Genomic DNA, 57,087 nt, shown 5'->3' on the forward strand with positions numbered 1-57,087 from the left:
CACCGGTCCTCGCCATGCTAGCCAACTCCCTGTGAAGGACGGTCGGTTGAGGCGGGAGACACGGCCGCGTACTGTACGGTCGTCGCCAGATCCCAGCCGGACAGGAGCCCGTGACACAGCGCCCCGCCGAACGCCCCGCCCACGCCATGGCCGTTGACCGGTCCGACGGTGGCGGGAGGCGCTTCGGCCGTGCTGCCGTCGTGGCGCATGGCGAGTACGCCCGCGGCGCCCAGCCTGACCACCGCCGTCTCGACTCCCGCGTCGAGCAACGCCCGTGCGCACGCGTGCGGTTCGCCTGCGCCGGTCATGATCTGGCATGCGTCGAGGGTGCCGACCGCGACGGTGGCGTGCCGCAGCGCCTCGGCGTAGTACGGGCGGGCTTCGTCCGGGTCCGACCAGGACTGCGGGCGCCAGTCGAGGTCGAAGACGGTGATGCCGGCCCTGCCGCGGGCCTTGAGTGCCGCGAGCACGGCGGACCGTCTGGGCTCGTGACTCAGGCCGGTACCGGTGATCCAGAAGACGCGGGCCGCGCGGATGGCGAAGCAGTCCATCTCGTAGGGATCGTCGCCGGTGGAGGTCAGCGCGACCGTGGAACGGCCCAGGCCGGCGGCGGCGACCGCCACGTCCGCGGCCGCGTCCCCGATTCCTGTGCGGCCCATCGTGATGAGATCATATGGCTGGGCTGACTCGGCCATGCGCGCTCCTCGTCGAGCTGAGGGAAGGTGGTCCCACCCGTGGGGCCTGCCGACTCTCAGGTTGTAGGGCGCGAAGACCGATGCTGTCAATGGTTTGTTCTAACATTCGGACCTGTTTGTGAAATGATGTCTTAACAAAGTATTGACAGCGGCCCCGCCAAGGGATTTGATCCCGTCCCAGCAGACAAGCCACGTTCGGCGGCGCAAGACCCGGACCCGTAAGGGCCCGGCCTCCGGATCCCCAGATCCGCCGCCTCCTGCGCCGTCGTTCCCCGTCGCACAGTGAGGTGCAGGAAAGATGGACCGCTCCGCTCGCTCCCGCAGATTCGCCCCCGTAGTGGCCGTGGCGGCAGCAGCTGCCCTCACCCTCGCAGGCTGCTCCAGCAGCTCCGGCGGCAAGAAGGCCGAGGAGAGCGCGGAAGGCGCCTCTGCGGGCAAGGCCAACACGCCCCAGATGACGGTCGCCCTGGTCACGCACCAGGCGCCCGGTGACACCTTCTGGGACATCGTCCGCAAGGGCGCCCAGGCCGCCGCGGCCAAGGACAACGTCAAGCTGATCTACTCCGCCGACCCCAACGCGGGCAACCAGGCCAACCTGGTGCAGAACGCCATCGACCAGAAGGTCGACGGCATCGCGATCACCCTCGCCAAGCCGGACGCCCTGAAGGACGTCGTCAGCAAGGCGAAGGCGGCGAACATACCCGTCGTCGGCCTCAACTCTGGTGTGAGCGAATGGCAGAAGCTCGGCCTGATGGAGTTCTTCGGCCAGGACGAGACGGTCGCGGGCGAGGCACTCGGCAAGCGGCTGAACGAGTCCGGCGCCAAGAAGGCCGTCTGTGTCATCCAGGAGCAGGGCAACATCGGCCTGACCCAGCGCTGTGACGGTGTGGCCAAGACCTTCAACGGCGACATCGAGCCCCTGAACGTCAACGGCACCGACATGCCGTCCGTGAAGTCGACGATCACCGCCAAGCTCACCGAGGACAAGGCGATCGACCACGTCGTCACCCTCGGTGCCCCGTTCGCGCTGACGGCCGCGCAGGTGGTCGAGGAGACGGGCAGCAAGGCCAAGGTGGCCACCTTCGACCTCAACAAGGAGCTGACCAGCGCCATCAGCGAGGGCAGCATCGAGTTCGCCGTCGACCAGCAGCCCTACCTCCAGGGCTACCTCGCGATCGACTCGCTGTGGCTCTACAAGAACAACGGCAACTACATGGGCGGCGGAGAGCAGCCGGTGCTGACCGGCCCGGCGTTCGTCGACAAGTCCAACGTCGAGGCGGTCGCCGCCTTCGCCGCGAAGGGCACCCGGTGATGAGCATGGCCCAACAGGCTGAGCCGGCGGTGACCACACCGCCGGCCCCCGGCCCCGGCAAGGAGAAGGACGGGCGGACCGCACAGCGCCCGCTGGCGCTACGGCTGCTCGGCCGCCCCGAGATCGGCGTCTTCCTCGGCGCCGTCGCGGTGTACATCTTCTTCCTCGTCGCGGCGCCGCCGGTGCGCGACGGCAGCTCGATGGCGAACGTCCTGTACCAGTCGTCGACGATCGGGATCGTGACGATCCCGGTGGCGCTGCTGATGATCGGCGGGGAGTTCGACCTGTCGTCCGGCGTCGCGGTGATCACCTCGGCGCTGACCGCGAGCATGCTCGCCTACCAGCTGAGCATGAACGTCTGGGTCGGCGTGCTCGCGGCGCTGCTGGTCTCGCTGGCGGTCGGGTTCTTCAACGGCTGGATGGTGGTCAAGACCGGACTGCCGAGCTTCCTGGTCACCCTGGGCACCTTCCTGATGCTCCAGGGCATCAACCTGGCGGTGACGAAACTGGTCACCGGCAATGTCGCGACCGACAACATCAGCGACATGGACGGCTTCGACCAGGCCAAGGCCATCTTCGCCTCGTCCTTCGAGGTCGGCGGCGTCAATGTGAAGATCACCATCGTGTACTGGCTGGTCTTCGCGGCGATCGCCACATGGGTCCTGCTGCGCACCAAGTACGGCAACTGGATCTTCGCGGTCGGCGGCAACAAGGACAGCGCGCGGGCCGTCGGTGTCCCGGTCGCCTTCACCAAGATCTCGCTGTTCATGCTGGTCGGCCTCGGCGCCTGGTTCCTCGGAATGCACCAGCTGTTCTCCTTCAACACGGTGCAGTCCGGCGAGGGTGTCGGCATCGAGCTGATCTACATCTCCGCCGCGGTGATCGGCGGCTGTCTGCTGACCGGCGGCGCCGGCAGCGCGATCGGCCCGGTCTTCGGCGCCTTCATGTTCGGCATGGTGCAGCAGGGCATCGTCTACGCCGGCTGGAACCCCGACTGGTTCAAGGCGTTCCTCGGCGTGATGCTGCTCGGCGCCGTCCTGATCAATCTGTGGGTCAGCCGTACGGCGACCAGGAGGTGACCCGATGACATCCAGCAACGGAACCGGCACGCACGGCGCAGTCCTCGCGGACGCCGTCCCCGACAAGGACACGCCGATCGTCGAACTGCGCAACGCGGGCAAGTCGTACGGCAACATCCGCGCCCTGCACAGCGTCGACCTGAAGGTCTTTCCCCAGCAGGTCTCCTGCGTCCTCGGCGACAACGGCGCCGGCAAGTCCACCCTCATCAAGATCATCTCGGGGCTGCACCAGCACACCGAGGGCCAGTTCCTCGTCGACGGCGAGCCGGTGCGCTTCTCCACCCCGCGCGAGGCCCTCGACAAGGGCATCGCCACCGTCTACCAGGACCTCGCCGTGGTCCCGCTGATGCCGGTCTGGCGGAACTTCTTCCTCGGCTCCGAGATGACCAAGGGCCCCTGGCCCGTCCGCCGCCTCGACATCGAGCGGATGAAGAAGACGGCCGACGAAGAGCTGCGCAACATGGGCATCATCCTCGATGACCTCGAGCAGCCCATCGGCACGCTCTCCGGCGGCCAGCGCCAGTGCGTGGCGATCGCCCGTGCCGTCTACTTCGGCGCCCGCGTCCTCATCCTGGACGAGCCCACCGCCGCCCTCGGCGTCAAGCAGTCCGGCGTGGTCCTGAAGTACATCGCCGCCGCCCGCGACCGGGGTCTCGGCGTCATCTTCATCACCCACAACCCCCACCACGCCTACATGGTCGGCGACCACTTCAGCGTCCTGCGCCTCGGCACCATGGAGCTGAACGCCGCCCGCGACGAGGTCAGCCTCGAGGAACTCACCAACCACATGGCCGGCGGCACCGAACTGGCCGCCCTCAAGCACGAGTTGAGCCAGGTCCGGGGCGTGGACGTCGAGAAGCTTCCGGAAGAGGGGGATCTCACCGCCCCCGTGGCGACCTCCTCCGAAGGGAAGTCCTGACATGACCCCTGCGCTGGACCGCATCCGGGTCGGCTCGGCCCCCGACTCCTGGGGCGTCTGGTTCCCCGACGACCCCCAGCAGGTGCCCTGGGAACGCTTCCTGGACGAGGTCGCGGAGGCCGGCTACCCCTGGATCGAGCTGGGTCCGTACGGCTATCTCCCGACCGACCCGGCGCGGCTCACGGACGAGATCGCCAAGCGTGACCTGAAGGTGTCCGCGGGCACGGTCTTCACCGGCATGCACCGCGGCCCCTCCGTCTGGGAGTCCACCTGGGAGCACGTCAGCCAGGTCGCCGCGCTCACCCAGGCCATGGGAGCCCGGCATCTCGTCGTCATCCCGTCCTTCTGGCGCGACGACAAGACCGCCGAGATCCTCGAACCGCCGGAGCTGACCGGCGAGCAGTGGGCCCACCTCACCAAGGGCATGGAACGGCTCGGGCACGAGGTCAAGGAGGCGTACGGCCTCGACATCGTCGTCCACCCGCACGCCGACACCCATATCGACACCGAGGACCATGTCGAGCGGTTCCTCGACTCGACCGACTCCGAACTGGTCAACCTCTGCCTGGACACCGGCCACTACGCCTACTGCGGCGGCGACAGCGTCAAGCTGATCGAGACGTACGGCGAACGCATCGGCTATCTGCACCTCAAGCAGGTCGACCCGGAGATCCTCGCCGACGTGGTGGCGAACGAGGTGCCGTTCGGGCCCGCGGTGCAGCGCGGGGTGATGTGCGAACCCCCGGCCGGAGTACCGGAGTTGGAGCCGGTTCTGGTCGCGGCCCAGAGGCTGGGCGTGGACCTGTTCGCGATCGTCGAGCAGGACATGTACCCGTGCGAGCCCGACAAGCCCCTGCCCATCGCCGTGCGTACACGGAAGTTCCTGCGGTCCTGCGGTGCCTGACTACTGCCTGACCACGGGAAATGATCGTTGTTAGACACAGCGTCATATTACTGAAGCGTAATAATCCGAGGGATACCGCGAGTAACTTACGCGCGAGTAGGGTCGCGGCAATCCATTGTGGAGCGGTCCGAGGACGCCGTGGGACGACGTGCGTCCTTGACCCCACCTGCCCGGCCTGACCCCACGAGGCCGGGCAGGCCGCTCCGCATGCCTCTCCCCAGGAGGAGCCGCATGTCTCTCGGAAGATGCCTGCTCATAGCGGTGTCCACCGCCGCCTGCCTCGGTGCCCAGGCCCTCCCGGCCACCGCGGCGACGGACGCGGACACCGAGGTGGTGTCCCGGGGTGTCACGATCCCCGCGTTCTACAACCCGCCGGCCTCACTCCCGGCGGCCAACGGCGCGTTGATCCGCAGTGAGCCGCTGCACCTCGCCCTGAGCCTGCCCGGCCTGAACGGAACGCTGCCGGGCGAGGCGACCCGTCTGATGTACAAGTCCACCGACTCCAACGGCAGACCGGTGGCCGTCACCGGTGCCTACATCGAACCCTCCGCCGCCTGGAAGGGCTCCGGCCCACGCCCGCTGGTCGCGGTGGCACCCGGCACCATGGGGCAGGGCGACCAGTGCGCGGCCTCCATGGGCCTGGAGCACCCGCTGCGGTTCAACGGCCGGACGGTGTCCGTCGGTTACGAGAATCTGGCGGTCTACCGGCTGCTGGCCAAGGGCGTCGCGGTCGTCGTCACCGACTACGCCGGACTCGGCGCGACGGACCGGCTGCACACGTACGTCAACCGGGTCGACGAGGCGCACGCGGTGCTGGACGCCGTCCGCGCGGCCCGTGCCCTCGACGGGGCGTCGGTCACCTCCGGGTCGAAGGTCGGTCTGTTCGGCTACAGCCAGGGTGGCGGGGCCTCGGCCGCGGCAGCCGAGCTGCAGCCCTCGTACGCCCCGGAGTTGACGCTCGCGGGCACCTACGCGGGTGCCCCACCGGCCGACCTGGATGCGGTCACCCAGGCCATCGACGGCAGCGACCTGGCCGGGGCCCTGGGCTGGTCGCTCAACGGGTTCCTGCAGTCCGACCCCGAGCTGCGGCCGATCGCCGAGGCCCACCTCAACGAGAAGGGCAAGGCCGCGCTGAAGGACCTGTCGACGATGTGCGTCGGCGACGCGCTCTTCGGATACGGCTTCGCGAGCAGCACCAAGTGGACCAAGGACGGCCGGTCCATCAGCGAAATCATCCGCTCCGAGCCCAAGGTCCAGGCGTTCCTCGACGATCAGCGCATCGGCACACATCTGCCGAAGAGCCCCGTCCGTCTCGCCACCGGCACCGCGGACAACCTCGTACCGCACGGGCAGTCCCGTGACCTCGCCGCCACGTGGTGCAAGAAGGGAGTCGACATCACCTACAAGGCGGTGGTCCTGCCCAGCCTCGGCGACGCGCTGCTCAACCACTTCGCCCCCCTGCTCGCAGATCAGGGTGCGGCGATCTCGTGGCTGACGGGCCGCCTGGCGGGCGAGCCGGCGAAGTCCAACTGCTGGAGCATGCCCGTCCAGCCGTGAGAAGAGGGGGCTCGGCGGTTCGATCGCCGGGCCCCCTTTCTCGTACGTCAGACCGCGCGCACTTCCTCGATCGTCACCGGCCGGTGCTCGCGCAGCGACAGCGTGCACGCGTCCGCGATCCAGCCTGCCTCCAGCGCGTCCGCGATCGTGCACGGCGAGGGCCGGGTACCGGCCACGACCTCGGTGAACGCGGTGAGTTCGGCGCGGTAGGCCGCGGTGAAGCGGTCCATGAAGAAGTCGTGCGGGGTGCCCGCCGGGAAGGTCACGCCGGGCTCCACGGAGCGCAGCGGAAGCTTGTCCTCCAGGCCGACGGCGATGGAGTCCGTGAAGCCGTGGATCTCCATGCGGACGTCGTAACCCCGGGCGTTGTAGCGGGAGTTGGAGACCACGGCGATCGTGCCGTCGTCCAGGGTCAGGATCGCGCCCGTGGTGTCGGCGTCGCCCGCCTCCTTGATGTAGTCCGCACCCCGGTTGCCGCCGACGGCGTACACCTCCGTCACCTCGCGGCCGGTCACCCAGCGGATGATGTCGAAGTCGTGCACCGAGCAGTCCCGGAAGATGCCACCGGAGGCGGCGATGTACGCGGCCGGCGGCGGCGCCGGGTCGAGCGTGGTCGACCGTACAGTGTGCAGCTTGCCCAGCTCGCCGCTCTGCACGGCGGCCCGCGCGGCGACGAACCCGGCGTCGAAGCGGCGGTTGTAGCCGATCTGGATCGGCACGCCGCTGCCCTCGACGGCCTTCAGCACCTCGACGCCCTCGCTCATCGTCTTGGCGACGGGCTTCTCGCAGAAGACGGGGATACCGGCCTCGACCCCGGCCAGGATCAGGGCGGGGTGGGCGTCCGTCGCCGCGGCGACGACGATGCCGTCCACGCCGGCGGCCAGCAGGGCCTCGGGCGAGTCCACGACCTCGGCCCCGAACCGCTCCGCGGCGGCCTTGGCGGCCTGAGCGAACGGGTCGGTGACGACGAGGGAGTCGACCGCGTCGAGTCCGGAGAGAGTCTCGGCGTGGAAGGCGCCGATGCGGCCGAGGCCGAGGATGCCGATACGCATGGGGTGTTGCTCCTTGGAGGTGCGGGTTTCTTGCCTTGCGGAAGGTCTCAGTCGAGTCCGCCCAGTACGTTCTGATCCCAGTCGATCACCGAACCGGTGACCACGCCCGACCGGTCGGACAGCAGGAAGACCACGAAGTCCGCGATCTCGTCCGGCTGGCCCAGCTTGCCCATCGGCAGCTTCGCGGCGGCCTCCTCACGCCAGTCGTCCCCCGCGCCGTGGAAGGTCTTCTGGGTCGCGTCCTCGCCCTCCGTCGCGGTCCAGCCGATGTTGAGGCCGTTGATCCGGATCCGGTCCCAGCGGTGTGCGTGCGCGGCGTTGCGGGTCAGGCCGATGAGCCCGGCCTTGGCGGCGACGTACGGCGCCAGGAACGGCTGTCCGCCGTGGGCCGAGGACGTGATGATGTTGACGATCGTGCCGGGCGCCTTGCGCGCCACCATGTCCTCGACGGCGGCCTGCATGGTGAAGAAGGGCGCCCTGAGGTTGATCGCGATGTGCTGGTCGAACAGCTCGGGCGTGGTGTCGAGCAGCGTGCCCCGCGAGGTCAGTCCCGCCGAGTTGACCAGGCAGTCGATCCGGCCGTAGGTGGCGACGACGTCGCCGACGGCCGTCCTCGCCTGCTCGGCGTCGGCCAGGTCGACCCGGATGAACATGGCCTTGCCGCCGGCGGCCGTCAGCTCGGTCACCAGCGCCTCGCCGGGGGCCGTACGCCTGCCGGTGACGGCCACGATCGCTCCCTCGCGGGACGCTGCCCGCGCGACGGCGGCGCCGACGCCTTGGCTGCCGCCGCCCACGAGGACGACCTTGTCGTCAAGAAGTCCCATGTCGTGTCAGGTCCTTTCAGCTCTCGCGCCGCTCGGCGCAGGCCCGCAGCTCGTCGCGCAGAGCCTCGGATGTCCATGCCTCACGCACGGCTCGCCGTACGACGTCGGCCTGCGAGGGCGGGGCCAGACCGTCGACCGGCGGATCGCTGTCGAGGTTGGTGGGGAAGGGGTAGCCCTCGGCGCTCGCGGCGATGACGTTGTCCAGCCGGCGCTCGCCTTCGGACCTGCGCTTGAGCAGCACGGGGAAGAGGGCGTTCGCGATCGCCTCCCGGTCCACCGTCTCCATGGCCCGACCGAACGCGGAGGACACCTGGAGGAGATTGGCCATCCGCCGGATGTCCGCGGAGCGGTTGGTGCCGGCGGCGTGGAACAGGGCCGGGTTGAAGAAGACGGCGTCGCCCTTGGCGAGCGGGAGCTGGACATGCCGGGCCTCGAAAAAGTCCTGGAACTCCGGCAGCCGCCACGCCAGATAGCCGGGCTCGTACGACTGCGAGTACGGCAGGTACATCGTCGGGCCGGACTCCACCGGCATGTCGCAGTGCGCGACCGCGCCCTGGAGGGTGAGCACGGGGGAGAGGCGGTGGACGTGCGCCGGGTAGGCGGCGGCCGTCTCGTCGGAGAGGAAGCCGAGGTGGTAGTCGCGGTGTGCGGTCTGGGCCGCGCCGCCCGGGTTGACCACGTTGACCTGCGAGGTGACCTGGTAGCCGGGGCCGAGCCAGGCCTGCGAGACGAGAGCCAGGACGTCGTTGGCGTAGTAGTCGGCGAACGCCTCGGGGTCGTAGAGAGCAGCCTTCTCCAGCGCGTTCCACACCCGGTCGTTGGCGCCCGGCTTCGCGAAGTGGTCACCGGCGCTCGCGCCCGAGGCGCGTTGCTCGGCGATCAGGGCGTCGAAGACTGCGGTCAGCCGGTCGACGGCGTCCAGGTCCGGAAAGGCCCGCCGGAAGAAGACGATGCCGGGGCCGTCGGTCAGCGCGCGGACCAGCTCGGCCTGGACGTCCCGGCGGTTCGCGTCGCGCAGCCGGTCGCCGTCGTACATCAGGACGTTCTGCTCCACGGCCGCGGCGTGCGGGTAGTCGGCGGCCTCGGTCGTCCGCTCGACCAGCGCGCGAAAGGCGTCGAGGTCGCAGTCTCGCTCGGTGAGCCAGGAGGTGGAGGACATCGTCGTCCCTTCGGTGACAGCGGCGACCCAGCCCTGTCATTCTTGTCAGTACAAACCCGTCGAACAACCAGCAGGCAGCCATCAAAAACCCCTCAGGGCAACCGAAGGAGCCGTCCCTATGGGCCACCCCTTCCCGATCCGGGAGATCGCACGTCAGGCAGGCCTGAGCGAGGCCACCGTCGACCGCGTGCTCAACGGGCGGGGAGGAGTGCGCGAGAGCACCGAGCGCGAGGTCCGGCAGGCCATCGCCGATCTCGACCGGCAGCGCACCCAGGTCCGGCTGGTCGGCCGCACCTTCATGATCGACATCGTGATGCAGACGCCGGAACGGTTCTCCACCGCCGTACGCGCCGCGCTCGAAGCCGAGCTCCCGTCCCTGCACCCGGCCGTCGTACGCTCCCGCTTCCACTTCCGGGAGACCGGCCCGGTGTGGGAGCTGACCGCGACGCTGGACCGGATCGCCCGGCGCGGCTCGCAGGGCGTGATCCTCAAGGCGCCGGACGTCCCCGAGGTCACGGCCGCCGTCACCAGGCTCGCGGAGGCGGGCATTCCGGTGGTGACCCTGGTGACGGACCTGCCCGCGACGCCGCGCCTGGCCTATGTCGGCATAGACAACCGGGCCGCCGGCGCGACCGCCGCGTACCTCATGGGCCAGTGGCTCGGGGACCGCCCCGGCAATGTGCTCACCAGCCTCAGCAGCGGGTTCTTCCGCAACGAGGAGGAGCGCGAGATGGGCTTCCGCAGTGCCATGCGCGCCCGGCACCCGGACCGCACCCTGGTCGAGATCGCCGAGGGACAGGGCCTCGACACCACGCAGTACGACCTCGTCCGCGCCGCCCTGAAGCGCGACCCCGACATCCGGGCGGTCTACTCGATCGGCGGCGGCAACATCGCCACCCTGCGCGCCTTCGAGGACCTGGGCCGGGAGTGCGTGGTGTTCGTCGCGCACGACCTCGACCACGACAACACCCGGCTGCTGCGCGAGCACCGGCTGTCCGCCGTCCTCCACCACGACCTGCGCCAGGACATGCGCGAGGCCTGCCACCTCGTCATGCGGGCCCATGGAGCGCTGCCGCCCGCGGGACCGGCCCTGCCGTCCGCGATCCAGGTCGTGACGCCGTACAACATGCCTACGGCGTGACCCAGGCACCGCTCTCGGCGGACCGCGCCATCGCGTCGAGTACGGCCGCACTGTGCACGGCGTCCGCGAGCGTCGCCCCGTGCGGCGTGCCCTCGGCGATCGAGCGCAGGAAGCGGTGGGCCTCGATGACCTTGAGGTCGTCGTAGCCCATGCTGTTGGCCGCGCCCGGCTGGAAGGCGGCGTACTCGCCGTCGCCCGGGCCGACGTAGACGGTGCTGACGGGCTGGTCCTGGTACGTCGTGCCGCGGCTGACGCCAAGCTCATTCATGCGGCGGAAGTCCCAGAAGACGGCGCCCTCGGTGCCGTGCACCTCGAAGCCGTAGTTGTTCTGCTCGCCGACCGCGACCCGGCTGGCCTCCAGGACGCCGCGGGCGCCGGAGGCGAAACGCAGCAGGCAGCTGACGTAGTCCTCGTTCTCGACCGGGCCGAGTGCGCCGCCCGTGGCACGGGTGTGACCTGCGGTGGCGCCGAGGGGGCGGGCCCGCTCGGGGACGAAGATCGCCGTGTCGGCGGTGAGGGACGCGATGTCGCCCAGCAGGAAGCGGGCCAGGTCGGCGCCGTGCGAGGCGAGGTCGCCCAGCACTCCGCTGCCGCCGCGCTCCCGCTCGTACCGCCAGGTCAGCGCGCCGTCGGGATGCGCCGCGTAGTCGCTGAAGAGCCGGATGCGGACATGGGTGACCGTGCCGATGTCGCCGGCCGCGATCAGCTCGCGGGCGGTCGCGACGGCGGGCGCGTTGCGGTAGTTGAAGCCGACCGCGCTCTGCACGCCCGCCTTGGCCACGGCGTCGGCGACCGACCGGGCGTCGTCGGCGGTCAGGCCGACCGGCTTCTCGATCCAGATGTGCTTGCCGGCCTCCGCCATCGCGACGCCGATCTCGCGGTGCAGGAAGTTCGGGGCGGTGATGCTGACCGCCTGGACGCGGGGATCGGCGGCCACCTCGCGCCAGTCGCGGGTGGTCGAGGCGAAGCCGAACTGCGCCGCGGCCTCCTCGGCCCGGCCGGGCACCTCCTCGGCGACGGTCACGAGTTCGGGCCGCAGGGGCAGTCGTGGGTAGTGGTGCGGGACTCGGGCGTACGCCTGGGTGTGCACCCGGCCCATCCAGCCGAATCCGACGACGGCGACACCGAGCGTATCCACCATGAGAGCCCCTCTTCGGCCACGTGGGCCTCTTTGGACCGGTCCATTCTTGTCCAGGCCACCCTGAGTGGGGCTTCCGCATGGTGTCAAGGGCTTTGACAAGCCGTCCACCTCGTGGAACGGTCCACTTCATGAGAGCGCCGACCATCCGAGACGTGGCCGAACGCGCCGGTGTCTCCAAGTCGCTGGTCTCCCTGGTGCTGCGCGGCTCCACGCAGGTACGGTCCGAGAAGCGGGATGCCGTGCTGCGGGCGGTGCGCGAGCTCGGCTACCGTCCCAACGCCGCCGCGCGCAGCCTCAGCGAGCAGCGCTCCCGCACGGTGGGCGTCCTCCTGAACGACCTGCGCAACCCGTGGTTCGTGGACCTTCTGGACGGCCTCAACTCCCTCCTGCACGACAACGGCCTGCACATGCTGCTGGCCGACGCCCGCCTCAACCGCCGCATAGGCCAGGACCTCGCCCGTCCCTTCCTGGACCTCCAGGTCGACGGCCTGGTCGTGGTCGGCACGCTGCCCGACCCGGCGGCGCTCGGTACGGTCGCCGAGCGGATCCCCGTCGTCGTCGCGGGCGCGCGCGAGGCGGTGCCGGCCGGCGTCGACGTGGTCGCGGGCGACGACGCGAAGGGCGCGCGGCTGGTCACCGAGCACCTCATCGCGCTCGGCCATCGGCGGATCGCCCACATCGCGGGCTTCGGCGCGGTCGGCGAACTGCGGCGGCGCAGCTTCGAGGAGACGATGCGGGCGCACGGTCTCGCGGACGGCGCCGTGGTCGAGCCCAGCGACATGACCGAGGAGGGCGGCTACCGCACCACCGTCCGTCTCCTCAGCCGCCCCGACCGCCCCACCGCCGTCTTCGCCGTCAACGACATCGCGTCCGCCGGCGCCCTCTCAGCCGCCGACGAACTGGGCCTGCGCGTCCCCCGCGATGTGTCCGTCGTCGGCTACGACAACACCAGCATCTCCCGCCTGCGCCACGTCTGGCTCACCACCGTCGACAACGCCGGCCACGAGGTCGGCCGCCGCGCGGCCCGCCGCCTGCTCGACCGGTTCGCGGGACGCGGGGGCCAGGGGGATGTCCACCTCGCTGTGCCGACGCTGGAGATCCGGGGGACGACGGGACCGCCGCACAGGGTGACGGCGTAGGCGCTCCGAGATGAATGAGTCATCCATGAATTGGTTGACTTTTGGCTGAGCGATCCAGAGGATTCCAGGGGTGACCCACACCGAGCGCACGCCCCTGAGTCCGGCTCTGCCCTCCGACCTGGACGAGGCGGTCCACCGCTGTCTCGTGGCGGGTTTCGACGGCACCACGTCCGTCCCCGACACGCTCAAGCGGCTGATCGACCGTGGCCTCGGCGGGGTCATCCTGTTCACCCGCAATGTGCGGGACGCGGCGCAGGTGCGCGAACTCACCGACACGCTACGGGCGTTGAGGCCCGACCTGCTGGTGGCCATCGACAATGAGGGCGGCGGCATCGGACACCTGGTACGCGCCGGCGCACCGGAAGTGCCCGGCTCCTACGCCCTCGGGGTCGTCGACGACCCCGAGCTGACCGCCCGCTGCGCCGACGCCCTCGCCGGACACCTCGCCTCGCTGGGCATCACGGCCTCGTACGCCCCCGTCGCCGATCTGCAGCACCAGCCCCTCAACCCGATCGTGCGGACCCGTTCCTTCGGCGCCGACCCCGATGTGGCCTCCCGCCACCTGAGCGCCTGGATAGCCGCGACCGAGGCGCGCGGGATCGCCTCGTGCGCCAAGCACTTCCCGGGGCACGGGGGCACGGTCACCGACAGCCATCACGAGACGGCCGTCGATCCGCGGTCGTACGACGCACTCGACCTCGCGCCGTTCCGGGCCGCCGTCGCCGCGGGCGTGCCGATGCTGATGAGCGCGCACGTCGTCTTTCCGGCGCTGGATCCCGACCGGCCCGCCACGCTCAGCCCGCGCATCCTCAGCGGGCTGCTCCGGGACGAACTCGGCTTCGAGGGCGTGCTGGTGAGCGACGCGCTGGAGATGAAGGCGATCGCCGACCGGTACGGCGAGGCTGCCGGGGCGCGGCTCGCACTCGATGCCGGGGCGGATCAAGTGATCGTGGCTGTACCGGACTTGGGGGTGACGCTGGCCTGCCGGGACGCGGTGATCGATGCGTTGCGGACCGGTGAGCTGTCGGAAGGGCGGGTGCGGGAGGCCGCGGGGCGGGTGCGGGGGCTGGCCCGGCGGTACGCGACTCCGGCCGCGGTGGTTTCCGCGTGGGACGCGGAGGCGGGGCTGGATGCCGCGCGGCGGGCGGTTCGGGGGCAGAGCGAGCCGATGGGGTTGCGTGGAGCGTTCGTCGTCGATCTGTTTCCGCCGCCGCATCCGGCGCTCAACTGGGGCGGGGAGGACCTGTTGAGCGAGGTGCGGGAGGTCGACGGTACGGCTTCGGGGGTGGCCGTCACGGGCGAGCCGACGGATGCCTGTGCGCTGGTTCACGAGATCTCGCGGCTGGCAGGTGAGTCGCCGTTGGTCGTCGCCACGTGTGATGCCGGGCTGCATCCCTGGCAGGAGCGGATGCGGGACGCGGTGGTGGGGCGGCGGTCGGACGTGGTGCGGGTGGACACCGGGCTGCCGGAGGGTGGTGCGCTGTGTTCGTTCGGGCGGGGGCGGGTCAATCTGCGGGCCGTGGCAGAGGTGCTGAGCGCATAGGTCATGGTCCGTCACCGCCGCATCCTCGGGTCGTGTGCGGGGTCGGCATACATGTCGGGGCAACCGTCGTCGACGGCTTCGGGGCGCAGTTCGTAGTGCCAGGGCTCGTTGCCGTAGATCTGGCACAGGCCGTACTCGGCGCCGTGCTCGGACAGCCACGTCGTGGCGTTGTCCTGCCCTATGTCGATCGCGTCCCCCGACACATGAGGTGACGTGTCCGCTGTGGCCACCCACCGCGCGGCTTCCTTCTCCGAGCCGTACTTCGCGACCGCCTCACGCAGAAGCTGGTTCTGCAACTCCGCGGAACGCCATCCGCTGTTGACGTAGAACGTGACGCCGTCGCCGGCGGCATCCGTCGCCGCCTCGCGCACGGCCCGGAGCAGCTCGGGGTCGAGCTTGGTCACGCCCGGATACCCGTCGTCGAACGCCGTCACGCCGTCAGGGAGAGCGCCGTCAGCCTCGCCCAGTACACCCTTGGGGGCCGTACGCCTGTGGTCACCCTGAGGGGGGTCGGTGGGTGATGCCGACGCGGAGGGTAAGGAAGCCCACGAGGAGGAGGGCGAGGGCGAGGAGGCCAGCGCCTGCCAGAGGAGGACGCCGACGAGGGTCGCGCTGATGGCCACAAAGGCGGCGAGGACGGCCGAGCGCGTACGGCGGGCCGCTTTTCCTGCTGATTGGCTGTGTGTCATGCCCGCAGTCAAGGCAGCGCGGTGTTGCCGGCCCGTATGCGGTTTTCGATACGGCGACGATATGTGCCGACTCGTAGCCTCGGAGTATGCGTGTGCTGATCGTCGAGGACGAGCCCTATCTGGCCGAGGCCATCCGCGATGGCCTGCGCCTGGAAGCGATCGCGGCGGACATCGCAGGTGACGGCGGCACCGCTCTGGAGCTGCTGAGCGTCAACGCCTACGACATCGCCGTCCTCGACCGGGACATCCCCGGACCCAGCGGTGACGAGATAGCCAAGAGCATCGTCGACTCCGGCAGCGGTATGCCGATTCTCATGCTCACCGCCGCCGACCGGCTGGACGACAAGGCCACCGGGTTCGAGCTCGGCGCCGACGACTACCTCACAAAACCGTTCGACCTGCGGGAACTCGTGCTCAGGCTCAGAGCGCTCGACCGCAGGCGGGCACACAGGAGGCCGCCCGTGCGGGAGATCGCGGGGCTGCGCCTTGATCCGTTCCGCCGGGAGGTCCACCGCGACGGCCGCTACGTCGCGCTGACCAGGAAGCAGTTCGCGGTGCTCGAAGTCCTGGTCGGCGCCGAAGGCGGTGTCGTCAGCGCCGAAGATCTGCTGGAGCGGGCGTGGGACGAGAACGCCGACCCGTTCACCAACGCCGTGCGGATCACCGTCTCGGCGCTGCGCAAGCGGCTGGGCGAACCCTGGATCATCGCCACCGTGCCGGGTGTCGGCTACCGCATCGACACGGCACCCGGTGCCGGACGTGAGGGACGAGACCGTGGATAGGCGGCCCGGGTTGAGCGTTCGCGTCAAACTCACCCTCAGCTACGCCGGATTCCTCATGCTCGCCGGTGCCGTGCTGCTCGCCGCCATCGGAGTGTTCCTCCTGCGGGCGGGGTGGTTGCAAACCAACGAACAGGGGGCATGGAGATCAACTCCGGGCACCCACTTCGTGCGCGGTTTCGCCCCCATGGCAGCCGCAGCCATGGTGTTCCTCCTGATATTCGGCCTCCTGGGAGGGTGGATCCTCGCCGGCCGCATGCTCGCTCCCCTGACTCGCATCACCGATGCCACCCGCATGGCCACGAACGGATCGCTCTCCCACCGGATCCGGCTGCCGGGCCGCAGAGACGAGTTCCGCGAACTCGCCGACGCCTTCGACACGATGCTCGCGCGGCTCGAAGCCCAGGTCGCGGAGCAGCGGAGATTCGCCGCCAACGCCTCACACGAGCTGCGCACCCCGCTGGCGATCTCGAAGACCCTGCTCGAGGTGGCCCGCACCGATCCGGACCACGACACCGGCGAGGTCATCGCCCGCCTCCACGCCGTCAACACCCGGGCGATCGACCTCACCGAGGCACTGCTCCTGCTCAGCCGCGCCGACCAGCGGTCCTTCACCCGCGAACCGGTCGACCTGTCCCTCCTCGCGGAAGAAGCCACCGAAACGCTCCTCCCGCTCGCGGAGAGGCACGGCGTCACCATCGAGACCTCCGGTGACATCACCCCCACCGTCGGATCCCAGGCGCTCCTGCTGCAGCTGACCACGAACCTCGTGCACAACGCGATCGTCCACAACCTGCCCGGTAAGGGGACGGTGTGGGTGACGACCGGCGTCCGCCCCAGGGCCGTGGTGCTCACCGTCGAGAACACCGGCGAGAAGCTCACCCCCCAGCTGGTCTCCACACTCACCGAACCGTTCCAGCGCGGCACCGAGCGCGTGCACACGGACCACGCGGGCGTCGGTCTCGGCCTGGCCATCGTCAAGCGGATCGCCCAAGTGCACGACGGATCCCTCACCCTCACCCCGCGCCCCGAGGGCGGGCTCCGTATCGCCGTTCACCTGCCCGCCCCACCACCCCGTACAGCTGACAACGAGGACATCTGATCAGTGAGTGACACAGTGCAAGACATCGCGGATGCGCGGCAGCAGGACGAAGACAAGGGGAGGGCCGAGCCCCGGAACGTGATCCGCTACTTCTCCCGGCCGGAGCCGTGGAAGCGTGGCCCGGTGCTCGCGGCGCTGGCGCTGCTGCTCGGCCTGTTCATGCTGCTGCACGCGCAGATCCCGAACGGGATCGGGGGTCTCGGCAGCCTGGTGGAGACGTTCCTGCCATGGTTCGGCCTGTTCATCCCGGTGCTGCTGGCCGGCGCGCTGTGGCGCCGCTCCGCCGCCGCGGTCGTCGCGCTGCTGCTGCCGGTCACGGTGTGGCTGAACCTCTTCGGCGGGCTGCTCGGCGACAAGTCACACGCGGGCGGCGACTTCACCGTGGTCAGCCACAACGTCGGCGCCGACAACCCCGACCCGGCCGGCACCGCGCGCGACCTGGCCGCCTCCGACGCTGACGTGCTGGCCCTGGAGGAGATCACCGCACAGGCGAAGCCGCTGTACGAGAAGGAACTGGCGACGACGTACCCCCACCACACGGTGCTGGGCACGGTCGGGCTGTGGAGCAAGCTGCCGCTGTCGGACACCCGGCCGGTCGATATCGAGCTGGACGCCGGGCCGCTGGGGGACGCCAAGCCGGCCGAGGTCAAGCTGGCCTACAACCGGGCGCTGCGCACCACGGTGGCCACGGACCAGGGGCCGCTCGCGGTGTACGTGGCCCACCTGGGGTCCGTGCGGGTCACGCCCAGGACGGGCTTCTGGACGGACAGCCGGGACAGAAACGCGCAGGCGCTCGCCGAGGCGCTCGCCGCCGAGCGGAACGAGCGGGTGGTACTGCTCGGCGACCTCAATGGCACCGTGGACGACCGCGCGCTCGACGGCATCACCTCGCAGCTGGAATCGGTCCAGGAGACGGCCGGGGACGGCTTCGGCTTCAGCTGGCCGGCGTCCTTCCCGGTGGCGCGGATCGACCAGATCCTCGTCCGTGGCGTGGAGTCGCAGAGTTCGTGGGTGCTGCCGGCCACCGGCAGCGACCACCTGCCGGTGGCGGCCGGAATCAGCTGGTGACCACCCTTGGAAAGGGATGGAGCCGTACGGCCTCCTTGATGCCCCGCGCCCTCAAGTAGTCGCCGTCCTCCGCCCGTTCCGCCAGCACGACCGCCGGACGTACGCCCTCCCCGCGCATCCGCATCCACGCCTCGAAGTACGTGCCTCCCGGACCGGAAACAGAGCGTGTCGCCGGCGTGCACTCCAGCACCAGGGCCGTTTCGCGCGCCGGTGCTGAAGGCGGGGCGGTGCGAAGTTCGGCGACCGTGTCGGCGATTGCCCGCGCGATCGGCTTCGCCCGGCCGGTCGCGTCGAACAGGCCCAGGGTGTATTCGAGTTCGGGGTAGTCGGCCAGCGCGCGGTCCACGTCGTGGGAGGACCACCAGGTGACGCCCCACAGGTCCGTGCAGTCGGCCGCGTTCAGCAGGGTCGCGCGGGCGAAGTCCGGGGCGTCGGCGGCGGGGATGTGGGGCTCGGGAGCGCCGGTCTCCTGGACCCAGACCGGCCTCGCGGGGTCGTCGGCGTACGCCTTGGCGAGCTCCGTGCCGTACTCGGCGAGGTGCAGGACCTGGGGGGAGCGGGGGCCGTAGCGGCGGGCGCAGTCGCCGGAGAAGACCCAGGGGTGGACGGTGGTGAGGTCGCCCTTGCGGGCGGAGGCCTCGGGGGTGAAGGGGTGGTCGTCGCCGTACCAGGCGGCGTCGTAGGCCGAGTGCGTGACCAGATGCTCCGCGGCGGGCAGGCCGTCCCTGGCGGCGGTCAGGAGCGTGTCGAGGTAGTGGTCCACCTCGGCGGCGGTCACCGGGTTGTGTTCGACCAGGTTGTTGAGCTCGTTGCCGAGTTGGAGGCCCAGGAGGTTGGGGCGGTCGGCGAGGGCCCGGCCCAGGGTGCGCAGGAGCCGCGCCTGGGCCTCGATGGCTTCGGGGTCGGTGAACACGTTGCGGTGGTGCCAGCTGCGGGTCCACTCCGGATAGAAGTCGAAGCTGGACAGATGACCCTGGACGCCGTCCACGAGGACGTCGAGCCCGGCCTCGGCCGCGAGGTCGACGAGGTGCACCAGCTGGTCCACGGCGGTGGTGCGGATGAGGGTGCGGTTGGGCTGGAGCAGGGGCCAGAGGTGGAAGACGCGGATGTGGTCGAGGCCCAGCGCGGCTATCTGGGCGAGGTCCTCGCGGGCATGCTCCGGGTCGAAGTCGTGCCAGGAGTGGAACCAGCCGCGGCGCGGTGTGTAGTTGACGCCGAAGCGGGGCGTGGTTGCGCTCATGGGTCCTCCTCGGACGGCGTCGGCCCTTGTCTCCGGCGAATGTATCAACCACCATAGTCACCGATGAACAATAATTTGAACCAGGATCTCGTGGTCGGTCTGGACGCCGGCGGCACCCGGACCCGTGCCGTCCTGGCCTCGGCCCACGACGGCCTGCCGCAGGGCGAGGGCATCGGCGGACCGGGCAACGCGCTGACGGTCCCGGTGCCGGAACTCACCGACCACCTGGCCGAGGCCGTCGCCCAGGCCGTGCCGGAGCCGCTGCGTGCCCGGGTCGGGGCCGTCGCGGGCGGCTTCGCGGGCGCCTCGCGGACCGCCGCCGACGAGCCCGGGCGGCTCAGGGCGCAGTCCGCCCTCTCCGCCGCGCTGGGGCGGCTGGGCATCCCCGCCGTGTCGGTCGAGATCTACAGCGACATCGAGGCCGCGTTCGCCTCCGCGCCGGGCTTCCCCGCCGACGGCCTCGCCCTGGTCGCCGGCACCGGCGCGGTCGCCGCCCGGATCACCGGACGGCGCTGCACCGCGACCGCGGGCGGCGACGGCTGGCTGCTCGGCGACGACGGCAGCGGCTTCTGGATCGGGCGCAGCGCCGTCCGGGCCGCCCTGCGCATGGCCGACGGACGTGGCGGGCCGACCCTGCTGGCCGCCTCGGTCGGACGGGAGCTGGGCCTGCCGGCCGAGGTGCTGCCGTACGGCGATCAGGAGTGGACCCGCGAGCAGCGCGAGGTCTACCGCATGCATGTGCTGCCCGCCGTGATGGCCCGCCCGCCGGTCCAGCTCGCCCGTTTCGCACCCCTCGTGGTCGAGGCCGCCGGCGACAAGGACGCCGTCGCGGAGGCGATCTTCCAGGAGGCGGCCGACCGACTGACCGACACTCTCTGCGCGTTGGACCCATACCCCGGGGAGCGGATCGTCGTCACCGGAGGGCTGATCGAGCCGCTTCTGCCCCTCCTCACCGACCGGCTGCCCGAGTTCACGATCGACCAGGTGGCCGACGGGTGTCCCGGAGCCGTCGCCCTCGCCCGGCCAGGGCGCCGACGGTGACGACGTACCGGGACCCGGCCGCCCCCGTCGATGCCCGCGTCCGCGATCTGCTCGCCCGGATGACCCTGCGGGAGAAGGTCGGTCAGCTCAACCAGCGCATGTACGGCTGGGACGCCTACCGCCGCACCCCCGACGGCGCCTTCGAACTCACCGACGCCCTGCGCGCCGAGACCGACCGCTTCGCCGGACTCGGCGCCCTCTACGGGCTGCTGCGCGCCGACGCCTGGTCCGGCGTCGACCACACCACCGGAGCCGGTGCGGACGACAGCGCGGAACTCGCCGACCTGGTGCAACGTCACGTCGTCGAGTCCAGCCGCCTCGGCATCCCCACACTCTTCGTCGAGGAGATGCCGCACGGCCACATGGCCCTGGACGGCACCGTCTTCCCGGTCAACCTCGCCGTCGGCGCCACCTGGGACCCCGCACTGTACGAGCGCGCCGCCGCCCACGCCGCCGCCGAACTACGCGCCCGCGGCGGCCATGTCGCCCTCGTCTCCGCACTGGACATCGCCCGCGACCCACGCTGGGGCCGCACCGAGGAGTGCTACGGCGAGGACCCCTACCTCGCCGCCCGTCTCACCGAGGCACTCGTCCGCGGCATGCAGGGCCGAGGAGAACTCTTCGCCGCCGACAAGGCCCCCGTCGTCCTCAAGCACTTCGCCGGACAGGGCGCCACCGTCGGCGGACGCAACTCGGCCGAGTCCGAACTCGGGCCGCGCGAACTGCACGAGATCCACCTCCCCGCCGCCCGCGCCGGAGTCCGCGCCGGAGCCGCCGCCGTCATGGCCGCGTACAACGAGGTCGACGGCCTGCCCTGCGCCGGCAATCGCGCCCTCCTCCACGAACTCCTGCGTGAGCAATGGGGTTTCGAGGGCCTGGTCATGGCGGACGGGCTGGCCGTGGACAGGCTGGCCCGGATCACCGGCGACAAGGTCTCCGCGGGGGCCCTCGCCCTCAGCGCCGGTGTCGACCTGAGCCTGTGGGACGAGGGCTTCACGCACCTGGAGCAGGCGGTCGAACGGGGGCTGGTGACCGTGGCGGCACTGGACGCCGCCGTGGCGCGTGTCCTGCGCCTGAAGTTTCAGCTCGGCCTCTTTGAACAGCCCTACGCAGCAAGCCAGTTGAAGCCGCCGGACGGTCGCGAGCTGAGCACCGCCCTCGCCCGCTCCGCCGTCACCCTCCTCCACAACGACGCCGGCGTACTGCCCATACGCCCCACGGTCTCCCGTATCGCCGTCCTGGGCCCGCACGCCGCCACCAGCGCCCACCAACTCGGCGACTACACCGCCCCGCAGCGCCCCGGCACGGGAACGAGCGTGCTCGACGGCCTCCGCCGACTCGCCCCGCCCGGCGTCGAACTCCGCCACACCCGCGGCTGCGCCCTGACCGGCGACGACCTGTCCGGCATCCCCGAAGCGGTCGCCACCGCGGCGGCGACCGACCTGGCCGTGCTGGTCCTGGGCGGCAGCAGCGCCCGCACCCCCGACACCGAGTTCGCCGCCAACGGCGCCGCCGTGACGGCCGTATCGGAGATGACCTGCGGCGAAGGCGTGGACCTCGCCGGACTTCGACTCGGCGCCGCGCAACACGCGCTCCTGGACGCCATAGTCGCGACCGGCACACCCGCGGTGGTCGTCCTGATCCAGGGCCGCCCGCACGCCGTCCCCGAGGCCCGACACGCGGCGGCCCTGCTCACCGCCTGGTATCCGGGCCCGTGGGGCGGCGACGCGATCGCCGAGGTGCTGCTCGGGCTGGCCGAGCCGAGCGGCCGGCTCCCCGTCTCCGTCCCGCGCTCGGCGGCCCAACTCCCCGTCTACTACAACCACAAGGACACCGAGTACGGCGGCTACGTCGACGAAAGCGCCGAGCCGCTCTACTCCTTCGGGCACGGGCTGTCGTACACGACCTTCGAGTACGGCACGCCACGCCTGTCGGGGCGCACGGTGGAGGTCGATGTCACCAACACCGGGGACCGGTACGGGCGTACGGTCGTGCAGGTCTATCTGCGACGCCTGATCACGACCGCATGGCCGCGCACCCTCGAACTTTGTGCGTTCGAGGGTGCGGGCCTCGCGCCGGGCGAGCGCCGTACGGTCACGGTCACCCTGGATCTCGATGCCGAACTGACAGGCGCGCTCGAGATCCGCGTCGCCGAGTCGTCGCGGGCCGCGCTGAAAGCCGTACCGCTACAGCTTCACCGCTCCTGACGACACGCCCTTGTAGAACCATCGCTGCGTGATCACGAACAGTACGAGCACCGGGATCACGGAGATCACCGACCCGGCCATGACCATGCGCTGGTCGTAGCCGAACGACGAACTCTGCAGCCGCGACAGACCCAGTGTCAGGGTCATGTTGCTCTCCGAGCGCAGCACGATCAGCGGCCAGAGGAAGTCGTCCCAGGCGCTGATGAAGGTGTTGATGATCACCACCATGATCGCGCCCCACGCGGACGGCAGATACAGATGGCGGAAGCGCTGCCACTCGTTCGCGCCGTCGAGCATGGCCGAGTCCTCGATCTCGCGCGGCACCGCCAGGAACGCGGCGCGCATCAGCAGGACGTTGATCGCACCGACGAAGCCGGGCAGCCACACGCCCGCCAGGCTGTCGACGAGACCGAGGTCGCGGATGCTCAGGAACAGCGACACCATGATCGACTCGAAGGGGAACATCATCGAGGCGACCAGCACGACCCAGACCGACTTGCGGCCCTTCCAGCCGGGCTTGGAGAGCATGTAGCCGGCCGTGGTCGAGAAGACGAGCTGGCTGGTGACCGACAGGACGACCACGATCATGCTGTTGCGGATGTACGTGGCCACCGGCACCTGCTCGAAGATCGTCCGGTAGGCCCGCAGGGTCGGGTCGTGCGGCAGCAGGGTGGCGTTCGCGCCGAAGACGTCCTCGCCGGTGCTCTTCAGGGAAGCCAGGAGCTGCCAGAGGAGCGGTCCTACGGTGAGGCCGAGTACGAGGAACAACAGCAGGTAGCGGACGAGCAGTTCGCGCGGGCGGCCGTAGTCCCGCCAACGGGGCATCAGACGGCGGCGCTTGGCCTCAGCGGCGGCTGTGGTCATGCGTCGTCCTCCTTCGTCAGGCGCTGCGCCAGCAGGGTCAGCCCCAGCGTCAGCAGGAACAGGGCCACGCTGACGGCCGAGCCGTAACCGGCGTTGCCGGTGATCGGGTCCAGGCCGACGTCCCGGATGTAGAAGGGCAGGGTGCGGTCGGCGCCGCCGGGGCCGCCGGTGGAGCTGCCGAGCATGTAGATCTCGGTGAACACCCGCAGGGAGCCGATGCCGGTGAGCGTGCCGACGAGCATCATGGCGTTCCGGACGCCCGGCATGGTGATGTGCCAGAAGCGGCGGATCGCGCCCGCGCCGTCCATGGCCGCCGCCTCGTGCAGTTCCTTGGGCACGTTCCCGAGGGCGGCCAGGTAGAAGACCATGTACCAGCCGAGCCCCTTCCACAGCGTCAGGCCCATCGCGGACAGCAGGATCAGCCACGGGTCGGACAGGAACGGGATGGCGTCCCTGATCAGATGGGCCTTCTCCAGCCAGGTGTTGACCAGCCCGTCGTCGGCCAGCAGCCACTGCCAGCTCAGGCCCACGACCACGCTGGAGGCGAGGACGGGGGTGTAGAAGGCGGAGCGGAAGAAGCCGATGCCCGGCAGGTTCTTCTCCACCAGGACGGCCAGCATCAGCGGCAGCAGCACCATCAGCGGTACGACGATCAGCGCGTACAGGACGCTGTTGCGGGTCGCCAGCCAGAAGTCGGAGTCGTCCAGCATGCGCGTGTAGTTGTCCAGCCCGACGAAGCCGGAGGCGCCGCCGAGTGGCTTGGCGTCGGTGAACGACAGCAGCAGGGTGTTGAGGAACGGGAACACCCCGAAGATCACCGCGCAGCCGATCGCGGGAGCGGTCCACAGCCAGGGCAGCCACCAACGGCGGTACATCGCTGCCCCGTTGGCGTCGGCAGCCGGTCCCGGCAACAGTGCGCGGAGTCGGGAGGGTTTCGTGCCCGGTGCGGAGTCCGTGCGCTCCGCACCGGGCACGGGCACCGGCTTCGTGATCTGAGCGGTCACCGTCAGCCTGCCTGCTTCAGCAGCTGGTTGGCCTTGTCCTGGGCGTCCTTGACGGCGTCCGCCGGGCTCTTCTTGCCCTGCATGGCCAGCTGCACCTGGGACACGATGGCGTTCTGCACGGCCGGGGAGAGGTTGGTCTGGTTGGTGTCGGCCGTCTTGAGCTGGTCGGCGACGAGCTTGCGGGCCTGGGAGAACGGGTCGTCGCCGGTGACGTTCTGGAAGAACGGATCGTTCAGCGAGGCCGTGGTGGTCGGGAAGATCACCACGCTCGGGTCCTTGCACCAGGCCGTCTGGTTCTCGGCGTTGGTCAGGAACTTCGCGAACGCCAGCGCCGTGGGCGCGTTCTTGCTGGTCGCGGCGACCGAGATGTACTGCGGGGCACCGGCGGAGGCGCGGCCGAGCGCGTCGTAGGGCTGCTGGCCGACGGCCGTCTTGGCGTACACCGACGGGCTGTTGTCCTTCACGAACCGCACGAAGCTCGGGTTCGTCGAACCGTAGGCGACCTTGCCCTGGCTGTAGAGCGTGGACGGGTCGTTGCTGGAGGAGAGCGAGTCCTTGGGCATCGCGCCCGCCTTGTAGAGCTTCGCCATCCACTCGACCCACTGGACGGTGCGTGGGTCGTCGGCCAGGACGGCGGACTTGCCGTCGGCGGAGAGGATCTTGATGCCCATCTGGTCGAAGTCGGCCGGGATGCGCCAGATCGGGTTGGCCATGGTCGCGTAGAACTTGCCGTCGGCCGCCTTGGCGACCTTCTCGTAGTCGGCGAACAGTCCGAACATCGTCGTCGGCGGCTTCGCCGGGTCGATGCCGGCCTTCTTCAGCAGGTCGGTGTTGTACGTCAGGAGGACACCGCCGGTGTACCAGGGCAGCGTGGTGTGGACCGCCTTGCCGTTGGCGTCCTGGAAGGTGCCGGACTTCCAGAACGACGGGACGAAGGGCTTCGAGGCGTCGGGGTCCTTGGTGCCGACGTCGAGCAGGTAGCCGGCCTTGGTGAGGGCCGTCGCCGTCGGCGCGTTGACGTTGATGACGTCCGCCAGCGTGCAGGCCTGGGCGTCGGCGACCGTGCGGCCGGTGAACGTGTTGTCGCCGGGGTCGTCGATCCACTTGACCTTGGTGCCGGGGTTGGCCTTCTCGAACGCCTTGATGACGCCGTTGAAGAAGTCCCCGAAGTCCTTCTTCAGGTTGGTGGTCTGGAAGGTGATGTCACCGTCGATCTCGCCGGAGAGCTTTCCCGACCCGACGTTTCCCTTGTCGACCTTGCAGCCGCCCGCCGTGGCGTCCCCTCCGTCGGAGCCGCCCGACAGGCCGCAGCCGGCGGCGGTCAGCATCAGGGCGACAAGCCCCGCAACGGATCCGGTCAGTCTTGTAGCGCGCATTGCTGCCTCCTGCGACCAGCCAGCTGCTGGTTCAATTAACCAACTTCGACTCCGATTGATGAAAATGTGGACCACAATTCATCGGAGGTCAATGGGTTGCCATGTTGCTTTTAGGTTCCGCCGGTGATCAGTCGGGCGGTCAGTGCCGGTGCTCGTGGTCCGGATGGGAGGGGTCGCCGGGGTGTTCATGGCCGACGGCGTACTCCACGTCGGCGCGGGCGCGGTCGAACCAGTCGAAGAAGGCGCGGTGCGCTGCCGCGCGGCGCAACTCGCTCGCGATGCCGTCGCGGGCCTGCGTGTACGGCACGAAGTCCTGCGGTGCGGTCACGCCGAACGGGTCGATGCCGCGCCGTAGTGCCGCCGGGGTGAGGAAGCGGTCCCGGTTGCGGTGGTAGTAGTCCTGTACGTCGGTCTCCGGGACGTGTTGCTTGTCCTCCAGGTCGGCGAGGAGGGTGCGTGCGGCGGGGGAGTGGGCGAGGGTTGCCGCGACGATGCTGCCCAGGTCGGCTACGTCGGGTTCGGCCACGGTGAGTGTCTGCGACGGCGACAGCTGGTCCGGGGGCGTCAAACCCCGTTCCCTGCATGCCTGTTGGGCCAGTTCATCGGCGACGACCACTTGTGTTGCCCAGCGGCGTCTTTGTCGTTCGTGTGCGGGTTCGTTGTGGCTGGTCGCGCAGTTCCCCGCGCCCCTACGGGGCGCTTTCAAGAAGGCGTTCACACGGTCCCTCGGGATCGGCTCGCCGTGTATCAGCGCCGCGTGTTCCGTCATGGGCTCACCTCCAGCTCCACGGCCTTCGTGTAGGCGACGCAGCCGTGCCAGGCGAGCTTGGCCATCAGCCAGTACGAGCCCGGCGGGACCGATTCGCCGTCCACCTCGATCACGCACTCCAGGTGTTCCCCGGCGGCCACTGTGAAGCCCTGGCAGGCGGGGGTGACTCCGGGCCAGGTTCCCCAGGAGGACACGGCCCACAGGGTTCCGTTGATGGGGCCGCGGGTGGTGTTGTGCACGGTGACCGGGACTCGGACGCGCTCACCGCGGGGTACGGCGACGCGCTCAACGGCCAGCTCTGGCAGGAGAGTTGGTCCTGGCGGGGTGCCTGGCACGTCGAGGGCCACGACATCCTCGTACACCTGCCCTCCGTACTGCAGCCGGGCCGCGAGCCAGTGCCGGCCCGGCTCGGGGTCGAGGGGCGGGGTCACCGTGATCTCGGTGAGGGTGAAGCCGCCGGGGCCCAGGGCGTAGGGGAGTTCGGCGGGTGTGGTGGACCAGCCGGGTGGTGCGTGCAGGGTCACGGTGCCCCATGTCGGGGCGTCGGTGAGTTCGGAGCCGATGCGGACGGTGGCCGTGACCGGGCCGGTGGCGGTGAGGGCGGTGGGGGAGAGGAAGACCGAGACCGGCATGTTGCCGCGGGGGGCGGGGCCGGAGTTGTGGAGCCAGTAGCGGGTGTGGATCGGCTGGGCGGGTTCGTGGGCGGCGACGGTGGGACCGTCGGACGTGCGGGCGGCGGTGGCCCTGGCCAGGACCGTGGCGACCTCGAAGCCGGTCAGGCCCAGATCGAGACCGCCGTCGGCATTCGGTGCCAGGGGTTCGCCCGGCGTCTCGAGTACGTCCGCCCGCGTGCCCTCCGCCCAGTCCCGGGGCCCCTGCACGCGCGCGTGCACCGGCCGTCCGTTGACCTCGTGCATCCGTACGACGACTCCGCGGGCCGGGTCCGCGGATGCCGCGCTGCCGCGGGCCAGTGGGGAGCCGAGTGGCTTGAGGGCGTCGAGCAGTACCTCGCCCGCGGGTTCGAGGGAGAGCAGGGTCGCCGTCCTCGGTATGCCGGGTTCGTCGGAGGACCGCCGGATCCGGGCGGTGAGCGGGTGGTTGAACTCATGACCGGCCCGGGGCAGTCCCAGCTCCCGCCAGTCGCCCTCGCCCGCGACGACGGCGTACTCGAACGTGTGGGACCAGCGCTGGAGTTGGAACCCCGAGCCGTCGGGGGTGGTGCGCCGCGGCGGGTCGATCCAGATGCCGGAGGGCCAGCCGGTGCAGGAGCGCATCAGGGACATGTAGAGGTCGCCGGAGGCGGTGACCACACAGCCGGGCGTGCCCCGGTTGAGGACGGCGAAGCCGTGCCCGTCCCAGGCGTCGCCCGGCGGCAGCGCCTCGCCGCCACCCGCCGCCGTGGCGTGGACGACGGCGTCGTCCAAGTCGGCGATCAGCGCGTCGACCGCCTTGGCGTCGTCCTCGGGGCGGGCGCCCGCCACCACGAGCAGCGGCAGCCGTTCGAGGTCGCGGAGGTCCGCTCCCGGCACCCACTCCTCGCGCAGCCCGGCACGCGGCGCCACCCACACGGCCGCCATCCCGCGGTCGGCCAGCTGTCGCCGTAGTTCGCGTCCGGCGGCGGGATCCCAGCCGAGGGCCTCGGCGACCAGGGAGTTGCGGTCGGGGCCGCCGACGGCGATCCGGATGTCGGGCAGGTTGGAGTCCACCTCCAGGTCCCCGTACCGGGGCCCGCCGGCGATCGTCGAGGTCGCGGTGACTCCCGCGCGTACCAGGGCCGCCGCGAGGAGGGTGCCGAGTTCCCCGGCCTCGTCCCAGTCCGCGTAGACGAGTTCGGCGACCCCGATCGAGCGGTGCCCGAGGAACCTGCCCGTGTCGTCGCTCAGCGCCACGCGGGCCGTGGACCCCAGGGCGAACCAGGTGTTCGCCGGGTTGTCCAGTGTCCACGGGAACCGCTCGCTGTCCACCTCCACGAACCCGAACCCACGCCCGATCACGGCATCCGCCACCTCGTGCACCGGCAGCCCGCCCTGCACGTTCGACGGCCAGCGGACCCGGATGAGCCGGTCGGCGCCGTCGTACCCGTCGATGGTGGTGGACACGTCCAGCCGGTCGACGCCCCGCCACAGACACAGCCGCTGCGTGTACCGGAAGAGACCGAGGTCGGCGCTGACGGTGATCCGCGATCCGGCGGCGGACTCCTCGACAAGGATGTCCGCGGGTACGTCCCCGCTGCGGGCGGCGGTGGTGCCGGTCGGGGTGAGATGCCAGGGGCCTTCACCGAAGCGGGGGTGCCTCGGGTACTCCTCCTGGACGACGAGTTCGTTGCCGATGTCGCCGGGGCGCAGCAACTCCCGCCCGCCCTCGGTCAGTACGCGCAGGCCGCTGACGGCGCCGCCGCGCTCGGGGGCGACCGTCACCTCGTAGAACTCGTTGCGGATGGTGGTGCCCTCGCCGCTCGTCCACTCGGGCACCGTGCCCTCGGCGAGGGGGAGTGCCTTGAGGCCCATGCCGGGCAACTCCGGTACGACGACGTGCAGTTGACCCTCCTCGCGCACGGCGGGCAGGGGATGGCCGGTGTCGTCCAGCGGGACCTGTCCGGGGTCCGCGACCGTCAGGACGTCCCGCCGCTCCCAGGTCGCCGGGTTGAAGACGACCAGGTCCGCCGCCCCCTCGGCGGGCGTCACGGCGTCGGCGAGCGACTGCGTCGCGTCGGCGTGCACCGTCTCGGCGAGGTCGCACAACTCCCGCCAGCCGGTGAGCAGATCGATGTAGACCTGGTCCGACTCGGAGCCGGTGATGGCGTCGTGATGGGCGCCGTAGATCAGCTGCCGCCACGCCTTGTCGAGGGCCGCGTCCGGATAGGGGTGCCCGGTGACGAGCGAGGCGAGTGTCGCCCAGGCCTCCGCGTCGGCGAGGAGTGTCTCGCCGTACCGCTGGGCCTGCTTGGTGTCGATGTAGGAGACGTCCTTGCCGGTGTAGACGGGGTTCATGTCCCTGGTCTGCGGTGAGGCCTTCCGTCCCTCGGCTTCCAGCTCGTCCCGTACGGCGGCGAAGAAGTCGCGGGGCACGGCGCTGATGAAGCGCGGCCAGACGTAACGGGCGTTCCAGTCCCGGTGGATGTCCATGACCCAGCGGCACGGCGGGGCGTAGTCGCCGCCGACCGGGAGCAGGACGTTGCGGGTGAGCGCGACCTTCTTGAGCCCCTGGAAGAGCTTGTGCGCGGCTGCTTCCGCCTCCGGCAGCGTGGGCGCGTTGTCGATCGCCCAGCCGGCGCCGTAGTGGTTGACCATGTACGCCGTGAGCAGTCCGCGCCCGGACGGGGCGATCCAGTTGAACTCCGCCGGGAACTGCATCCGCCCGGGGTCCCGGGGCTCCTCGCCGAACACGGAGAGGGTCGGTCCCCACTGATGGAACGGCCCGCGCGCCCACGAACTGGAGGAGATCCCTGCGTCCGCCATCAGCCCCGGGAACTGCGGATCGTGCCCGAAGGCGTCGAGTTGCCATGCCGTCTCGGGCGAGGCGCCGAGGATCCCGCGCTGGAAGCCGTCGCCGTAGACGGCGTTGCGGATGGTGGCTTCGGCGCCGGTGAGATTGGTGTTGGGCTCGTTGTAGGTGCCGCCCATGATCTCGATGCGCCCGGTGCGCAGCAACTGCCGTAGAAACGCGCGCTCTTCGGGGAAGGCGTCCCAGTAGGGCTTGAGGTAGTCGACCTCGGCGAGCACGAAGGTGTACGCCGGATCGCGCCGCGCCAGATCGCAGTGGGCCCGCACGAGGCTCATCCCGGACTGGCCGCGCGAGTCGAAGGTGCGGGCCGGAAGACCGGTCGTCGCCGGGTCGTCGGCCACGTCCCAGGTCTCCGTGTAGGCGCCCTGGGTGTTCCACCAGACGGGGTCGTAGTGGAAGTGGCTGACCATGAACATGGTCCAGCCGGGCTCCGCCACCGTGAACTCGGCGGTGAGCCGCGCCACTTGGTCCTCGTCGGAGGCGGTGACCGTGATCTCGCGGCGGTCGCCGGGCGCGAGGCCGTCGACGGACACGGGTATCTCGACACGTACGGTGCCGTCCTCCCCGACGGCGGCGAGCGCCACCCCGCTCACCTCCGCACCCGCCACGGCGAGGCGGACCGGCCTGCCCGGGACGTGCTCGATCCCGGCGATCACGACCTGGTGCGGCTGCTCGGCGGTACCGACGAACAGGTCGGTGGACTCGACAGAGAGGACGCGCATGGGGCTCCTACGAGTGCTCGGCGGAGCCCCATCCTGGCACCGAGGGGATGATTCAAACAACCATCTGTAGGTTTCCTCGGTGGTTCATCCATGCACGGCGGTCGCGCCGGGCGCTCGGCTCAGCGGGTGCGCCGGGACTTCACCGCATGCCGCGGAGTGATGTGGTCGGTCAGCGCCAGGGACGCGCTGGCCCGCTGGTAGGAGAGCTGGGCTACGCGGACGTACAGGCAGTCGATGAGGAGCAGGGAGGAGTGCCGACTGCCGATGCTCTCGGCGCGGAAGCTGGTCTCCGAGGAGGAGATGATGAGCCGGATGTCTGCGGCCTTGGCGAGCGGGGAACGGGGGTCGGACGTGATCGCCACGGTGGTGGCACCGCGCTCCTTGGCCATCTCGAACGGCTCGATGGTCTCCCGGGTCGCTCCGGAGTGCGAGATGCCGATGGCGACGTCTGCCGGGGTGAGCAGGGCGGCGGAAGTGGCCGCGCCATGCACCTCGGTCCAACCTCGCACCGCGCAGCCGATGCGGAACAGCCGGGTCTCGGTCTCCTGTGCCAGGGCCCCGCTTCCGCCGACTCCGTACACGTCGATGCGGCGCGCACGGGCCGTGGCCTGGGCCGCGCGCTCGACGGCGTCGAGATCCATCCGGTCGATGGTCTGCTGGACCGCGCGCAGATCCGCGGTGCCGACGACCTGCACGACCCGTTCCAGGCTGTCGTCGGGGGCGATGTCGGGGCCGATCTCGGCGGTGCCCCAGTCCGAGACCTCGCCGCGGCCGCGCTCCTGGGCCAGTTCGATCAGCAGATGCTGGTATGAGTCGAGCCCGATGGCCCGGCAGAACCGGGTCACCGTCGCCTGGGAGGTACCGGTCCGGCGGCCCAGTTCGGCGGCCGAGCAGTGGGTGACGGCGGCCGGATCCTCCAGGATCAGCTCGCCGACCTTCCGCAGTGAGCCGGCCAGCCGGGGCAGCTCGGTGCGGATCAGTGTGGTGACGTCCGTGGCAGGCATACGACGAAGGTAACAGCCACCGTTCAGGTCACCGATTGAATTCCAGGACCCAACGGCAAGGGTGCGCTTCCTCATTGCTCGCGACCCACGGCGTGTGATTTATTGATTCATCTGCGCTGTTGTGTGAGGTGGTTCAATCCACCAGTGGGGAGTATCCCGTGTCCGTCGAGTCCGTGAGCGCCCAGGGCTTCGCCCGCGAGGGCATGGCCGCCCTCCACCGCATCACCGAGTCCGCCGGCGGCGAGGTGACGCGCGCCGCCGAACTGATCGCCCAGTGCGTGCGCTCGGACGGCGTCATCCACGCCTTCGGTACCGGCCACTCCCAAGCCATGGTCCTCGAACTCGCGGGCCGCGCCGGGGGGTTGGTCCCTACGAACCGCCTCAGCATCGCCGACCTCGTGCTCTACGGCGGTGACCCGCCCAGCGTCCTCGACGACCCGCTCCTGGAGCGCCAGGCGGGAGTCGCCCAGCGGATCTACGACCTCGCCGCCCCCCGACCGGAGGACCTCTTCGTCATCATCTCCAACTCCGGCGTCAACAACGTCATCGTCGAAATGGCCCTGCACGCCAAGGAAGCAGGCCACCGGCTCCTGGCCATCACCTCCCTCCCCCACACCCGGGCCGTCCCCGCCGCCCACCCGAGCGGCAAGAAGCTCGCCGACATCGCCGACGTGGTCCTCGACAACGCGGCCCCACGCGGCGACGCCCTCCTCGAACTCCCCGGCGGCGGCGCCATCTGCGCCCTGTCCACCCTCACCGGCGTGATGCTCATCCAGATGACAGTCGCCGAGGCAGCCTCCCTCCTCCTGGCCTCCGGTGACCGCCCGCCGGTGTACGTCTCGGCGAACGTGCCGGGCGGCTTCGAGGGCAACCTGGAGTTGGAGAAGCGATACGCGGGCCGCATCCGTCGCACCGCGAGCTAGTAGCGCCCCAAAGGGCGCGGGGAACTGCGCGACCAGCCACAACGGCGCCGCAGACGAAGAACTACCGGTCCGACCGAGCAAGCACGCTGAGCGCATTCGCGATGACAACCGCCGTGATACCCGCCCACTCCATCCACCCCAGCCCTTCACCGAGCCCGACCCACCCGACCACCGCCGCAAGCACCGGATTGACGCTCATGAACAGCCCGAACGCCGCCGCCGGCACCCGGCGCAGCGCGAACAGGTCGGCCAGATACGGCACCGCCGAGGACAGCACCCCCGCGGCCACGGCACACGCGGTGGCCATCAGGGTCGGCGGATGCTGGACCGCCACGACGAGCCCGACCGGCAGGAACATCAGCGCGGACAGCCCGGCCGCGGCTGCCGAACCCTGTGCTCCCGGGATACGCCGTCCGACGGTCCGGTTGAGCAGGATGTACGACGCCCAGCACAGGGCCGCGAGCAGCGCCAGCCCCATGCCGAGATAGTCGGCCGACGGCTGCGGCCGCATCAGGACGACGACCCCCGCCGCGGCGAGCAGCGCCCCGCAGGCGTCCAGGCGCCGCCGCGTGGCCGCGAGCGCGATGCTCAGCGGACCCAGGAATTCCAGCGTCACCGCCAGCCCGAGGCCGATGCGGTCGATGGCGCTGTACAGGGACAGGTTCATCGTCCCGAACACCACGGCCAGCAGCAGCACCGGCCACCACTGCCCCCAGGTGAACGACCGCAGCCGAGGTCTGCCCACGGCCAACAGGACGGCCGCGGCGACGTACTGGCGCACCGCGACGACACCGACGGGGCCGATCACGGGGAACGCGAGCGAGCCGATCGCGGCCCCGATCTGGTTGGACAGCCCGCTGCCCGCCATCGTGGCCACCCCGGCGAGCGGGGGCCGTTCCGGGGCCGGGAGCGGTCCGGCGGCGGACAGGGATGCGGCGGGGCGTGCGGGTGCTCCTTGCATGCTCCGATCGTGCGCCCGTTCCCCACTTGCGCAAAATGCATCCGGCTCGGGATCTATACGCTGGACGCATGGATGTGGAACTGCGGCAGCTGCGCTGTCTCGTCGCGATCGTCGACGAGGGCACCTTCACCGACGCCGCCCTCGCCCTCGACGTCTCCCAGGCCGCCGTCTCCCGCACCCTGGCCTCGCTGGAAAAGGCCCTGGGCGTACGGCTGTTGCGGCGGACCTCGCGCGAGGTGACCCCGACCGGGGCCGGGGTGCGGGTGGTGGCGCACGCCCGGCGTGTGCTCGCCGAGGTGGACGACCTGGTGCGGGAGGCCGCGTCCGGCCATGCCCAGCTGCGGATCGGCTACGCCTGGTCCGCGCTCGGCCGGCACACCGTCGCCTTCCAGCGCCGCTGGGCCGAGCTGCGTCCGAAGACCGATCTGCACCTGGTCCGCGTCAACTCGGGCACGGCCGGACTCGCGGAGGGCGCCTGCGATCTGGCCGTCGTACGGCGGCCCGTGGACGATCGGCGGTTCGAGTCGGCCATCGTCGGTCTGGAGCGGCGGCTGTGTGCGGTGGCCGGCGACGATCCGCTGGCCCGGCGCCGCTCGGTCCGGCTGGCCGACCTCGCCGGGCGCACGCTCCTCGTCGACCGCCGCACCGGCACCACGACCGCGGACCTGTGGCCGCCGGACTCCCGCCCGGCCGTCGAGGAGACCCACGACATCGACGACTGGCTCACCGTGATCTCCGCGGGCCGCGGCATCGGCATCACGGCCGAGTCCACCGCCAACCAGTATCCGCGGCCCGGCGTCGTCTATCGCCCGGTGCGCGACGCCGAGCCGATCGCCGTACGCCTCGCCTGGTGGCGGGACGACCCGCATCCCGCCGCGCAGGCCGTGATGGAACTGGTCACCGAGCTGTACCGCGAGGGTTGAGCGCAGGGGACATGGGGGCAATACGCCGGACAAAATTGTTGACAATTTTGTTTGGCTAGATTTACGTTCGACAGGCACTCACTCAGGGAGGGCACACGATGCCGAAACAAGCCCGTCCGAGCACCGGAGAGCAGGCCAAACAGCATGCGCTCGCGCAGCTGCGGCAGGCGATCCTGCACGGCGAGATGGCACCGGCACAGCGACTGGTGGAGAACGAACTCGCCGAGCAGTTCGATGTGACACGGGCGAGCATCCGTGCGGCACTCATCGATCTGGAGGCCCAGGGCCTCGTGGAGCGGATCCGCAACCGCGGCTCGCGGGTGCGGGTGGTGACCGTGGAGGAAGCGGTCGCCATCACCGAGTGCCGGATGGTCCTCGAGGGGCTGTGCGCGGCGAAGGCGGCCGTCGCGGCCAGCGACGAGCAGCTGATGGAACTGGCGGACCTGGGCACGGCGATGAGCAAGGCCGTGGCCGACGGCGAGCCGATGACGTACTCCGAACTGAACCAGGAACTGCATGCCAGGATCCGGGAGTTCTCCGGCCAGCGCACGGCCGTGGAGCTGCTGGAGCGGCTCAATGCCCAACTGGTGCGCCACCGCTTCCAGTTGGCCCTGCGGCCCGGTCGTCCGCAGCAATCCCTGAACGAGCATCTGGCGATGATCGAGGCGATCAGGGCCAGGGACCCCCAGGCGGCCGAAGCGGCCGTCCGCGCCCACCTCACCAGCGTGATCGACGCGTTGCAGGACTGACGCGCGCGGGGCGGGCGCCCCTCTGTCCATCAAGGAGATTTCCGCAATGACGCATGCCGAAGCGCCCGCCACCACTCCACCACCACGGTCGACCCTCGTCGTCACCGCGCATGCCGGGGACTTCGTGTGGCGGGCCGGCGGAGCCATCGCCCTGGCCGCCTCGCGGGGGGAGAGGGTCACCATCGCCTGCCTGGCCTTCGGCGAGCGCGGCGAGTCCGCCAAGGCGTGGCGCGAGGGCAAGCAACTGGAGGAGATCAAGGCGATACGCCGGGACGAGGCCGAGCGCGCCGCCGAAACCCTCGGCGCCGAGGTCCGCTTCTTCGACGCCGGCGACTATCCACTGGTCCCCACAGCGGAGTTGACCGACCGACTGGTCGAGGTCTACCGCGAGACGCAGCCCGATGTCGTCCTCACCCACCCGACGGAGGACCCGTACAACGGCGACCACCCGGCCGCCAACCGCATGGCCCTGGAAGCCCGGATCCTCGCCCAGGCCATCGGCTACCCGGGGGAGGGCGACATCATCGGCGCCCCGCCGGTCTTCTACTTCGAGCCGCACCAGCCCGAGATGAGCGGCTTCAAGCCCGAGGTGCTGCTCGACATCACCGAGGTGTGGGACACCAAGCGCAAGGCGATGGAGTGCCTCGGGGCGCAGCAGCACCTGTGGGACTACTACACCGACCTCGCCGTGCGCCGCGGCGTCCAGCTCAAGCGCAACGCCGGACCCAACCTGGGCCTTGCCCACAAGACCATGGCCGAGGCGTTCATGCGTCCCTATCCGCAGATCGCGAAGGAGCTGGCATGAGCGGCGTGATCGTCACCGACCCGCCGAAGGCCGACGCCAAGGACGTCGAGGCGCTCGCCGGATTCGGCGTGGCCACCGTGAGCGAGGCGCTGGGGCGCACCGGTCTGCTCGGCCCGGAGATCCGCCCCATCCAGCAGGGCGTGCGTGTCGCCGGTACGGCCGTCACCGTGCTCAGCTGGCCCGGCGACAACCTCATGATCCACGCGGCCGTCGAGCAGTGCGGCGAGGGCGACATCCTCGTCGTCACCACCACCTCCCCGTCCACCGACGGCATGTTCGGCGAACTGTTCGCCACCGCGCTGCGACGGCGGGGCGTCCGTGGCCTGGTCAGCAACGCCGGTGTCCGCGACACCCAGGAGCTGCGCGAGATGGACTTCCCGGCCTGGTCCCGGGCGGTCTCCGCGCAGGGCACGGTCAAGACCACCGGCGGCTCGGTCAACGTACCGGTCGCGATCGACGGCCAGGTGATCCGCCCCGGCGATGCGATCCTCGCCGACGACGACGGCGTGGTGGTCGTCCCGCGCGAGCGCGTCCGCGCCACCGTCGAGGCGTCCGCGGCTCGCGAGGCCAAGGAGGCCAAGGCCCGCGCCGCCTTCCTCGACGGACAACTGGGCCTGGACCGCTACGGGTTGCGGGAGACGTTGCGGCGGCTCGGCGTCGAGTACCGGACCTACGAGGAATACACGGGGGAGCGGTCGTGAGCCACGGGCCCGAGGAAGTGCCCTGCATGCTGATGCGCGGCGGCACCTCCAAGGGCGCCTACTTCCTCGCCGACGACCTGCCCGCCGATCCCGGTGACCGCGACGACCTGCTGCTGCGGGTCATGGGCAGCCCCGACCCGCGCCAGATCGACGGCCTGGGCGGCGCGCACCCGCTCACCAGCAAGGTGGCCGTCATCTCCCGCTCGGCCGGTCCCGAGGCGGACGTCGACTACCTGTTCCTCCAAGTCGCCGTCGACCACCCTGAAGTGACGGACCATCAGAACTGCGGCAACGTCCTCGCCGGAGTCGGTCCCTTCGCCGTGGAACGCGGCCTGGTCGACGCGGACGACGCCGAGACGACCGTACGCATCCGGATGCTCAACACCGGAGAGCTGGCCGTCGCGACCTTCCCCACCCCCGGTGGCCGGGTCGACTACACCGGCTCCGCGGAGATCTCCGGAGTGCCGGGCGCAGCCGCTGCCGTCGTGATCGAGTTCCCGCCGGGCGCCGGCCCGCTGCTGCCCACCGGTCACGTCCGCGACACCGTCGCCGGTACCGAGGTCACCTGCGTGGACAACGGGATGCCGACCGTGCTGATCCCCGCCTCCGCCCTCGGCGTCACCGGCTACGAGGCGCCCAAGGACCTGGAGGAGAACGTCACCCTCGTCGACAGGCTGCGCGAAATCCGGCTGGAGGCAGGGAAGTTGATGGGTCTGGCCGACGTGGACGGCGCCACCGTGCCCAAGCTCAGCCTGCTCGCGCCGCCCCGGGACGGCGGTGCGGTGACGACCCGCACCTTCATCCCCGTCCGCTGCCACACCTCCATCGGCGTCCTGGGCGCCGCGAGCGTGGCGGCGGGGCTGCTCGTGCCCGGCGGCGTGGGGGAGGGGATCGCGGAACCCCCCGGCCAGGGCGAGCGCGTACGCATCGAGCACCCCACCGGATTCCTCGACATCGAAACCACCGTGGAGCCCGGATCCGCTCAGACCGCTCCCGTGGTCCGCCGCACCGCCGTCGTGCGCACCGCACGGAAGATCTTCGACGGCACCGTCTTCCCCCGCGCTGCCGAACCACCGCTTGGAGGCACACCATGACCCCGCCGCTCGGTGACATCGCCCATGTCGGCCACGCCCAGCTGTTCACCCCGGACCTGGACGCCAGTGTCGCCTTCTTCACCGACTACCTGGGCCTGACCGTCAACGGGCAGCAGGGAGACACCGTTTACCTGCGGACCTTCGACGACTACGAACACCACAGCCTCGTCCTCACCGCCCGCGAACAGCCGGGCCTCGGCCGGCTCGCACTGCGCACCTCCAGCGAGGAGGCCCTTCAGCGACGCGTCGGCGCGATCGAGGACGCCGGCGGCACCGGCACCTGGGTCGAGGACGAGCCCGGCCTCGGCAAGCTCTACGTCACGACCGACCCGGACGGCCACGAGCACGCGTTGTACTGGGAGAGCCAACACTACGAAGCCCCCGAGGAGTTGCGGCCCGCGCTGAAGAACCAGCCCCAGGCCAAGCCCAACCGGGGCGTGGGCGTACGCCGGCTCGACCACATCAACTTCCTCGCCGCCGACGTACTCGCCAACGCGGAGTTCCAGCAACAGCTCCTCGGCGCACGACCCACGGAGCAGATCCGGCTCGACACGGGGAAGATCGCCGCCCGCTGGCTGACCTTCACGAACAAGTCGTACGACGTCGTCTACACCTCGGACTGGACCGGCTCCACCGGTCGACTGCACCACATCGCCTTCGCCACGGACACCCGCGAGGAGATCCTGCGCGCCGCCGATCTCGCCATCGACAGTGGTGTGTTCATCGAGACCGGACCGCACAAGCACGCCATCCAGCAGACGTTCTTCCTCTACGTCTACGAGCCGGGCGGCAACCGCATCGAGCTGTGCAACCCGCTCACGCGGCTGGTCCTGGCCCCCGACTGGCCGCTGATCACCTGGACCGAGGAGGAGCGGAAGAAGGGCCAGGCCTGGGGTCTGAAGACCATCGAGTCGTTCCACACGCACGGGACGCCGCCGGCCGGGCCGCCGACCGCTTCGGCGCCCCGCGCATCTCGGCGATCTGGTTCGCGCTGACCGCCGCCGGGGTCTTTCTGCTCAGCGTCCATATGCCGATGAGCGTGACGATGATCGTCGTCTTCCTCACCGGCGTTTTCCTGAACAGCGCCCAGACGATGATCTACGCGACCGTCTCCATCCTTTCCACCCCGGACAGCCGCGCCACCGCCGTCGGCTGGACCTCCGGCATGGGCCGCTTCGGCGCCGTCTTCGGCCCCTGGCTCGGCGGCCGGCTCCTCGCCGCGAACCACGGCGACTGGGGCTTCACCGCCTTCGCCATCGCCGGCCTCTCCTCCATGGTCTTCATCGGCATCGCCTCACTGCGCGGCCCGAAGCGGTCCACGGGGGCCGGTGTGCAGCAGGAACTGGCGGCCACGCACTGATGAGTTGAGGGAGAGTGCGGCGAAGTTCGGGGTCGGTGTGCGGTCCGTCCAAGGGCTCCGAGGCCCGCGGACCGCCCTGGCCGGGGGACCGCTCAGTCCCTGGCCCGTACGCCGTCGAGCGCGACGGTCAGTACGCGGTCGCGCTGGGCCTCGTCGAGGAAGTGCGTCGCGGTGATGCCCGAGACCATCCGCAGCAGGTCGTCGAAGTTCATGTCCTTGCGCGCCTCGCCCGCCTCCTGCGCCCGCTGGAACAGCGGGCCGCCCGCCGCGTACATCGACTCCCGGCAGGCCAGGAAGATCTCCGACTCGTTGTTGAGGGCCTCGCGGATGGCCCGCTTGGTGACGGTGTAGTCGACGAACCGCCGCAGCCACGAGGTCAGCGCCTCCCACGGCTCCCGGTCGGCGACCGCCACGGCGACCTGGCACAGGTCGTTCACCTCGGTCGCGTACACGCTCTCGAACAGATGGCGGCGGGTCGGGAAGTTCCGGTACAGCGTGCCGATGCCGACGCCCGCCCGCCGCGCGATGTCCTCAAGGGAGGCTTCCGCGCCGTGCTCGGCGAACGCCTCACGGGCGGCCACCAGCAGCGCGTCGTAGTTGCGCGCGGCGTCCTTACGGTGCGGCCGGCGCGACGCGACGATCTCGCTGACGGGGTACGGCTGGGCCGTCACTGCTGCCTCCCAGGGGCGGACAGGTTGAAGCGGAGGTATGCCTCCGCTACAGTGGAGGGGTACCTCCACTTTAGCAGTGCGGGGTCCGTTCGCCGTGGACGCGTGACGTCTACGACGCGAAGACCCCTCACCCTCTTCCCCTCACACTCGTCCGCGACCGGACGCTCTCGGCCGCACCCTGTTCGGATTCGGAGAGGCTCTCCATGCCCCGCAAGTCCACCCGTCTCACCTTCGCGGTCCTCGCGAGCGGTGCCGGCGTGTTCGCCATGCTGCAGTCACTGATCGCGCCGGCCCTGCCGACCGTCCAGCACGCGCTCGACACCTCGCAGGCCACCGCGACCTGGGTGATGACGGCGTATCTGCTGTCCGCCTCGATCTTCACGCCGATCCTCGGCCGCGTCGGCGACCTGATCGGTAAGAAACGCACCCTCGTCGCCGTCCTGTCCGTCGTGGCCGTCGGCTGTCTGCTCGCCGCACTCGCGCCGACCATCGGCGTACTGATCGTCGCCCGGGTCGTCCAGGGCGTCGGCGGCGCGCTGTTCCCGCTGTCCTTCGGCATCATCCGGGACGAGTTCGCCCCGTCCCAGGTGAGCGGCAGCATCAGCACCCTGTCCGCGGTGATCGCCGCGGGCGGCGGCGTCGGCATGGTCGCGGCCGGACCCATCGTGTCCGCGCTCGACTACCGCTGGCTGTTCTGGATCCCCGTGGCGATCGTCGCCGTGACCACGCTGATCGCCTTGCGCTACGTACCCGAGTCGCCCAACCGGGCCGCGGGGAACGTCAATTGGCTCGGCGCCGGGCTGCTGTCGGCCTGGCTGGTGGCTCTGTTGCTGCCGCTCAGCCAGGCGAGCCTCTGGGGCTGGGGCTCGACCCGGGTGATCGGCCTGTTCGCCGCCGCCGTAGCGCTCTTCGCGCTGTGGCTGCTGGTCGAATCCCGCTCGCGCACGCCGCTGATCGACCTGCGCGTGATGCGGCTGCCCGCCGTGTGGACCACCAACACCGCCGCGCTGCTGTTCGGCGCGGGCATGTACGCGATCTGGTCCTTCCTCCCCGGATTCGTGCAGACCCCCAGCTCCGCCGGATACGGCTTCGGCTCCAGCGTCACCGCCGCCGGACTGCTCATGCTGCCGATGCTCGTCGCGATGTTCCTCTCGGGCATGCTGAGCGGCCGCCTGGAACCGGTCCTGGGCGCCAAGACACTGCTCACAGCGGGTGCGTCGCTCGGCGCGCTCGCCTGCGGCTTCCTCGCTCTCTGGCACGACGAGCAGTGGCAAGTCGCCTTCGTGGCAGGCGTGTTCGGCCTCGGCATCGGACTGGCCTTCGCCTCCATGGCCAACCTGATCGTGGGCAGCGTCCCGGCCGACCAGACCGGCGCCGCGACCGGCATGAACGCCAACATCCGCACCATCGGCGGTTCCATCGGCGCCGCAGTCACCAGCGTCCTGGTCACCGGCCACCTCCAACCCTCCGGCCTGCCCTACGAATCCGGCTACACCCACGGCTTCGCCCTGCTGGCCCTCCTCTGCCTCGCCGCGGCACTGGCCGCCCTGCTGGTCCCCGTCGGACGAGCCTCCGGCCTGACCGCGCGTGCCCGCGCCGCCGAGGACACGGCGTCAGTACCCGTACGCGTGCGTTAGGGTTGACCTGCGCGTTCCCACGGAACCCCGCGGGACGCGCAGCCGGGACGTGGCGCAGCTTGGTAGCGCACTTGACTGGGGGTCAAGGGGTCGCAGGTTCAAATCCTGTCGTCCCGACGGCACGAAGGGTCTTCGCAGGCGAGAGCCTGTGGGGGCCCTTTTCGTGTGGGTCGTTTCCGATCTTCGAAGTTGAGCATGCCGCTCATCGGCACGGAGGCCGGCGACGACGCCGAATCGAGACGCGGTCGGCGTCGACGGTGCTGAACAAGCACAAGGCGGCTCTTCTGCCGGATCTGTGGCTGGCCGAGCCGGAGGGCTGGCGCCCAACGGCATCGAGATCATGCTCAAGCGTCGGGGGCTTGCGGCCGGGCTGGTCAAGCTACACGCGCACCGATGGCGGTACACCTTCGCCCACGAGTGGAATTGCGCCGGGGGTGACACCGGTGATCTGATGATGCTGCTCGGCTGGCCCTCGGAGGAGATCCCGCGCCGCTACGGGGCCAGCGCCGCTGCCGAGCGCGCCCAGGAGACCCACCATCGGGGCTGGTCGAGGGCGCAAAGCCGTCCGTCGTCAGCCCTCCAGGTGCACCTCGGCCTGGTCGCAAAGGTTCACTCGGCCACCCACGTGAGTCCGTCCTCCGAGGCCACCAGACCGCCGGGGCGCAGCGGGGTCTCCTCCTCCAACGGGCCGCCGAAGAGGCCCCGTTCCTGGAGGACCGTGCCCTCCTGGAAGACCTGGCGGATCGAGGCGGACTCGAAGAGCGGATTGCGCAGGCCGTCGGAGTCCGGGAGCCGGCCGACGGCCTGGTCGAGTTCCGAGGCGGTGGTCGTCAGCCGGGCACCCGCCTGTCCGGGCCCGGCGAGGGACGTGTCGCCGGAGGCCAGTCCGCCCACCAGGTCGACGAACGCCTCCAGTTCCGTCGAGTCGACGTGGGTGACCTTGCGTGCCTTCCAGAAGTACGACCGTTCGTCCTGGTGCATGTCGTAGAAGGAGACCAGGAACTCGTGGAACAGGCCGTACTCGTGCCGGTAGCGGGCCCCGAACTCGTCGAAGAGGCGGCCCTCGTCGAGCGTTCCGGCGAGGCCGCTGTTGATGGAGCGGGCCGCGAGCAGGGCGCCGTACGTGGCGAGGTGCACTCCGGAGGACAGCACCGGGTCGACGAAGCACGCCGCGTCGCCGACCAGCACCATGCCGGGCCGCCACAACCGTGACTTCCAGTACGACCAGTCCTTGCGGACCCGCACCTGGTCGTACGGCGCTTCGGTGGCTTGCGGCACCCCGTGCAGGAGGTCCTGGACCTCCGGGCAGGAGTCGATCAGCCCGCGCCAGGCCGTCACCGGGTCCTGCTGGATCGCGGCGGCGTTGTCCCGGCCGACGACCGCTCCGACGCTGGTGAGGTCGTCCCTCAGCGGGATGTACCAGAGCCAGCCCTCGTCGAAGGCGGCGCAGAAGATGTTGCCGTCGTTCGGCTTCGGGAGCCGCGCGCCGCCGGCGAAGTAGCCGAACACCGCGATGTTTCGGAAGAAGTCGGAGTACGTCCGCCTGCCGCCGACCTCGCCGTGGATCCGGCTGCCGTTGCCGGACGCGTCCACGACGTAACGGGCCCGGGCCTCGCGGATCTCCCCGGCGGGGCCCGTCCAGTTGACGCCCCTGACGCGCTCCTCGTCGGCGAGTACGCCCTTGACCCGGCAGCTTTCCCGTACGTCGACGCCGACCCGGCGGGCGTTGTCCAGCAGGATCGCGTCGAACCGGGACCGCTCGACCTGGTAGGCGAACGAGGTCGGGTCGGCCAGCCGCGGGGACAGGGCGAAGGAGAACTGCCACGGGTCCCGGTTCCGGCCCCAACGGAAGGTCCCGCCGCGCTTCGGCTTGAAGCCCGCCCGCGCCACCTCCTCCTCGACGCCCAGGATGCGGCACACCCCGTGCACGGTGGACGGGAGCAGCGACTCGCCGATCTGGTACCGGGGGAACGTCTGCTGCTCCAGCAGGAGGACGCGGTGGCCCCGCAGGGCCACGGCCGTGGCGGCGGTCGAACCGGCCGGGCCGCCGCCCACGACGATCACGTCGAACTCCTCGCTCTCCCAGGTCTCTCCGGTCTCATGGTCGGGGTTCACTGCTCTCCTCCTGCGGTCGGCGCCGACGGAGCCTCCGTGCGGCCGAGGGAATTGATCCAGGTGCGGACGGCCGCCGCCGTGGTCCGGGTGTGTTCCCGCATGAACGAGAAGTGGTCGCCGGGGACATCGACACTGGTGTGCGGCAGCGGCCAGGAGGTCCGCCACTCGTCCGGGGCCGCGCCCGCCTCCATCGCGGGCGTCGGCCGGGTGGCCCGAACCAGCAGGGTGGGGGTGGCGACCGGCTCCGGCTCCCAGTCCAGGAACATGCGGGTGTACGCGCCCAGCGCCGCCACCCCGGTGTCCTCGTCCCCGGTGAACTGGTTCCCGCCCAGGCGCGGCGCGATCACAGCGGGCAGGGACAGCAGCCAGTCCTTGTCGCTGTTGCCGTCGTTGATGAGGTACGTGTCGAGCAGCACCTGTCCGACGGGCGGGCTCCCCATGGCTTCGAGTCGCCGGGTCACCGCGTGGGCGACCGCGCCTCCGGTGCTCACGCCGACGATCACGAAGGGCCGGTCGCCGACGTGCCGCAGCACCGTCTCCGCGTGCGTCCGGGCGAGCGTGTCCCGGTCGGCCGGCACGGCACGGCCCGCCCCGATGCCGGGGTGCGGGAGTTCGAGGACGTCCAGTTCGCCCTGGAAGTGGGCGTGGAATCCGGCGAATTCACCACCGGGCGCGGCGAAGGGCGGGTGGTACCCGGTGAGGAAGACGAGTACCGGCCCCTCAGGGGAACCGTCGGCGCGCCGCAGCGGAGGCAGGGCGTGCTCCCGGCCGGCGTCCGGGCCGAAGGTCGGCATCGCCCAGGAGGCCGTGACCAGCATGTGCATCGCCGCGACCACGTGCCCGGCCTCACAGACCCGCCGGTAGAGCGAGGAGAGCGTCTGCGCGGGCCGGTCGTCCGTAGGCGCGCGCTCCGGCTCCGGTGCGACGTCGGGCAGGTCCTCCAGTAGACCGAGTACGTGGCGGGCCAGCCCCTGGGCTGTCGGGTGCTCGAACACCACGGCGGCGGACAGCCTCAGCCGCAGGGCCATGCTCAGCCGGTTGCGGACCTGGACCGCCATCAGGGAGTCGAAGCCCAGCTCGGCGAAGGACTTGCCGGTAGGCAGCGCGTCGGCATCCGGGTAGCCGAGGACCGTCGCCACGTCGGCGCTCATCAACTCCGCGAGGGCGTCCTCCCGTTGGGCGGCGGGCAGCCCGGCCAGCACCTTGCGCCACGCACCCGGCTCCGAGAGCTGCTCCGCACCGGGCGAAGAGTCGGTACCGGCACCATCCCCGGTTCCGGCGGCCGGCCTGCGTGGCGGCACCAGTCCGCGCAGCAGCGGCGGCAGGGGGCCCCGGGCGGACCTGAGAGCCCCCCGGTCCAGCAGGATCGGCGCCAGTACGGGCTCGCCCGCGCGCAGCGCCGCGTCGAACAGGGCCAGGCCCTGCTCCACGGAGAGCGCCCGGAGCACATCAGCGGCCGCCCGGTTCGGGACACCTGCACCCGCACGTGCACCAGCCGTCCGGCTCGGGACCCCCGCGTCCCCACCGGCCATGCCGGCCCCGTGCTCCCACGGTCCCCAGGCCAAGGACACGGCGGGCAGCCCCAGTCGGGAGCGGTGCCGGGCCAGGGCGTCCAGGAAGACGTTCGCCGCCGCGTAGTTGCCTTGGCCGGCGCGGCCCAGCAGGCCGGACACCGAGGAGAACAGGACGAACGCCGACAGGTCCAGGTGCCGGGTCAGCTCGTGCAGATGCCAGGCCGCGTCCGCCTTCGGCCGCAGCACCGCCGCCATCCGCTCGGGTGTCAGCGCGGCAAGGACACTGTCGTCCAGCACCCCCGCCGCATGCACCACGCCGGTCAGCGCGGGCGAGCACCCGTTGATCACCTCGGCGAGCGCGGCGCGGTCGGCCGCGTCACAGGCCACGATCCGCACCTCGGCACCCAACTCCTCCAGCATGACGCGCAGTTCCTCGGCATTCGGCGCCTGTGGCCCCTGCCGACCGGTGAGCAGCAGGTGCCGTACGCCGTGGGAGGCCACGAGATGGCGGGCGACTTCCGCGCCCAGCGCGCCGGTACCCCCGGTGATCAGGACCGTGCCGTCCGGCCCGAAGCTGCCGCTGCTGGCGGAGAGGTCGTCGGCGCCGATCAGGCGCGGCACCGCCAAGTGCCCGTTGCGAACAGAGAGTTGGCTCTCATCGCCGGCCACCGCCGCTGGGAGCAGCCGCAGCGATTCCGGCCGCCCGTCCACGTCGACGAGGACGACACGCCCCGGCAGCTCCGCCTGTGCCGCACGCACCAGCCCCCACACAGCGGCCCCGGCCGGATCCGGGTCGGGTGCGGTCGCGTCCCGCGTCACCACCACCAGCCGGGAGCCCGCCGTCCGAGGGTCGTCCTGCCAGTCCTGCAGGGTACGGAGCACCCTGCCGGTCAGCCGGTGTACGGCGGGCAGTGGATCGGCATCCGTCACCGGGCCGCCGCCGACGGCCGTGACGACGACAGTGTCCGGTTCGGGTGCGTCGGTCCCCACGACGTCGGGGAGTGACCCGCGCAGGTCCAGCTCGTCCGGGCCCACCAGCGCCCAGCGTACGCCAGCCACGGGCCGCTCGCCCTCCGATTCCTCGACCGCGGTCCACTGGGGGCGCAACAGGGCCCGGCGCACGACGTCGGTCGCCGATTCGACCGTCTCGGCGGGGAGTTCACGCGTGGTCAAGGAGTCCACGTGCGCCACCGGGCGCCCCGACGGGTCGGTCAGGGTGACCGAGACCGCGTCCGTCCCGCCCGGAGTGATCTGTACGCGTACCTCCGACGCACCCGTCGCGTACAGGCGTACGCCGTTCCACGCGAACGGCACCCGGACCGTGTCGGAGTCGGGTGCCGAGCCCGTGAGGAGCGGGGCGTGCAGGGCCGCGTCCAGCAGCGCCGGATGGATCCCGAACCGGTCGGCGTGCCCCAACTCGACGTCGGGCAGGCGGACTTCCGCGAAGATTTCGTCGCCGCGCCGCCAGGCCGCGCGTACGCCCCGGAAGGCCGGGCCGTAGGCGAGACCGCCGTCCGCGAGTCTGTCGTACGCGTGGGCGAGGTCGACCTCGGTCGCGTCCTGCGGTGGCCACACCGCCGGTTCCGTCTCCGGCCGGGCGGTCTCCGTGCCGCCGAGGAGCCCTGTGGCGTGCCGGGTCCAGCCGGGCTCGGAGTCGTCCGTGGCGGGCCGGGCGTAGCAGTCGACCGGGCGCCGGCCGGAGTCGTCCGCCGGGCCCACGACGACTTGGACGCGAACGCCCGTGGCCGCGGGCAGGATCAGCGGGGCCAGGACCACGAGTTCGTCGAGCGTGCCGCAGCCGACCTCGCCGCCCGCCCGTACGGCCATCTCCACGAACCCTGTCGCGGGGACCAGGGCCGTCCCGCCGATCACATGGTCGGCGAGCCACGGGTGGGTGGTGGTGGAGAGCAGGCCGGAGAACACCGTCCGGTCGGTGTCCGGCACGGCGAACGCCGGGCCCAGCAGCGGGTGTTCGTGCGGATCCGCGGCGGGGACGGGGGTGCGTGGCGCGTCCAGCCAGTACCGCTGCCGCTGGAAGGCGTACGTCGGCAGATCGTCCACGTGCCGTGCACCGCTGCCCGCGAACACGGAGGGCCAGGCGACGCGAGTTCCGCGCACATGGAGCCGGGCCACGGCGGCGAGCAGGGTCTTCGGTTCGGGATCGCCACCGCGGGTGGCGGCGGCACACACCGGGGCGGGGCCCTCTTCGTCCGGGTCGGTCAGACAGTCCTCGGCCGCGGCGGTCAGCGCGGGACCCGGGCCGATCTCCAGGAACGCCGACACCCCGTTGCTTCCGAGCCATCGCACGGAGTCGGCGAACCGTACCGGCAGACGGGCGTGCCTCACCCAGTACTCCGGCGAACACAGTTCCCCGGCCCCGGCCGGGCGGCCCGACACGGCCGAGACGACCGGGATCCGCGGCGGCCGGAAGGTCAGCCCCTCGGCGACCCGGCGGAAGTCGTCGAGCATCGGTTCCACGAGTGGCGAGTGGAAGGCGTGGCCGACCCGCAGACGTACGGTCCTGCGACCTCGCGCCTCGAATCCGGCCGCCACGGCCAGCACCGCGTCCCCCACTCCCGAAATCACCACCGTGCGTGGCCCGTTGACCGAGGCGATCGCCACCTGGTCGCCGCGCGTGGGGAGTACGGCGAGAACTTCCTCCTCCGTCGCGTGCAGCGCCACCATCGCACCGCCATCGGGCAGGGCGTGCATCAACCTGCCACGGGCCGCTACGAGTTCCGCCGCGTCGGCCAGGTCCAGCACTCCTGCGACATGGGCCGCCGCCAGCTCCCCCACAGAGTGCCCCGCCAGGAAGTCGGGGCGCACTCCCCAGGACTCCAGCAGCCGGAACAGCGCCACCTCGAACGCGAACAGACCGGCCTGGGTGAAGTCCGTACGGTCGAGCAGGGCTGCCTCCGGCGCACCCGGCTCCGCGGACAGCACCACGTCGAGAGGGTGTTCCAGGCGGCCTTTCAGTGCCCGGCAGACCTCGTCGAAGGCCGAGCCGAAGGCGGGGAACGTGGCACGCAACTCCGCACCCATACGGGCACGTTGAGAGCCCTGACCAGTGAACAGGAAGGCCGTACGGACGCCGGTATCGGCGACGGCACGTTCCGCGTCGGTGCCGTCGGCGAGCGCCTCCAGCGCGGTCAGCGTCCGCGCCCGGTCGTCGGCCGGAACCATCGCCCGGTGGGCGAGCGGGGACCTCGACACGGCCAGGGAGAAGCCGACGTCGGTGGACGACAGGTGGGGCCGGGCCGCCACATGGGCGGCGAGACGGCGGGCCTGGGACCGCAGGGCGGCCTCGTCGGCGCCGGAGAGCAGCCAGGGCACCGGCACCTCCGCGGTGCTCGGTCCGGTGTCGGGCGGCCGCGGGGCCTCCTCCAGGATCACGTGCGCGTTGGTCCCGCTGATGCCGAAGGCGGACACGCCGGCCCGGCGCGGCCCGGAGTCCGTCACCGGCCAGGGCCGGGACTCGGCCAGCAGTTCCACCCGGCCTGCCGACCAGTCGACGTGCGGGGTGGGTTCCTTCGCGTACAGCGTGCGCGGGAGCTGTTCGTGCCGCATGGCCTGCACCATCTTGATGACCCCGGCGACACCGGCGGCCGCCTGGGTGTGCCCCAGGTTGGACTTGACCGAGCCCAGCCACAGCGGCGGCCGGTCCTCGGCCCGCCCCTGTCCGTAGGTGGCCAGCAGGGCCCCCGCCTCGACGGGGTCGCCGAGCGTGGTGCCCGTGCCGTGTGCCTCCACCACGTCCACGTCGTCCGCGCTGAGCGCGGCGTCGGCCAACGCCCGTGTGATCAGGCGCTGTTGGGCCTGGCCGTTCGGGGCCGTCAGGCCGTTGGACGCACCGTCGGAGTTGACGGCGGAGCCGCGCAGCACGGCCAGGACCGGGTGTCCGTTGCGGCGGGCGTCGGACAGCCGCTCCAGAAGCACCAGTCCCGCGCCCTCGCCCCAGGCGGTGCCGTCCGCCGAGGCCGAGAACGACTTGCAGCGGCCGTCGGGCGAGAGAGCGCGCTGTCGGCTGAAGGCCGTGAACGCCTTGGGCGTCGCCATCACGGTGACGCCGCCGGCGAGGGCCAGGGAGCATTCGCCGGAGCGCAGCGCCCCGGCCGCCCAGTGCAGTGCCACCAGCGAGGACGAGCACGCGGTGTCGAGGGTGATCGACGGCCCGCGCAGGCCGTACACGTACGAGATCCGGCCGGAGGCCACGCTGCCCGCCGAGCCCAGGGCCAGATGGGCCTCCAGCTCGTTCCGCGTCAGGCGGGCGGAGTAGTCCCCGTGCATCACACCGACGAACACACCCGTGTCGCTCTCGCGCAGCGCCGCCGGGGCGATGCCCGCCCGCTCCCAGACCTCCCACGAGGTCTCGAGCAGCAGCCGCTGCTGCGGGTCCATGGCCAGCGCCTCGCGCGGCGAGATCCCGAACAGGCCCGCGTCGAACTCCGCGGCCCGGTGCAGGAATCCGCCGCTGCGGGTGTACGAGGTGCCGACCCGGTCCGGGTCCGGGTCGTACAGGGCGGGCAGGTCCCAGCCCCGGTCGGCGGGGAAGCCCGAGATCGCGTCCCGGCCCTCCGTCACCAGGTGCCACAGATCGTCGGGGGAGTGCACGTCGCCGGGGTAACGGCAGCCCATGGCGACGATCACCACGGGGTCGTCCGCTCCCGTTCCCGCGGCGAGGTGCGGCACAGTTGTGGGCGCCGGGGTGAAGAGAATGTCGTGCACGTGCCGGGTCAGGGCGGTCGGAGTGGGATGGTCGAAGATCAGCGTCGGGGGGAGCCGCAGCCCGGTCGCCTCGCCGAGCCGGTCGATCAACGTGACGGCTCCCGCGGACGTCAGCCCGAGATCGGTGAACGGGCGGTCGGCGTCGAGCCGTTCGTACGGTCCCTCACCGCACACCCCGGCCGTCTCCGCGAGCACCGCCTCGCGCAGGGCGCGTTCCCGCCCCTCCGGCGGGAGGGCGAGCAGCCGTCGGCGCAGGGCACCGTCGGCCGCCGTCGGGGAGTCGGGGCGGACCTCGGGCGCCGGCCGGGCCAGGTCCGGCAGGACCGCGTGGCGGGCGATCTTGCCGGACGCCGTACGCGGGACGGCCGCTATCTCGCGGATCTCGACGGGCAGCTTGTACGCGGCCAGGCGCCCCCGGCACGCGGCCAGTACCCGCCGCGGGTCGAACCCGTCCGGTCCCGGAACGACGTAGGCCACCGGGACCTCCCCGAGGACGTCGTGCGGCCTGCCCACCGCCACCGCGTCCCGCACACCGGGACAGTGCAGCAGGGCCTGCTCGATCTCGGTGGGGTGGATGTTCTCCCCGCCCCGGATGATCAGCTCGCTGACCCGGCCGGTGAGGGTGAGATGGCCGTGCGCGACGCGCCGCCCCAGGTCACCGGTGCGGTACCAGCCGTCCCGCAGCGCGGCCGCCGTCGCCTCGGCCTGGTTGTGGTAACCGGTCATCAGACTCGGACCACGCGTCCAGATCTCGCCCTCGTCGCCGTCCGCGACATCGTTGCCAGAGCCCGGATCGACCAGCCGTACGTCCATCCCCGGGACCGGCGGCCCACAGGACCCGTCGACCCTCGGCCCGTCCGGCCGATTCACCGCGATCATCCCGCAGGTCTCGGTACTGCCGTACGCGTCGAGCAGCGGCGCCCCCAGAAGGTCCTCCACCGCCCGCCGCAGGGTCGGCGCACTCGGGGCGCCGGCCACGACGCACGTCCGCAGACCCGCCAGGGGCGAGGTGTCCTCGGCCGCCGACGCCACCAATTGGTGGTAGACGGCGGGCACCCCTGCCAGGACGGTGTAGGAGCCGCCGAGGGATGCGTGAGGCGCGCGCAACTCCCTCAACAGGCCCCCGGGCGGCAGCAGTTCGCCGGTGATCCGGGCGCTCGCGCCGACCGCGGTGACCCCCAGGATCGCCAGCGAGTGCCCGAAGCTGTGGAACAACGGGAGCGGCCAGAGCAGCCTGTCCTCGGGAGAGAGCCCGAAGATCGGCGCGTAACAGGCAGCCACCGACCACAGGGCCGCGCGCTGCGTCGACAGCACACCCTTGGGCCGGTGCGTGGTGCCGGAGGTGTAGAGCATCCAGGCCGGATCGTCGAGCCCGAGGTCGTCCCGGGGCGGGACGGCGGGCTCCGCCTCGGCCACCTCCTCGAAGAGAACCGTGCCCTCGGGGGCGTCCGACGGGACCGGATCCGTACCGGTGAGCAGGACGCGCATACGGCCGTGCAGGGCGCCCGCGCGGTGCAGCCGGGCGAGGTGCGCGCGGTCGGTGACGACGACCGAGGCCCCGCTGTCCTTCAGGAAGTGGTCGAGTTCGGCGTCCGAGGACCGGGGGTTGAGGGGGACGCCAACCGCCGCCCCCCGGACGGTGGCGAGGACGCTCTCCACCATCTCCACGCAGTTGCCGAGACAGATCGCGACCCGGTCCCCGCGCCGCACACCCGCCCCCGCGAGATACGCGGCCAGCCGGCCGGTGCGCCGCTCCAACTCGGCGTAGGTGACGCCCCGTGCGTCGTCGGCGTACGCCACGCGCAACGGTGACCTCGCGACATGCGCCTTCAGCAGTTCCGGCAGCGGACGGATCAGCTCGTCGCGCGTCATGTACCCGCCCCTCCGGCACGTGTCGCAGCACGGCCGCCGTCAATCTCCTTGCAGAGCAACGGTATTGAGGGTAGGGGCAGGTCGGCCGGATGATCGAATGTTTCGGCGACCGGCGTTGCGTCATGCCGATGTCACAGCACCACCACCGAGCGCAGGATGTCGCCGCACCAGGACGACTTCAGCGCGCCGCCGCGCTCGAACACATCGAGCAGCGGCAGTTCGAGCTTCATCTCCGGGGTGGACACCCCCACCAGGACCACCGTGCCGGCCAGGTCGCGGGCGTCGCAGGCCTGCTTGTAGGTCTCCGGGCGGCCCACCGCCTCGATCACCACGTCCGCGCCGAACCCGCCGGTCAGCTCACGGATCGCCGCCACCGCATCCGTCTCACGGGAGTTGACCGTGTGCGTGGCGCCCATCGCCCGGGCCGTCTCCAGCTTCCGGTCGTCGATGTCCACCGCGATGATCTACGCCGCGCCCGCCAGATTCGCCCCGGCCACCGCCGCATCGCCGCCGCAGCCGATCACCGCGACCGTGTCGCCGCGGCCGACCTGTCCGGTGTTGATCGCGGCACCGATTCCGACCACCCCACAGCCGAGCAGGCCGGCCACCTGGGGCGCCACACTCGGGTCGACCTTGGTGCACTGCCCGGCCGCCACCAGCGTCTTCTCCGTGAACACCCGTACATATGTGTTGACTTGTCGGGCTCTCAGCAAAAGCGCGACGACGGAAGCACCGGAGCGCGCAGCGGTTCTCTTCAATCTGTGGAAGGCGGTGCGTGACGCGACGAGGCCGCCCGGCGGAGGCCCGGGCACACAGACTCCTTTACTCGGCCGAGTACGCTGGACAGTGACCTCGAAGAACGATCCTTCGCACGCCGCTCGTGGAGCACCCAACTGGGGGTCAAGGGGTCGCAGGTTCAAACCTGTCGTCCCGACAGTGCGAAGGGTCTTCGCAGGCGAGAGCCTGTGGGAGCCCTTTTCGTATGGGTCGTTTCCGATCTTCGAGGTCGAGCACGCCGCTCATCGGCGCCTTTTCCCGGAGATTTGCGAGGATGCCGCTGCTGGACCTGGACAAGCTCACTGCGGGGCTGTCGACGACCTGGTCGGGATTCCTGCGGGACTGGGACCGCTCGCTGCGGTCGCGCGCCGGCGCCGACACCGGCGACCTGATGTTGCGGCAGATCAGCAGCTACTAAGGAGTTACTAAGCCGCCACTGAGCCCCTCGCAGCAACCGTCCAGTTGGCGTGACGCCGTGCCCTCCGCGTGCCTTGGTCGGCGGCGATGAGCCTGAAACAGCCGACCGGCAGCACTGCAGGCCGCACCGCCCCGGTCTCCGCACGGACTTATGGTTGAGCCAGGATCTGATCGAGAAGATCACCACGATCGGCATCCCTACGACGCCTGTCCGTCGGCGGCTGGTCAGACCGGGTCGACTACCTCGCGGATCCCACTGCCGCACTGGATGTTCCCTGCGTCCTGCTACGCCCCGACGGCCACGTCGCCTGGATCGGCGACGATCAGCAGGAACTGGACGACCACCTCTCCCGCTGGTCCGGCAAGCCCGCCAACTGATTTCGCCTGAGCAACCATGTCCTCTGAGGGCTCCCCGCCCGCATCGTGCTATGCGCGTGGCGTCAGCCCAGCATGTCGCGCAGTCGCTCGACGGCGTGGAGGCGTTCCTGGTGCGTGTCGGCCAGCGGCTTCACGCACAGGGTCGTCACTCCGGCGGCCGCAAAGGCTTCGAGCTGTGCGGCGATCTGTTCCTTCGTCCCCACGAGGGATATGGCCTTCAACAGTCCCTGGGGAACGGCGGCTTCGGCCTCCTGCTTCTTTCCTGACAAGTACAGGTCCTGGATCTGCGCCGCCTCCCGTTCGTAGCCGTACCGAGCGGCGAGCCGGGCGTAGAAGTTCTTGTTCCTCGCGCCCATCCCCCCGATGTAGAGGGCCAGTTGTGGCCGAGCTCGGTCCAGCAGGTGTTCCACGTCGTCGCCGAGGGCCAGAGGCGCCGTCACGGTGATGTCGAGCGTGCCCAGTGCCGCATCGCGCCGGGCCAGCCCCGCGGTCAGTGCCGCTCCCCACACCTCGGCGGCCTTTCCGGGATGGAAGAACACGGGCAGCCAGCCCTCGGCGAGCTCGGCCGTCAGCTCGACGTTCTTCGGTCCGATCGCCGCCAGGGTGATGGGGATGCGGGAGCGGACCGGCTTGTTGAGGAGTTTCAGGGGCTTGCCGAGCCCCGTGCCCCGCTCGGCGGGAAGCGGAAGCGGGTACTTCGGACCCGGGTGCACCACCGGTTCGCCCCGCCACACCTGACGGCAGATCTCCACCACCTCGCGGGTGCGGCTGAGCGGCGCGTCGTACGGCACCCCGTGGAAGCCCTCGATCACCTGCGGTCCCGACGCTCCGAGGCCCAGCGTGAACCGGCCGCCGGAGAGATCGTCCAGACCGGCGGCGGTCATCGCCAGGAGCGTCGGCGTACGGGTGAAGACCGGGAGGATCCCGGAGGCGATCTCCAGGCGTTCGGTACGAGCCGCGAGGTAGCCCAACCGGCTGACGGCGTCGAACGAGTAGGCCTCCGGTACGAAGGCGATCTCGACCCCTGCCGTCTCGAAATCCCTTACGGCACGGACCGTTTCGATGAAGTCGCCGCTGTAATCCAGTGTCATACCGATACGCATGCGAAGGCCCCTCGTCTTCTGATCGGCTGAGATTTTATCGAACGATCGTTTAACACCGTACCGGCCTTCCTGTCCAGGCGGAACAGGTGGGCTCGTGGCCCTTCAACCCGGCCTCTCTGTAAGCGATCATGTGCACGGACCTTGACCGAGTGACGTGGCTCACCCTACGTTCACGCTGGCCTTAACGAACGATCGATGAGTAACGCGTGGCGTTGCTTCAGGGCGGCAAGGGAGGCCGAAGTGCTCGAAATCGATGGACTCATCGTCCGGTACGGCGCTCGCGCACCCGTACTGCGGGGGGTGTCCCTGGACGTCGGCGGCAGCGGCGTCGTCGCGCTCCTCGGCAGCAACGGCGCCGGCAAGACGACGCTCATGCGCGCCGTCTCCGGCACGCTCGGCCTGTACGGCGGCGGGGTCACCGAAGGCTCCGTCCGGTTCCGTGGCGAACGGATCACCGGTGCGGACACGGCCCGCACCGTGATGCACGGGCTCGTACAGGTACCGGAGGGACGGCACATCTTCGCCGGTCTGACGGTGGAGGAAAACCTGAACGCCGGTGCGCTCACCGTGCGGTCGTCGGCGGTGCGTGAGCGCACACGCCGTCGGATGTACGAGCTCTTCCCGCAGCTCGCCGAGCGGCGACGCGCCCGTGGCGGGACGCTGTCCGGCGGCGAGCAGCAAATGCTTGCCATCGCCCGGGCGTTGATGGCGCAACCGAGACTTCTGCTCCTCGACGAGCCGTCCCTCGGCCTCGCGCCGCGGCTGGTGCATCTCGTGGGCGAGACCATCCGCGAGATCAGCCGGGAAGGGGTCCCCGTCCTGCTGGTGGAGCAGAACGCGGCGATGGCGCTTTCGGTCGCCGATTCGGCGTGTGTGCTCGACCTCGGCCGGGTCGTACTGAGCGGACCGACGGACGAACTGGCGCAGAGCGACGATGTGCGACGCCTCTACCTGGGCGCGGACGCGGACGCCGGCCAGAGCGCCGGCGGGTCCGCACCGCGGCCCGTGCCCGGAACCGGAAACACGCCGACGCTGAGCAGGTGGTCCGGATGACGACGACTCAAACGCAAACGGCAGCGGAGCTGCGTGTCGAGGACGTGAGCGTGGTGTTCAGCGGACTGCGCGCCCTTGACGGTGTGTCATTCACCGTGCGGCCCGGAACGATCCACGCCGTCATCGGTCCCAACGGTGCCGGGAAGACAACGCTGCTCAATGCACTGTCGGGGATCTACCGTGTCGCCTCGGGCCGCATCATGGTGGACGGTCAGGAGGTGACGGGCCTGCGTCCGGACCGGGTGGCACGCAGGGGAGTCGCCCGCACTTTCCAGAACATCGTCGTGTCACCGGTCGAGTCCACACTCGACAACCTCATGGTCGGCCGGCATCGGCTGACCCGGTCCGGCATCGCCGCGACCGCCCTGGGACTGGGCCGCGGTGAACAGCGTGTCCACGAAGCGCGGGTGCGCGACATCGCGGAGTTCGCCGGCTTGTCCGGCGTTCTGGACCGCCCGGCGGCGAGCCTCGCCTACGGGGATCTCAAGCGCCTGGAGTTCGCGCGGGCGCTGTGCCTGGAGCCGCGGTTGCTCATCCTCGACGAACCGGTCGCCGGGATGAACACCGCGGAGAGCGCGGAACTCGCCCGGCTGGTCTCCGCAGCACGTGACGCGCTCGGTCTGACCGTGGTGTTCGTCGAGCACGACATGGGAGTGGTCATGTCGATCGCCGACCGCATCACCGTCCTCGACTTCGGCAAGGTCGTCACGGACGGCACGCCGGAACACGTAAGGCAGCATCCGGAAGTGATCAGCGCCTATCTGGGAGCGCCCATGGAATCCGGAAACGACCAGGTGGCGGAGAGGTTGTCGTGATGACCCGCGGAGTCGAAATCCTGCTGAGCGGTGTGTCTTTGGGGTTGTTGTACGCCCTGATCGCGCTGGGCTTCGTCATCGTCTTCAAGGCGACCCGCACGGTGAACTTCGCGCACGCCTCGTTTCTGCTCTTCGGTGTGTGGGTGGTGGCGCAGACCAGCCCGCACATCGGCTTCGCGGCCGCCGTGGTGCTTGGCCTGGTCGCGGCCGGGACGCTGGGACTGGCGGTGGAGCGACTGCTGCTGTCCCGGGTCGACGGCCGCAAGCATGACGCGCTGGCGATCCTCACCATCGGGGTCAACGTGGTGCTCACCGCGGAACTGAGCTGGCGCATCGGGGAGAGCGTGCTGCCACTCGGCGCTCCCTGGGACGGACACGTGGTCCACTTCGGCTCAGTGGTACTGCCCTTGTCCGTGATCATCACCATCCTCACCGTGCCGCTGCTGATCGCCGGTCTCGCCGCGGTCCTCCGCCACACCGGCTGGGGCCTGGCCATGCGCGCGTCGATCGAGGACCGCGAGGGCGCGGCGCTCGCCGGTGTCCGGCTGAAGCGGGTTTCGGCAGGTGCCTGGATCGCGGCCGGCCTCCTCGCCGTCGCGGCCGGCATCGGTCTCGCGTCGTTCCCCAGCCCTGGTGTGGCGGTGAGTACCGGGACCGCGG

Annotated in this window: 44 protein-coding genes, 1 tRNA gene and 3 pseudogenes (2 of these 48 only partly in view); 28 read left to right on the plus strand and 20 right to left on the minus strand. The window is 70.8% G+C overall.

The window, feature by feature from the left end; translation table 11 throughout:
• Together KCH48_RS00290 and KCH48_RS00295 are read right to left on the minus strand one after the other, a co-directional pair.
• Nucleotides 1–16, minus strand: partial view of a GntR family transcriptional regulator gene (locus tag KCH48_RS00290; RefSeq protein WP_210569153.1) — the beginning only. It extends 770 nt beyond the left edge of the window; the window shows 16 of its 786 coding nt (coding positions 1–16); the start codon lies at nucleotides 14–16; the stop codon falls past the left edge of the window.
• Between the two features lies 1 nt (nucleotide 17).
• Nucleotides 18–695, minus strand: a complete 678-nt coding sequence (locus KCH48_RS00295) for a PfkB family carbohydrate kinase (protein ID WP_210569155.1) — start codon at nucleotides 693–695, stop codon at nucleotides 18–20.
• A 298-nt stretch (nucleotides 696–993) separates the two neighbouring features.
• Here KCH48_RS00295 and KCH48_RS00300 point away from each other — a divergent pair, with 298 nt between their 5' ends.
• From KCH48_RS00300 to KCH48_RS00320, 5 genes are all read left to right on the plus strand, one after another.
• A complete protein-coding gene (locus KCH48_RS00300; protein WP_210569157.1) occupies nucleotides 994–2,007 on the plus strand; it encodes a sugar ABC transporter substrate-binding protein in 1,014 nt (337 codons plus the stop codon).
• Nucleotides 2,007–3,086 carry an ABC transporter permease gene (locus tag KCH48_RS00305; protein WP_210569159.1) on the plus strand — a complete coding sequence of 360 codons (1,080 nt, stop codon included), beginning with the start codon at nucleotides 2,007–2,009 and terminating at the stop codon, nucleotides 3,084–3,086. Before KCH48_RS00300 ends, KCH48_RS00305 begins: the two co-directional genes overlap by 1 nt.
• A gap of 4 nt (nucleotides 3,087–3,090) precedes the next feature.
• The gene (locus KCH48_RS00310; protein WP_210569161.1) at nucleotides 3,091–4,005 is read left to right on the plus strand and encodes an ATP-binding cassette domain-containing protein; all 915 of its coding nucleotides are present in this window, start codon (nucleotides 3,091–3,093) and stop codon (nucleotides 4,003–4,005) included.
• Nucleotide 4,006: 1 nt separating this feature from the next.
• A complete protein-coding gene (locus KCH48_RS00315) occupies nucleotides 4,007–4,909 on the plus strand; it encodes a sugar phosphate isomerase/epimerase (RefSeq protein WP_210569162.1) in 903 nt (300 codons plus the stop codon).
• A 231-nt stretch (nucleotides 4,910–5,140) separates the two neighbouring features.
• Entirely contained in the window at nucleotides 5,141–6,466 is a 1,326-nt protein-coding gene (locus tag KCH48_RS00320) for a lipase family protein (RefSeq protein WP_210569164.1), read from the plus strand.
• A gap of 47 nt (nucleotides 6,467–6,513) precedes the next feature.
• Here KCH48_RS00320 and KCH48_RS00325 read toward each other — a convergent pair whose 3' ends face one another.
• From KCH48_RS00325 to KCH48_RS00335, 3 genes are read right to left on the minus strand one after another with little or no spacing between them, the layout of a single operon-like run.
• A complete protein-coding gene (locus tag KCH48_RS00325; protein ID WP_210569166.1) occupies nucleotides 6,514–7,518 on the minus strand; it encodes a Gfo/Idh/MocA family oxidoreductase in 1,005 nt (334 codons plus the stop codon).
• A gap of 47 nt (nucleotides 7,519–7,565) precedes the next feature.
• Nucleotides 7,566–8,342 carry an SDR family oxidoreductase gene (locus tag KCH48_RS00330; RefSeq protein ID WP_210569169.1) on the minus strand — a complete coding sequence of 259 codons (777 nt, stop codon included), beginning with the start codon at nucleotides 8,340–8,342 and terminating at the stop codon, nucleotides 7,566–7,568.
• Nucleotides 8,343–8,358: 16 nt separating this feature from the next.
• Nucleotides 8,359–9,501, minus strand: coding sequence for a phytanoyl-CoA dioxygenase family protein (locus tag KCH48_RS00335; RefSeq protein ID WP_210569171.1), 1,143 nt, complete (start codon nucleotides 9,499–9,501; stop codon nucleotides 8,359–8,361).
• Nucleotides 9,502–9,619: 118 nt separating this feature from the next.
• On the opposite strand from KCH48_RS00335, the gene KCH48_RS00340 reads away from it, so the two are divergent.
• The gene (locus KCH48_RS00340; RefSeq protein WP_210569173.1) at nucleotides 9,620–10,642 is read left to right on the plus strand and encodes a LacI family DNA-binding transcriptional regulator; all 1,023 of its coding nucleotides are present in this window, start codon (nucleotides 9,620–9,622) and stop codon (nucleotides 10,640–10,642) included.
• Here the strand turns inward: KCH48_RS00340 and KCH48_RS00345 are convergent.
• On the minus strand, nucleotides 10,632–11,783 hold the full coding sequence (locus tag KCH48_RS00345) for a Gfo/Idh/MocA family protein (protein ID WP_210569175.1): 1,152 nt from the start codon (nucleotides 11,781–11,783) through the stop codon (nucleotides 10,632–10,634). The genes KCH48_RS00340 and KCH48_RS00345 overlap by 11 nt on opposite strands.
• A gap of 128 nt (nucleotides 11,784–11,911) precedes the next feature.
• Between KCH48_RS00345 and KCH48_RS00350 the strand changes: the two genes are divergently transcribed.
• Both KCH48_RS00350 and KCH48_RS00355 read left to right on the plus strand, forming a co-directional pair.
• Nucleotides 11,912–12,922, plus strand: a complete 1,011-nt coding sequence (locus KCH48_RS00350; RefSeq protein ID WP_210569177.1) for a LacI family DNA-binding transcriptional regulator — start codon at nucleotides 11,912–11,914, stop codon at nucleotides 12,920–12,922.
• Between the two features lie 70 nt (nucleotides 12,923–12,992).
• Nucleotides 12,993–14,465 (plus strand): glycoside hydrolase family 3 protein, encoded by a 1,473-nt coding sequence (locus KCH48_RS00355; protein WP_210569179.1) that lies wholly within the window; start codon nucleotides 12,993–12,995, stop codon nucleotides 14,463–14,465.
• 11 nt (nucleotides 14,466–14,476) lie between these two features.
• Here KCH48_RS00355 and KCH48_RS00360 read toward each other — a convergent pair whose 3' ends face one another.
• Nucleotides 14,477–15,154: a M15 family metallopeptidase gene (locus KCH48_RS00360; RefSeq protein ID WP_210569181.1), complete on the minus strand. Its 678-nt coding sequence runs from the start codon at nucleotides 15,152–15,154 to the stop codon at nucleotides 14,477–14,479.
• Nucleotides 15,155–15,240: 86 nt separating this feature from the next.
• Between KCH48_RS00360 and KCH48_RS00365 the strand changes: the two genes are divergently transcribed.
• Genes KCH48_RS00365 through KCH48_RS00375 form a run of 3 tightly spaced genes read left to right on the plus strand, consistent with a single transcriptional unit; the run spans nucleotide 15,241 to nucleotide 18,103 of the window.
• Nucleotides 15,241–15,936 (plus strand): response regulator transcription factor, encoded by a 696-nt coding sequence (locus KCH48_RS00365; RefSeq protein ID WP_210569184.1) that lies wholly within the window; start codon nucleotides 15,241–15,243, stop codon nucleotides 15,934–15,936.
• On the plus strand, nucleotides 15,929–17,035 hold the full coding sequence (locus tag KCH48_RS00370; RefSeq protein WP_210569186.1) for a HAMP domain-containing sensor histidine kinase: 1,107 nt from the start codon (nucleotides 15,929–15,931) through the stop codon (nucleotides 17,033–17,035). The genes KCH48_RS00365 and KCH48_RS00370 overlap by 8 nt, the downstream gene beginning before the upstream one ends.
• Before the next feature lie 3 nt (nucleotides 17,036–17,038).
• Nucleotides 17,039–18,103 carry an endonuclease/exonuclease/phosphatase family protein gene (locus KCH48_RS00375; protein WP_374104635.1) on the plus strand — a complete coding sequence of 355 codons (1,065 nt, stop codon included), beginning with the start codon at nucleotides 17,039–17,041 and terminating at the stop codon, nucleotides 18,101–18,103.
• Here KCH48_RS00375 and KCH48_RS00380 read toward each other — a convergent pair.
• Nucleotides 18,093–19,343, minus strand: coding sequence for a cellulase family glycosylhydrolase (locus KCH48_RS00380; protein WP_210569188.1), 1,251 nt, complete (start codon nucleotides 19,341–19,343; stop codon nucleotides 18,093–18,095). The genes KCH48_RS00375 and KCH48_RS00380 overlap by 11 nt on opposite strands.
• Before the next feature lie 63 nt (nucleotides 19,344–19,406).
• Here KCH48_RS00380 and KCH48_RS00385 point away from each other — a divergent pair, with 63 nt between their 5' ends.
• Complete coding sequence (locus tag KCH48_RS00385) at nucleotides 19,407–20,384, plus strand: N-acetylglucosamine kinase (protein ID WP_210569189.1); 978 nt, start codon at nucleotides 19,407–19,409, stop codon at nucleotides 20,382–20,384.
• A gap of 59 nt (nucleotides 20,385–20,443) precedes the next feature.
• Nucleotides 20,444–22,607: pseudogene (locus tag KCH48_RS00390) on the plus strand (glycoside hydrolase family 3 N-terminal domain-containing protein).
• Here the strand turns inward: KCH48_RS00390 and KCH48_RS00395 are convergent.
• The 6 genes from KCH48_RS00395 to KCH48_RS00420 all read right to left on the minus strand — a co-directional run bounded on the left by KCH48_RS00395 (nucleotide 22,571) and on the right by KCH48_RS00420 (nucleotide 31,834).
• Nucleotides 22,571–23,455 carry a carbohydrate ABC transporter permease gene (locus tag KCH48_RS00395; protein ID WP_210569193.1) on the minus strand — a complete coding sequence of 295 codons (885 nt, stop codon included), beginning with the start codon at nucleotides 23,453–23,455 and terminating at the stop codon, nucleotides 22,571–22,573. The pseudogene KCH48_RS00390 and the gene KCH48_RS00395 sit on opposite strands and share 37 nt — an antisense overlap.
• The gene (locus tag KCH48_RS00400) at nucleotides 23,452–24,459 is read right to left on the minus strand and encodes a carbohydrate ABC transporter permease (RefSeq protein WP_210569195.1); all 1,008 of its coding nucleotides are present in this window, start codon (nucleotides 24,457–24,459) and stop codon (nucleotides 23,452–23,454) included. The genes KCH48_RS00395 and KCH48_RS00400 overlap by 4 nt, the downstream gene beginning before the upstream one ends.
• 2 nt (nucleotides 24,460–24,461) lie before the next feature.
• A complete protein-coding gene (locus KCH48_RS00405) occupies nucleotides 24,462–25,835 on the minus strand; it encodes an extracellular solute-binding protein (RefSeq protein ID WP_210569197.1) in 1,374 nt (457 codons plus the stop codon).
• 139 nt (nucleotides 25,836–25,974) lie between these two features.
• Nucleotides 25,975–26,604: a peptidyl-prolyl cis-trans isomerase gene (locus KCH48_RS00410; RefSeq protein ID WP_210569199.1), complete on the minus strand. Its 630-nt coding sequence runs from the start codon at nucleotides 26,602–26,604 to the stop codon at nucleotides 25,975–25,977.
• Nucleotides 26,601–30,830, minus strand: a complete 4,230-nt coding sequence (locus KCH48_RS00415; RefSeq protein ID WP_210569201.1) for an NEW3 domain-containing protein — start codon at nucleotides 30,828–30,830, stop codon at nucleotides 26,601–26,603. The genes KCH48_RS00410 and KCH48_RS00415 overlap by 4 nt, the downstream gene beginning before the upstream one ends.
• A gap of 119 nt (nucleotides 30,831–30,949) precedes the next feature.
• Nucleotides 30,950–31,834, minus strand: coding sequence for a MurR/RpiR family transcriptional regulator (locus KCH48_RS00420; protein WP_210569202.1), 885 nt, complete (start codon nucleotides 31,832–31,834; stop codon nucleotides 30,950–30,952).
• A gap of 158 nt (nucleotides 31,835–31,992) precedes the next feature.
• On the opposite strand from KCH48_RS00420, the gene KCH48_RS00425 reads away from it, so the two are divergent.
• Nucleotides 31,993–32,757, plus strand: a complete 765-nt coding sequence (locus tag KCH48_RS00425; RefSeq protein WP_210569204.1) for a sugar isomerase domain-containing protein — start codon at nucleotides 31,993–31,995, stop codon at nucleotides 32,755–32,757.
• A gap of 61 nt (nucleotides 32,758–32,818) precedes the next feature.
• Here the strand turns inward: KCH48_RS00425 and KCH48_RS00430 are convergent, their stop codons facing one another.
• Nucleotides 32,819–33,718 carry a DMT family transporter gene (locus tag KCH48_RS00430; RefSeq protein WP_210569206.1) on the minus strand — a complete coding sequence of 300 codons (900 nt, stop codon included), beginning with the start codon at nucleotides 33,716–33,718 and terminating at the stop codon, nucleotides 32,819–32,821.
• A gap of 68 nt (nucleotides 33,719–33,786) precedes the next feature.
• On the opposite strand from KCH48_RS00430, the gene KCH48_RS00435 reads away from it, so the two are divergent.
• From KCH48_RS00435 to KCH48_RS00465, 7 genes are all read left to right on the plus strand, one after another.
• Entirely contained in the window at nucleotides 33,787–34,641 is an 855-nt protein-coding gene (locus KCH48_RS00435) for a LysR family transcriptional regulator (RefSeq protein ID WP_210569207.1), read from the plus strand.
• A gap of 98 nt (nucleotides 34,642–34,739) precedes the next feature.
• The gene (locus tag KCH48_RS00440) at nucleotides 34,740–35,390 is read left to right on the plus strand and encodes a GntR family transcriptional regulator (protein WP_210569210.1); all 651 of its coding nucleotides are present in this window, start codon (nucleotides 34,740–34,742) and stop codon (nucleotides 35,388–35,390) included.
• 46 nt (nucleotides 35,391–35,436) lie between these two features.
• The gene (locus KCH48_RS00445; RefSeq protein ID WP_210569211.1) at nucleotides 35,437–36,195 is read left to right on the plus strand and encodes a PIG-L deacetylase family protein; all 759 of its coding nucleotides are present in this window, start codon (nucleotides 35,437–35,439) and stop codon (nucleotides 36,193–36,195) included.
• On the plus strand, nucleotides 36,192–36,896 hold the full coding sequence (locus KCH48_RS00450) for a 4-carboxy-4-hydroxy-2-oxoadipate aldolase/oxaloacetate decarboxylase (protein WP_210569213.1): 705 nt from the start codon (nucleotides 36,192–36,194) through the stop codon (nucleotides 36,894–36,896). Before KCH48_RS00445 ends, KCH48_RS00450 begins: the two co-directional genes overlap by 4 nt.
• Before the next feature lie 26 nt (nucleotides 36,897–36,922).
• Nucleotides 36,923–37,990, plus strand: coding sequence for a 4-oxalomesaconate tautomerase (locus KCH48_RS00455; protein WP_210570851.1), 1,068 nt, complete (start codon nucleotides 36,923–36,925; stop codon nucleotides 37,988–37,990).
• Nucleotides 37,987–38,985: a catechol 2,3-dioxygenase gene (locus KCH48_RS00460; protein ID WP_210569215.1), complete on the plus strand. Its 999-nt coding sequence runs from the start codon at nucleotides 37,987–37,989 to the stop codon at nucleotides 38,983–38,985. Before KCH48_RS00455 ends, KCH48_RS00460 begins: the two co-directional genes overlap by 4 nt.
• The gene (locus tag KCH48_RS00465) at nucleotides 38,982–39,350 is read left to right on the plus strand and encodes a hypothetical protein (RefSeq protein ID WP_374104648.1); all 369 of its coding nucleotides are present in this window, start codon (nucleotides 38,982–38,984) and stop codon (nucleotides 39,348–39,350) included. The genes KCH48_RS00460 and KCH48_RS00465 overlap by 4 nt, the downstream gene beginning before the upstream one ends.
• Before the next feature lie 92 nt (nucleotides 39,351–39,442).
• On the opposite strand, the gene KCH48_RS00470 is transcribed toward KCH48_RS00465, so the two are convergent.
• Nucleotides 39,443–40,021 carry a TetR/AcrR family transcriptional regulator gene (locus KCH48_RS00470; protein ID WP_210569217.1) on the minus strand — a complete coding sequence of 193 codons (579 nt, stop codon included), beginning with the start codon at nucleotides 40,019–40,021 and terminating at the stop codon, nucleotides 39,443–39,445.
• 203 nt (nucleotides 40,022–40,224) lie between these two features.
• On the opposite strand from KCH48_RS00470, the gene KCH48_RS00475 reads away from it, so the two are divergent.
• Entirely contained in the window at nucleotides 40,225–41,658 is a 1,434-nt protein-coding gene (locus KCH48_RS00475) for an MFS transporter (protein ID WP_210569219.1), read from the plus strand.
• A 43-nt stretch (nucleotides 41,659–41,701) separates the two neighbouring features.
• Nucleotides 41,702–41,775, plus strand: a tRNA-Pro gene (locus KCH48_RS00480).
• 492 nt (nucleotides 41,776–42,267) lie between these two features.
• Here the strand turns inward: KCH48_RS00480 and KCH48_RS00485 are convergent.
• From KCH48_RS00485 to KCH48_RS00495, 3 genes and pseudogenes are all read right to left on the minus strand, one after another.
• Nucleotides 42,268–43,773 (minus strand): tryptophan 7-halogenase, encoded by a 1,506-nt coding sequence (locus KCH48_RS00485; protein ID WP_210569222.1) that lies wholly within the window; start codon nucleotides 43,771–43,773, stop codon nucleotides 42,268–42,270.
• Complete coding sequence (locus KCH48_RS00490) at nucleotides 43,770–51,884, minus strand: type I polyketide synthase (RefSeq protein WP_210569224.1); 8,115 nt, start codon at nucleotides 51,882–51,884, stop codon at nucleotides 43,770–43,772. Before KCH48_RS00490 ends, KCH48_RS00485 begins: the two co-directional genes overlap by 4 nt.
• A gap of 146 nt (nucleotides 51,885–52,030) precedes the next feature.
• Nucleotides 52,031–52,567: pseudogene (locus KCH48_RS00495) on the minus strand (zinc-binding dehydrogenase); the annotation flags it as partial.
• A gap of 368 nt (nucleotides 52,568–52,935) precedes the next feature.
• Here KCH48_RS00495 and KCH48_RS00500 point away from each other — a divergent pair.
• Both KCH48_RS00500 and KCH48_RS41890 read left to right on the plus strand, forming a co-directional pair.
• Entirely contained in the window at nucleotides 52,936–53,079 is a 144-nt protein-coding gene (locus KCH48_RS00500) for a hypothetical protein (protein ID WP_210569226.1), read from the plus strand.
• Between the two features lie 203 nt (nucleotides 53,080–53,282).
• Nucleotides 53,283–53,456: pseudogene (locus KCH48_RS41890) on the plus strand (monooxygenase); the annotation flags it as partial.
• Between the two features lie 62 nt (nucleotides 53,457–53,518).
• Here KCH48_RS41890 and KCH48_RS00505 read toward each other — a convergent pair.
• A complete protein-coding gene (locus KCH48_RS00505; protein ID WP_210569228.1) occupies nucleotides 53,519–54,559 on the minus strand; it encodes an LLM class F420-dependent oxidoreductase in 1,041 nt (346 codons plus the stop codon).
• A gap of 195 nt (nucleotides 54,560–54,754) precedes the next feature.
• Between KCH48_RS00505 and KCH48_RS00510 the strand changes: the two genes are divergently transcribed.
• The 3 genes in view from KCH48_RS00510 to KCH48_RS00520 are tightly spaced (each overlapping or abutting the next) and all read left to right on the plus strand, a layout consistent with a single transcriptional unit that may run on beyond the window.
• On the plus strand, nucleotides 54,755–55,612 hold the full coding sequence (locus tag KCH48_RS00510; RefSeq protein ID WP_210569230.1) for an ABC transporter ATP-binding protein: 858 nt from the start codon (nucleotides 54,755–54,757) through the stop codon (nucleotides 55,610–55,612).
• Complete coding sequence (locus KCH48_RS00515) at nucleotides 55,609–56,427, plus strand: ABC transporter ATP-binding protein (protein ID WP_210569232.1); 819 nt, start codon at nucleotides 55,609–55,611, stop codon at nucleotides 56,425–56,427. The genes KCH48_RS00510 and KCH48_RS00515 overlap by 4 nt, the downstream gene beginning before the upstream one ends.
• Nucleotides 56,427–57,087, plus strand: partial view of a branched-chain amino acid ABC transporter permease gene (locus KCH48_RS00520; RefSeq protein WP_210569234.1) — the 5' portion only. 230 nt of this gene lie beyond the right edge of the window; only the first 661 of its 891 coding nucleotides appear in the window; the start codon lies at nucleotides 56,427–56,429; its stop codon lies off the right edge, out of view. The genes KCH48_RS00515 and KCH48_RS00520 overlap by 1 nt, the downstream gene beginning before the upstream one ends.

This window comes from Streptomyces sp. GESEQ-4, assembly GCF_017948455.1.
GTDB lineage: Bacteria > Actinomycetota > Actinomycetes > Streptomycetales > Streptomycetaceae > Streptomyces.

Excerpts from the sequence above, each read along its gene's own strand:
- KCH48_RS00320 (WP_210569164.1), top strand. The coding sequence starts at position 5,141 with ATGTCTCTCGGAAGATGCCTGCTCATAGCGGTGTCCACCGCCGCCTGC.
- KCH48_RS00440 (WP_210569210.1), top strand. The coding sequence starts at position 34,740 with ATGCCGAAACAAGCCCGTCCGAGCACCGGAGAGCAGGCCAAACAGCAT.
- KCH48_RS00315 (WP_210569162.1), top strand. The coding sequence starts at position 4,007 with ATGACCCCTGCGCTGGACCGCATCCGGGTCGGCTCGGCCCCCGACTCC.
- KCH48_RS00325 (WP_210569166.1), bottom strand. The coding sequence starts at position 7,518 with ATGCGTATCGGCATCCTCGGCCTCGGCCGCATCGGCGCCTTCCACGCC.
- KCH48_RS00345 (WP_210569175.1), bottom strand. The coding sequence starts at position 11,783 with ATGGTGGATACGCTCGGTGTCGCCGTCGTCGGATTCGGCTGGATGGGC.
- KCH48_RS00385 (WP_210569189.1), top strand. The coding sequence starts at position 19,407 with ATGAACAATAATTTGAACCAGGATCTCGTGGTCGGTCTGGACGCCGGC.
- KCH48_RS00335 (WP_210569171.1), bottom strand. The coding sequence starts at position 9,501 with ATGTCCTCCACCTCCTGGCTCACCGAGCGAGACTGCGACCTCGACGCC.
- KCH48_RS00475 (WP_210569219.1), top strand. The coding sequence starts at position 40,225 with ATGCCCCGCAAGTCCACCCGTCTCACCTTCGCGGTCCTCGCGAGCGGT.
- KCH48_RS00340 (WP_210569173.1), top strand. The coding sequence starts at position 9,620 with ATGGGCCACCCCTTCCCGATCCGGGAGATCGCACGTCAGGCAGGCCTG.
- KCH48_RS00380 (WP_210569188.1), bottom strand. The coding sequence starts at position 19,343 with ATGAGCGCAACCACGCCCCGCTTCGGCGTCAACTACACACCGCGCCGC.
- KCH48_RS00435 (WP_210569207.1), top strand. The coding sequence starts at position 33,787 with ATGGATGTGGAACTGCGGCAGCTGCGCTGTCTCGTCGCGATCGTCGAC.
- KCH48_RS00410 (WP_210569199.1), bottom strand. The coding sequence starts at position 26,604 with ATGACGGAACACGCGGCGCTGATACACGGCGAGCCGATCCCGAGGGAC.
- KCH48_RS00300 (WP_210569157.1), top strand. The coding sequence starts at position 994 with ATGGACCGCTCCGCTCGCTCCCGCAGATTCGCCCCCGTAGTGGCCGTG.
- KCH48_RS00515 (WP_210569232.1), top strand. The coding sequence starts at position 55,609 with ATGACGACGACTCAAACGCAAACGGCAGCGGAGCTGCGTGTCGAGGAC.
- KCH48_RS00365 (WP_210569184.1), top strand. The coding sequence starts at position 15,241 with ATGCGTGTGCTGATCGTCGAGGACGAGCCCTATCTGGCCGAGGCCATC.
- KCH48_RS00415 (WP_210569201.1), bottom strand. The coding sequence starts at position 30,830 with ATGCGCGTCCTCTCTGTCGAGTCCACCGACCTGTTCGTCGGTACCGCC.
- KCH48_RS00310 (WP_210569161.1), top strand. The coding sequence starts at position 3,091 with ATGACATCCAGCAACGGAACCGGCACGCACGGCGCAGTCCTCGCGGAC.
- KCH48_RS00360 (WP_210569181.1), bottom strand. The coding sequence starts at position 15,154 with ATGACACACAGCCAATCAGCAGGAAAAGCGGCCCGCCGTACGCGCTCG.
- KCH48_RS00430 (WP_210569206.1), bottom strand. The coding sequence starts at position 33,718 with ATGCAAGGAGCACCCGCACGCCCCGCCGCATCCCTGTCCGCCGCCGGA.
- KCH48_RS00350 (WP_210569177.1), top strand. The coding sequence starts at position 11,912 with ATGAGAGCGCCGACCATCCGAGACGTGGCCGAACGCGCCGGTGTCTCC.
- KCH48_RS00490 (WP_210569224.1), bottom strand. The coding sequence starts at position 51,884 with ATGACGCGCGACGAGCTGATCCGTCCGCTGCCGGAACTGCTGAAGGCG.
- KCH48_RS00405 (WP_210569197.1), bottom strand. The coding sequence starts at position 25,835 with ATGCGCGCTACAAGACTGACCGGATCCGTTGCGGGGCTTGTCGCCCTG.
- KCH48_RS00295 (WP_210569155.1), bottom strand. The coding sequence starts at position 695 with ATGGCCGAGTCAGCCCAGCCATATGATCTCATCACGATGGGCCGCACA.
- KCH48_RS00395 (WP_210569193.1), bottom strand. The coding sequence starts at position 23,455 with ATGACCACAGCCGCCGCTGAGGCCAAGCGCCGCCGTCTGATGCCCCGT.
- KCH48_RS00500 (WP_210569226.1), top strand. The coding sequence starts at position 52,936 with ATGCCGCTGCTGGACCTGGACAAGCTCACTGCGGGGCTGTCGACGACC.
- KCH48_RS00455 (WP_210570851.1), top strand. The coding sequence starts at position 36,923 with ATGCTGATGCGCGGCGGCACCTCCAAGGGCGCCTACTTCCTCGCCGAC.
- KCH48_RS00510 (WP_210569230.1), top strand. The coding sequence starts at position 54,755 with ATGAGTAACGCGTGGCGTTGCTTCAGGGCGGCAAGGGAGGCCGAAGTG.
- KCH48_RS00505 (WP_210569228.1), bottom strand. The coding sequence starts at position 54,559 with ATGCGTATCGGTATGACACTGGATTACAGCGGCGACTTCATCGAAACG.
- KCH48_RS00445 (WP_210569211.1), top strand. The coding sequence starts at position 35,437 with ATGACGCATGCCGAAGCGCCCGCCACCACTCCACCACCACGGTCGACC.
- KCH48_RS00420 (WP_210569202.1), bottom strand. The coding sequence starts at position 31,834 with ATGCCTGCCACGGACGTCACCACACTGATCCGCACCGAGCTGCCCCGG.
- KCH48_RS00450 (WP_210569213.1), top strand. The coding sequence starts at position 36,192 with ATGAGCGGCGTGATCGTCACCGACCCGCCGAAGGCCGACGCCAAGGAC.
- KCH48_RS00305 (WP_210569159.1), top strand. The coding sequence starts at position 2,007 with ATGAGCATGGCCCAACAGGCTGAGCCGGCGGTGACCACACCGCCGGCC.
- KCH48_RS00330 (WP_210569169.1), bottom strand. The coding sequence starts at position 8,342 with ATGGGACTTCTTGACGACAAGGTCGTCCTCGTGGGCGGCGGCAGCCAA.
- KCH48_RS00460 (WP_210569215.1), top strand. The coding sequence starts at position 37,987 with ATGACCCCGCCGCTCGGTGACATCGCCCATGTCGGCCACGCCCAGCTG.